Origin of the sequence: Reyranella sp. (genome assembly GCF_017305915.1) — a bacterium.
GTDB lineage: Bacteria > Pseudomonadota > Alphaproteobacteria > Reyranellales > Reyranellaceae > Reyranella.
The window spans coordinates 166,583-222,969 of the sequence record NZ_JAFKJN010000008.1 but is presented as its reverse complement, the minus strand read 5'-3'; the positions used below and the strand labels follow the sequence as shown (position 1 = coordinate 222,969).

At 67.4% G+C, this 56,387-nt stretch carries 53 protein-coding genes (1 of these 53 cut by a window edge); 24 read left to right on the top strand and 29 right to left on the bottom strand.

Annotated features, from left to right (window positions below; all coding sequences use genetic code 11):
• Window positions 1–41 precede the first annotated feature (41 nt).
• A complete protein-coding gene (gene purB, locus J0J01_RS06060; protein ID WP_296379337.1) occupies window positions 42–1,451 on the top strand; it encodes an adenylosuccinate lyase in 1,410 nt (469 codons plus the stop codon).
• Window positions 1,452–1,629: 178 nt separating this feature from the next.
• On the opposite strand, the gene J0J01_RS06055 is transcribed toward purB, so the two are convergent.
• Window positions 1,630–1,959, bottom strand: a complete 330-nt coding sequence (locus J0J01_RS06055) for a DUF1476 domain-containing protein (protein WP_296379336.1) — start codon at window positions 1,957–1,959, stop codon at window positions 1,630–1,632.
• A gap of 88 nt (window positions 1,960–2,047) precedes the next feature.
• Between J0J01_RS06055 and J0J01_RS06050 the strand changes: the two genes are divergently transcribed.
• The 6 genes from J0J01_RS06050 to J0J01_RS06025 are packed head-to-tail and all read left to right on the top strand — an operon-like array spanning window position 2,048 to window position 5,945.
• The gene (locus J0J01_RS06050) at window positions 2,048–2,896 is read left to right on the top strand and encodes a MaoC family dehydratase N-terminal domain-containing protein (protein WP_296379335.1); all 849 of its coding nucleotides are present in this window, start codon (window positions 2,048–2,050) and stop codon (window positions 2,894–2,896) included.
• Window positions 2,893–3,435 (top strand): carbonic anhydrase, encoded by a 543-nt coding sequence (locus tag J0J01_RS06045; protein WP_296379334.1) that lies wholly within the window; start codon window positions 2,893–2,895, stop codon window positions 3,433–3,435. The genes J0J01_RS06050 and J0J01_RS06045 overlap by 4 nt, the downstream gene beginning before the upstream one ends.
• A gap of 25 nt (window positions 3,436–3,460) precedes the next feature.
• Entirely contained in the window at window positions 3,461–4,495 is a 1,035-nt protein-coding gene (locus J0J01_RS06040) for a glycosyltransferase family 2 protein (protein ID WP_296379333.1), read from the top strand.
• Entirely contained in the window at window positions 4,495–5,196 is a 702-nt protein-coding gene (locus tag J0J01_RS06035; RefSeq protein ID WP_296379332.1) for a class I SAM-dependent methyltransferase, read from the top strand. The genes J0J01_RS06040 and J0J01_RS06035 overlap by 1 nt, the downstream gene beginning before the upstream one ends.
• A gap of 43 nt (window positions 5,197–5,239) precedes the next feature.
• Window positions 5,240–5,560, top strand: coding sequence for a type II toxin-antitoxin system HigB family toxin (locus J0J01_RS06030; RefSeq protein WP_296379331.1), 321 nt, complete (start codon window positions 5,240–5,242; stop codon window positions 5,558–5,560).
• Complete coding sequence (locus tag J0J01_RS06025) at window positions 5,553–5,945, top strand: helix-turn-helix domain-containing protein (RefSeq protein WP_296379330.1); 393 nt, start codon at window positions 5,553–5,555, stop codon at window positions 5,943–5,945. Before J0J01_RS06030 ends, J0J01_RS06025 begins: the two co-directional genes overlap by 8 nt.
• 380 nt (window positions 5,946–6,325) lie before the next feature.
• Here J0J01_RS06025 and J0J01_RS06020 read toward each other — a convergent pair whose 3' ends face one another.
• On the bottom strand, window positions 6,326–7,447 hold the full coding sequence (locus J0J01_RS06020) for a ferritin-like domain-containing protein (RefSeq protein ID WP_296379329.1): 1,122 nt from the start codon (window positions 7,445–7,447) through the stop codon (window positions 6,326–6,328).
• Between the two features lie 153 nt (window positions 7,448–7,600).
• Here J0J01_RS06020 and purC point away from each other — a divergent pair, with 153 nt between their 5' ends.
• From purC to grxD, 6 genes are read left to right on the top strand one after another with little or no spacing between them, the layout of a single operon-like run.
• Window positions 7,601–8,365, top strand: a complete 765-nt coding sequence (gene purC, locus J0J01_RS06015; RefSeq protein WP_296379328.1) for a phosphoribosylaminoimidazolesuccinocarboxamide synthase — start codon at window positions 7,601–7,603, stop codon at window positions 8,363–8,365.
• 21 nt (window positions 8,366–8,386) lie between these two features.
• Window positions 8,387–8,626 (top strand): phosphoribosylformylglycinamidine synthase subunit PurS, encoded by a 240-nt coding sequence (gene purS / locus J0J01_RS06010; RefSeq protein ID WP_296379327.1) that lies wholly within the window; start codon window positions 8,387–8,389, stop codon window positions 8,624–8,626.
• Complete coding sequence (gene purQ, locus J0J01_RS06005; RefSeq protein ID WP_296379326.1) at window positions 8,626–9,315, top strand: phosphoribosylformylglycinamidine synthase subunit PurQ; 690 nt, start codon at window positions 8,626–8,628, stop codon at window positions 9,313–9,315. The genes purS and purQ overlap by 1 nt, the downstream gene beginning before the upstream one ends.
• Window positions 9,312–11,582 (top strand): phosphoribosylformylglycinamidine synthase subunit PurL, encoded by a 2,271-nt coding sequence (gene purL, locus J0J01_RS06000; RefSeq protein ID WP_296379325.1) that lies wholly within the window; start codon window positions 9,312–9,314, stop codon window positions 11,580–11,582. The genes purQ and purL overlap by 4 nt, the downstream gene beginning before the upstream one ends.
• Window positions 11,583–11,595: 13 nt before the next feature.
• Complete coding sequence (locus J0J01_RS05995; protein WP_296379324.1) at window positions 11,596–11,832, top strand: BolA family transcriptional regulator; 237 nt, start codon at window positions 11,596–11,598, stop codon at window positions 11,830–11,832.
• Between the two features lie 38 nt (window positions 11,833–11,870).
• On the top strand, window positions 11,871–12,206 hold the full coding sequence (grxD, locus tag J0J01_RS05990; RefSeq protein ID WP_296379323.1) for a Grx4 family monothiol glutaredoxin: 336 nt from the start codon (window positions 11,871–11,873) through the stop codon (window positions 12,204–12,206).
• 149 nt (window positions 12,207–12,355) lie between these two features.
• Here grxD and J0J01_RS05985 read toward each other — a convergent pair whose 3' ends face one another.
• Window positions 12,356–13,120, bottom strand: coding sequence for a class III extradiol ring-cleavage dioxygenase (locus J0J01_RS05985; protein ID WP_296379322.1), 765 nt, complete (start codon window positions 13,118–13,120; stop codon window positions 12,356–12,358).
• Between the two features lie 119 nt (window positions 13,121–13,239).
• Here J0J01_RS05985 and J0J01_RS05980 point away from each other — a divergent pair, with 119 nt between their 5' ends.
• A complete protein-coding gene (locus J0J01_RS05980; RefSeq protein WP_296379321.1) occupies window positions 13,240–14,748 on the top strand; it encodes an ABC transporter substrate-binding protein in 1,509 nt (502 codons plus the stop codon).
• A 24-nt stretch (window positions 14,749–14,772) separates the two neighbouring features.
• Entirely contained in the window at window positions 14,773–16,356 is a 1,584-nt protein-coding gene (locus J0J01_RS05975; protein ID WP_296379320.1) for an ABC transporter substrate-binding protein, read from the top strand.
• Between the two features lie 105 nt (window positions 16,357–16,461).
• On the opposite strand, the gene J0J01_RS05970 is transcribed toward J0J01_RS05975, so the two are convergent.
• The gene (locus tag J0J01_RS05970) at window positions 16,462–17,046 is read right to left on the bottom strand and encodes a flavodoxin family protein (protein ID WP_296379319.1); all 585 of its coding nucleotides are present in this window, start codon (window positions 17,044–17,046) and stop codon (window positions 16,462–16,464) included.
• Between the two features lie 211 nt (window positions 17,047–17,257).
• Here J0J01_RS05970 and J0J01_RS05965 point away from each other — a divergent pair, with 211 nt between their 5' ends.
• Window positions 17,258–17,587 carry a helix-turn-helix domain-containing protein gene (locus tag J0J01_RS05965; protein WP_296379318.1) on the top strand — a complete coding sequence of 110 codons (330 nt, stop codon included), beginning with the start codon at window positions 17,258–17,260 and terminating at the stop codon, window positions 17,585–17,587.
• A 44-nt stretch (window positions 17,588–17,631) separates the two neighbouring features.
• Here the strand turns inward: J0J01_RS05965 and J0J01_RS05960 are convergent, their stop codons facing one another.
• The 19 genes from J0J01_RS05960 to cimA all read right to left on the bottom strand — a co-directional run bounded on the left by J0J01_RS05960 (window position 17,632) and on the right by cimA (window position 39,620).
• Window positions 17,632–18,537, bottom strand: a complete 906-nt coding sequence (locus J0J01_RS05960) for an adenylate/guanylate cyclase domain-containing protein (RefSeq protein WP_296379317.1) — start codon at window positions 18,535–18,537, stop codon at window positions 17,632–17,634.
• 165 nt (window positions 18,538–18,702) lie between these two features.
• Window positions 18,703–20,142, bottom strand: coding sequence for a serine/threonine protein kinase (locus J0J01_RS05955; protein WP_296379316.1), 1,440 nt, complete (start codon window positions 20,140–20,142; stop codon window positions 18,703–18,705).
• 25 nt (window positions 20,143–20,167) lie between these two features.
• Window positions 20,168–21,040: a DUF3365 domain-containing protein gene (locus J0J01_RS05950; protein WP_296379315.1), complete on the bottom strand. Its 873-nt coding sequence runs from the start codon at window positions 21,038–21,040 to the stop codon at window positions 20,168–20,170.
• A gap of 25 nt (window positions 21,041–21,065) precedes the next feature.
• Complete coding sequence (locus tag J0J01_RS05945) at window positions 21,066–22,094, bottom strand: peptidoglycan-binding protein (protein ID WP_296379314.1); 1,029 nt, start codon at window positions 22,092–22,094, stop codon at window positions 21,066–21,068.
• 135 nt (window positions 22,095–22,229) lie between these two features.
• On the bottom strand, window positions 22,230–23,255 hold the full coding sequence (locus J0J01_RS05940) for an ABC transporter substrate-binding protein (RefSeq protein ID WP_296379313.1): 1,026 nt from the start codon (window positions 23,253–23,255) through the stop codon (window positions 22,230–22,232).
• A gap of 69 nt (window positions 23,256–23,324) precedes the next feature.
• Window positions 23,325–24,893 carry an ABC transporter substrate-binding protein gene (locus tag J0J01_RS05935; RefSeq protein ID WP_296379311.1) on the bottom strand — a complete coding sequence of 523 codons (1,569 nt, stop codon included), beginning with the start codon at window positions 24,891–24,893 and terminating at the stop codon, window positions 23,325–23,327.
• Between the two features lie 11 nt (window positions 24,894–24,904).
• A complete protein-coding gene (locus J0J01_RS05930; RefSeq protein WP_296379310.1) occupies window positions 24,905–25,942 on the bottom strand; it encodes an amidohydrolase family protein in 1,038 nt (345 codons plus the stop codon).
• A 16-nt stretch (window positions 25,943–25,958) separates the two neighbouring features.
• Entirely contained in the window at window positions 25,959–26,363 is a 405-nt protein-coding gene (hpxZ, locus tag J0J01_RS05925; RefSeq protein WP_296379309.1) for an oxalurate catabolism protein HpxZ, read from the bottom strand.
• Window positions 26,360–26,911, bottom strand: coding sequence for a sugar O-acetyltransferase (locus J0J01_RS05920; protein WP_296379308.1), 552 nt, complete (start codon window positions 26,909–26,911; stop codon window positions 26,360–26,362). The genes hpxZ and J0J01_RS05920 overlap by 4 nt, the downstream gene beginning before the upstream one ends.
• Window positions 26,911–28,083: an amidase gene (locus J0J01_RS05915; protein WP_296379307.1), complete on the bottom strand. Its 1,173-nt coding sequence runs from the start codon at window positions 28,081–28,083 to the stop codon at window positions 26,911–26,913. The genes J0J01_RS05920 and J0J01_RS05915 overlap by 1 nt, the downstream gene beginning before the upstream one ends.
• A 4-nt stretch (window positions 28,084–28,087) precedes the next feature.
• Window positions 28,088–31,204 carry an efflux RND transporter permease subunit gene (locus J0J01_RS05910; RefSeq protein WP_296379305.1) on the bottom strand — a complete coding sequence of 1,039 codons (3,117 nt, stop codon included), beginning with the start codon at window positions 31,202–31,204 and terminating at the stop codon, window positions 28,088–28,090.
• Window positions 31,205–31,216: 12 nt separating this feature from the next.
• Window positions 31,217–32,446: an efflux RND transporter periplasmic adaptor subunit gene (locus tag J0J01_RS05905; protein WP_296379304.1), complete on the bottom strand. Its 1,230-nt coding sequence runs from the start codon at window positions 32,444–32,446 to the stop codon at window positions 31,217–31,219.
• Between the two features lie 154 nt (window positions 32,447–32,600).
• The gene (rpsD, locus tag J0J01_RS05900) at window positions 32,601–33,215 is read right to left on the bottom strand and encodes a 30S ribosomal protein S4 (RefSeq protein ID WP_296379303.1); all 615 of its coding nucleotides are present in this window, start codon (window positions 33,213–33,215) and stop codon (window positions 32,601–32,603) included.
• A 194-nt stretch (window positions 33,216–33,409) separates the two neighbouring features.
• Window positions 33,410–33,832: an OsmC family protein gene (locus J0J01_RS05895; protein WP_296379302.1), complete on the bottom strand. Its 423-nt coding sequence runs from the start codon at window positions 33,830–33,832 to the stop codon at window positions 33,410–33,412.
• Window positions 33,833–33,999: 167 nt separating this feature from the next.
• Complete coding sequence (locus tag J0J01_RS05890; protein WP_296379301.1) at window positions 34,000–34,764, bottom strand: RNA methyltransferase; 765 nt, start codon at window positions 34,762–34,764, stop codon at window positions 34,000–34,002.
• The gene (locus tag J0J01_RS05885) at window positions 34,757–35,077 is read right to left on the bottom strand and encodes a GIY-YIG nuclease family protein (RefSeq protein WP_296379300.1); all 321 of its coding nucleotides are present in this window, start codon (window positions 35,075–35,077) and stop codon (window positions 34,757–34,759) included. Before J0J01_RS05885 ends, J0J01_RS05890 begins: the two co-directional genes overlap by 8 nt.
• Window positions 35,078–35,123: 46 nt before the next feature.
• Complete coding sequence (locus J0J01_RS05880) at window positions 35,124–36,716, bottom strand: DHA2 family efflux MFS transporter permease subunit (RefSeq protein WP_296379299.1); 1,593 nt, start codon at window positions 36,714–36,716, stop codon at window positions 35,124–35,126.
• Between the two features lie 94 nt (window positions 36,717–36,810).
• Window positions 36,811–37,914, bottom strand: a complete 1,104-nt coding sequence (locus tag J0J01_RS05875) for an HlyD family secretion protein (RefSeq protein ID WP_296379298.1) — start codon at window positions 37,912–37,914, stop codon at window positions 36,811–36,813.
• A 59-nt stretch (window positions 37,915–37,973) separates the two neighbouring features.
• Complete coding sequence (gene cimA / locus J0J01_RS05870) at window positions 37,974–39,620, bottom strand: citramalate synthase (protein WP_296379297.1); 1,647 nt, start codon at window positions 39,618–39,620, stop codon at window positions 37,974–37,976.
• An 86-nt stretch (window positions 39,621–39,706) separates the two neighbouring features.
• Here cimA and J0J01_RS05865 point away from each other — a divergent pair, with 86 nt between their 5' ends.
• Window positions 39,707–40,825 (top strand): mandelate racemase/muconate lactonizing enzyme family protein, encoded by a 1,119-nt coding sequence (locus J0J01_RS05865; RefSeq protein ID WP_296379296.1) that lies wholly within the window; start codon window positions 39,707–39,709, stop codon window positions 40,823–40,825.
• Window positions 40,822–41,640: a cytochrome c gene (locus J0J01_RS05860; protein WP_296379295.1), complete on the top strand. Its 819-nt coding sequence runs from the start codon at window positions 40,822–40,824 to the stop codon at window positions 41,638–41,640. Before J0J01_RS05865 ends, J0J01_RS05860 begins: the two co-directional genes overlap by 4 nt.
• A 24-nt stretch (window positions 41,641–41,664) precedes the next feature.
• Here the strand turns inward: J0J01_RS05860 and J0J01_RS05855 are convergent, their stop codons facing one another.
• Window positions 41,665–42,747, bottom strand: coding sequence for a M48 family metallopeptidase (locus J0J01_RS05855; RefSeq protein ID WP_296379294.1), 1,083 nt, complete (start codon window positions 42,745–42,747; stop codon window positions 41,665–41,667).
• Between the two features lie 2 nt (window positions 42,748–42,749).
• Window positions 42,750–43,946 carry a DUF898 family protein gene (locus J0J01_RS05850; protein WP_296379293.1) on the bottom strand — a complete coding sequence of 399 codons (1,197 nt, stop codon included), beginning with the start codon at window positions 43,944–43,946 and terminating at the stop codon, window positions 42,750–42,752.
• 80 nt (window positions 43,947–44,026) lie between these two features.
• Here J0J01_RS05850 and J0J01_RS05845 point away from each other — a divergent pair, with 80 nt between their 5' ends.
• From J0J01_RS05845 to J0J01_RS05825, 5 genes are all read left to right on the top strand, one after another.
• Window positions 44,027–46,021 (top strand): protein meaA, encoded by a 1,995-nt coding sequence (locus J0J01_RS05845; RefSeq protein ID WP_296379292.1) that lies wholly within the window; start codon window positions 44,027–44,029, stop codon window positions 46,019–46,021.
• 77 nt (window positions 46,022–46,098) lie between these two features.
• Window positions 46,099–46,434: a hypothetical protein gene (locus tag J0J01_RS05840; protein ID WP_296379291.1), complete on the top strand. Its 336-nt coding sequence runs from the start codon at window positions 46,099–46,101 to the stop codon at window positions 46,432–46,434.
• 69 nt (window positions 46,435–46,503) lie between these two features.
• Window positions 46,504–47,772 carry a TolC family protein gene (locus J0J01_RS05835; RefSeq protein ID WP_296379290.1) on the top strand — a complete coding sequence of 423 codons (1,269 nt, stop codon included), beginning with the start codon at window positions 46,504–46,506 and terminating at the stop codon, window positions 47,770–47,772.
• Entirely contained in the window at window positions 47,769–48,737 is a 969-nt protein-coding gene (gene ihpB / locus J0J01_RS05830) for a divalent metal ion exporter adaptor subunit IhpB (RefSeq protein WP_296379288.1), read from the top strand. Before J0J01_RS05835 ends, ihpB begins: the two co-directional genes overlap by 4 nt.
• Window positions 48,738–48,744: 7 nt before the next feature.
• On the top strand, window positions 48,745–51,921 hold the full coding sequence (locus tag J0J01_RS05825) for a CusA/CzcA family heavy metal efflux RND transporter (protein ID WP_296379287.1): 3,177 nt from the start codon (window positions 48,745–48,747) through the stop codon (window positions 51,919–51,921).
• A gap of 243 nt (window positions 51,922–52,164) precedes the next feature.
• Here the strand turns inward: J0J01_RS05825 and J0J01_RS05820 are convergent, their stop codons facing one another.
• Genes J0J01_RS05820 through J0J01_RS05805 form a run of 4 tightly spaced genes read right to left on the bottom strand, consistent with a single transcriptional unit; the run spans window position 52,165 to window position 55,544 of the window.
• A complete protein-coding gene (locus J0J01_RS05820) occupies window positions 52,165–52,965 on the bottom strand; it encodes a copper resistance protein B (protein WP_296379286.1) in 801 nt (266 codons plus the stop codon).
• Window positions 52,962–54,686: a copper resistance system multicopper oxidase gene (locus J0J01_RS05815; protein ID WP_296379285.1), complete on the bottom strand. Its 1,725-nt coding sequence runs from the start codon at window positions 54,684–54,686 to the stop codon at window positions 52,962–52,964. Before J0J01_RS05815 ends, J0J01_RS05820 begins: the two co-directional genes overlap by 4 nt.
• The gene (locus J0J01_RS05810) at window positions 54,683–55,168 is read right to left on the bottom strand and encodes a cupredoxin domain-containing protein (RefSeq protein WP_296379284.1); all 486 of its coding nucleotides are present in this window, start codon (window positions 55,166–55,168) and stop codon (window positions 54,683–54,685) included. Before J0J01_RS05810 ends, J0J01_RS05815 begins: the two co-directional genes overlap by 4 nt.
• Before the next feature lie 43 nt (window positions 55,169–55,211).
• Window positions 55,212–55,544: a hypothetical protein gene (locus tag J0J01_RS05805; RefSeq protein WP_296379283.1), complete on the bottom strand. Its 333-nt coding sequence runs from the start codon at window positions 55,542–55,544 to the stop codon at window positions 55,212–55,214.
• 165 nt (window positions 55,545–55,709) lie between these two features.
• Here J0J01_RS05805 and J0J01_RS05800 point away from each other — a divergent pair, with 165 nt between their 5' ends.
• On the top strand, window positions 55,710–56,387 hold the 5' portion of the coding sequence (locus tag J0J01_RS05800) for a hypothetical protein (protein ID WP_296379282.1). Its footprint extends 387 nt past the window's final position; the window shows 678 of its 1,065 coding nt (coding positions 1–678); its start codon is at window positions 55,710–55,712; the stop codon falls past the right edge of the window.

Sequence of the window (56,387 nt, the reverse complement as noted above, 5' to 3'; positions counted from 1 at the left end):
TAACATGGCGCGGGCGGGAGATCGGAGCTAAAAGCCCCCCAATGCACCTCGAAGCCCTTACCGCTGTGAGTCCCGTCGACGGCCGATATCGCGCAACCGCCGAGGCGCTTGCTCCCTATTTCAGCGAATACGCGCTCATGAAAATGCGCGTGACCGTCGAGTGCGAGTATCTCACGGCACTCTCGGAGACCAAGGGCGTCGGGATACGTCCGCTTACGGCGGACGAAAAGAAGATGCTTCGCGCGCTGCCCGATATCTCGATCGAGGACGCACAGATCATCAAGAAGTTCGAGCACGAGGGCTATGGCGGTGTTCCCGCAACCAATCACGATGTGAAGGCGGTCGAGTACTTCATCAAGCTCAAGCTCAAGAACTCGAGCCTTGTCGACGTCCTCGAGTGGGTGCATTTCGCGCTCACCTCCGAGGACGTGAACAGCACCGCCCATGCACTCGCCCTTCGCGGAGCGCTCGAAGCGGTGATGCTGCCGGCACTCGAGAAGGTGGAGAGCGAGATTGTCGGTCTCGCCCGGGCACATGCCGATACGGCCATGCTCGCGCGCACCCATGGACAGAGCGCGACGCCGACGACCTTCGGCAAGGAGATGAACGTCTTCGCGCGGCGTCTCGCCAAGCAGGTCACGGCCCTCAAGAGCAGCTCCATCCTCGTGAAGTGGGGCGGACCTTCAGGCAACTACAACGCCCAGATGGTGGCTCTTCCGCAAATAGATTGGCTCGCCTTTGCGCATTCCTTTGCGGAGAGGTTGAACGCGGCAGGTGCGGACAAGACACGGTCCGTACGCCTCGCGCTCAACGAGGTGACGACCCAGATCGAGCCACACGACACTTATGCGGAGATGTTCGACAACTTCCGCCGCATCAACACGATCCTCATCGATCTGTCGCAGGACGTGTGGCGGTACATCTCGGACGGATGGGTGACGCAGAAGCCGAAAGAGGGCGAGGTCGGCTCGTCGGCCATGCCGCACAAGGTGAATCCGATCGATTTCGAGAATGCGGAAGGAAACTTCGGCGTTGCCAACGCGCTTTTCGAGCATCTCTCGAGAAAGCTGCCGATCTCACGCCTTCAGCGCGATCTCTCGGACTCCACCGTGGAGCGCACCTTCGGCACCGCCTTCGCGCATGCGCTCATCGGCTACCATTCGCTCGTGCGCGGCTTCGGCAAGATCAGCGTGAATGAAACCGCCCTTCGCGATGCCCTCACGACGCACCCGGAAGTCCTCGCCGAAGCGATCCAGACGGTCCTCCGCGTCGCCGATGTCGAGATGCCGTATGAGAAGCTGAAGGCACTCACGCGCGGCAAGCAGGTGACGATGGAGGATTTCGCCACCTTCATCGACGGCCTCGATATCGGCCCGGACATGAAGGCGCGGCTCAAGGCGCTTCGTCCCGAGAACTACACAGGCCTCGCTGGCGAGCTTGCCAGGAAGTGATTACACGACGTTGAAGGGAGCCGCGCAGCCCCTCCTCCCCATTCAAATGGGGAGGTGTCGGCGTCTTACGCCGACGGAGGGGTCATCGGCGACAACGCGGTCGTGGCCTCCGACCCCTTCGCCCCCGTAAGACGGGGGCACTTCCCCATATGAATGGGGAAGATTGCGTTGAAGCGCGCTACCTCTTCACCTCGCTCATCACCTGCTTGGTCGCCTCGACCAGGAAGCGCTCGCCCTGCCTGCGAATCGTATGCTCCTCGGTCGGCTTGCCGGCGGCGGCGAGGTCGCGCATCAGGGTGTGGATGACGTCGTGGTCGCCCGGCTTCTCGAAGTCGGCCAGCACGATCTCGTTGCCATAGGCCTCGGCATCGGCGCCGCTCCTGCCCATCAGGCCGGCGGCCCACAGGCCCAACATCTTGTTCTTGCGGGCGCGCGCCTTGAACTGCAGCTCCATGTCGTGGCTGAACTTGTTCTCGTGGGCTTTTTCGCGATCGTCGAACGTCGTCATCTCAGGCGCTCCGCAGGGGCTGTCGCGGCGGGTTATAGCAGCACGGCGCGGCCTTTCCACCCCATGCCGGGAGTGGCAGAATCAGGGCATGCCGCTTGATGACATGCGCTCCTGGATCGGCCGAACCCAGTCGGTGGAGGACTTCGTCGCCCCCTGGCCGGCCAAGGCGCTGATCGCCACCCTGGACGAGCGCGATCCCGAGCCGCGCATGGGCAATCCGCTGCCGCCGCTGTGGCACTGGCTCTATTTCCTCGAGGTCGCGCCGGCATCGAAGATCGGTCCGGACGGCCATGGCGAGCGCGGCGACTTCCTGCCGCCGATCGACCTGCCGCGCCGCATGTGGGCAGGCAGCCGCTTCCGTTTCGACGGCGAGCCGATCCGCATCGGCGAGACCGCCAGGCGCGTCTCGACGATCAAGTCGATCGAGCCCAAGTCCGGCGCCACGGGCGCGATGGTGTTCGTCACCGTGCAACATACGCTCTCCGGGCCCCGCGGCACGGCGCTGATCGAGGAGCACGACATCGTCTATCGCGAGGCCGCCAAGCCCGGCGAGGCCGTCCGCGACCCCAAGGCCGCGCCGACCGATTCCACGACCGCCAAGACGATCGTGCCCGATCCGGTGCTGCTGTTCCGCTTCTCGGCGCTGACCTTCAACGGCCATCGCATCCACTACGACCAGCCCTACGTGACCGGCGTCGAGGGCTATCCCGGCCTGATCGTGCACGGGCCGCTGATGGGCCTGCTGCAGATCGAGCTGGCGCGCCGCGCCACGCCCGCCAGGACACCCGCGACCTTCGAGTTCCGCGCGCTGTCACCGGTGTTCGCCGGGGCGCCGCTCACGGTCGCGGCGCGCCGCGAGCCCGACGGCTCGCTCACGACCTGGATTGCCAACGCCAAAGGGGGATTGGCACAACTGGGAAAGGCCACCTTCCGATGACCCACACGCTTCACCATGCCGGCTGCGGCTGTCTCGCAATGCTGTCGCGCCGGCGCGCGCTCGGCTTCGGCTTCGCGGCCGCGGCAACCGCCGCAACCCTGACCACGCCCGCCCTGGCGCTCGACACGGGCTACGAGGCAATGCTGGTGAAGTGCATCGACCCGCGCTTCACCACCAACACCTGGGCCTACATGTCGAGCCGCGGCTGGCAGAACCTGTACAGTCAGTTCAACATCGCGGGCGGCCCGATCGGCATCGTCGCCCCTGTCTTCGCCGATTGGCAGAAGACCTTCTGGGACAACCTGAAAATTTCCTACGGCCTGCACGAAATCAAGCGGGTGGTGGCGATCACCCACCGCGACTGCGGCGCGGCCGTGGTCGCCTACGGCGACCGGATCAAGACCGACACCGCCTTCGAGACCAAGACCCATGCCGGCGTGCTCAACCAGTTCCGGGACGAGGTCGCCAAGCGCTATCCCGACCTCAAGGTCGAGCTCGGCATCATGGACCTGAACGGCGCGGTCGAAGTCGTCGCCTGACGGCCGATGGTGTAGACTGGCGGTCGTGCCCGACTCGTCCCTGCCCCCCTTGCCGGCCAAGTCGTCGTCCGCCCTCGAGCGCCAGCTCGCCGTCCAGCGCGCCCGCCGGCCGGCCGATCCGCTGCTGTCGCTGGTCGTGCCGGTGTTCAACGAAGAGGAATCGATCGACATCTTCCTGACCACGGTCGAGCCGTTCCTCGACCGTGCCGGGCTGCGCTTCGAGATCGTGTTCGTGAACGACGGCTCGCGCGACGACACGCTGAGCCGGCTGCTCGACTGCGGCCGGCGCGATGCCCGCATCCGCATCGTCAACCTGTCGCGCAACTTCGGCAAGGAAGCGGCGCTGACCGCCGGCATCGACCATGCCCGGGGCGACATCCTGATCCCGATGGACATCGACCTGCAGGATCCGCCCGACCTGTTCATCCCGTTCATCGAGCGCTGGCGCGAGGGCTACGACATCGTCTACGGCGTGCGCCAGAAGCGGGCCTGGGACACCATGAGCAAGCGGCTGTCGGCCGGCTGGTTCTACTGGGCGTTCAACCGCATGTCGCCGGTGCGCATCCCACCCAACGTCGGCGACTTCCGCCTGGTCGACCGCCGCGCGGTCGAGGTGCTGCGCCAGTTGCCCGAGCGCAACCGCTTCATGAAGGGGCTGTTCGCCTGGGTCGGCTTCAACGCGGTCGGCGTGCCCTACGAGCGGCCGCAGCGCGCCGCGGGCTCGAGCAAGTTCAACCTGTGGCGGCTGTGGAACTTCGCGCTCGACGGCGTGGTCAGCTTCTCGACCGTGCCGCTCCGGGCCTCGTTCTACGGCGGGCTCGCGATCGCGGCGATCGCGGCGCTGTACGCCCTCTTCATCATCGGACGGGTGCTGATCTTCGGCATCGACACGCCCGGCTATGCCTCGCTGTTGATCGCCGTGCTGGGCATGGGCGCGATCCAGCTCCTGTCGATCGGCATCATCGGCGAGTATCTCGGCCGCCTGTTCCTCGAGGTGAAGGGCCGGCCGATCTACGTCGTCGAGGGCGTCTACGAAGACCCCCAACCGCCGCAGGCCTGATGGACCTCAAGGAAGAGGACATCCTGGGCGGCGACATCGGCCGGCACTGGTACTACCGCGCCAAGGCGGCGGCGCTGCGCCGGATGGTGGCCGCCCTGCGGCCGCAGCGCCTGCTCGATGTCGGCGCCGGCTCGGGCTTCTTCTCGCGGCATCTGCTGGCCAACGGCGCGCAATCGGCGCTCTGCGTCGACATCGGCTACGAGCACGACCGCGACGACAGCGAGGCCGGCAAGCCGGTGCTCTACCGGCGCGACTGCGACGCGACCGACTGCGACCTGGTGCTGATGATGGACGTGCTGGAGCACGTCGACGACGACGCCGGCCTGGTGCGCCATTACGCGGCCAGGGTGCCGTCGGGCGCGCATTTCCTGGTGACCGTGCCGGCGTTCCGCTTGCTGTGGAGCGGCCACGACGTCTTCCTCGAGCACAAGCGCCGCTACACTTTGGGCGAGATCGAGCAAGCGATGCGCACCGGCGGGTTGGAGATCGTGAAGGGCGCCTACTACTTCGGCCTGATCTTCCCGCTCGCCGCCGCCGTCCGCCTCGCCACCCGCGGCGACGGCACGCCGCGCAGCAGCCTCAAGAAGCATGGCGCGCTCAGCAACGGCTTGCTCGCGGCGGCGTGCGCCGCCGAGCTGCCGCTGTTCCCGATGAACCGCCTCGCCGGCCTGTCGGCCTTCGTCCTGGCGCGCAAGCCATAGGTATCCTTGCACCCAAAATGGGCGCATGATACAAAGAACGAACATGAGGATCATTGCCCGGCGAACCCTTCGACGATTTGTCGAAAGCCGCGCGGGACACAAGGATCGGCCGGCGTTGAAGGCAGCGTTAGATGCCTGGTTCACCGAGGTCCGTACGGCACAGTGGACAAGCACGGCCGATATCAAGCGACTGTATGCGTCGGCCAGCATCGTGTCGGCGGATCGCGTCGTGTTCAACGTCAAGGGCAACGACTATCGGCTTGTCGTGGCAGTCGACTTCGAAAAGGGCATCGTCTGGATCAAATGGATCGGCACCCACCGGGACTACGATCGCATCGATGTGAGGAGGATCAGATATGAGTGACGTGAAACCGATCCGCACCGAAGCCGACTACGAGGCCGCTCTGGCCGAGGTGGAGCGCCTGTGGGGCGCGAAGGCCGGTACGGCCAAGGGTGACCGGCTGGACGTGCTGGCGACCCTGATCGATGTCTATGAGAGCCAGCACTTTCCCATGGATCCGCCCGATCCTATCGAAGCGATCAAGTTCCGGATGGAGCAGCAGAATCTCAGCCGCAAGGACCTCGAGGGGATCGTCGGCAGCCGCACCCGCATTGCCGAAGTGCTGAATCGCCGCCGCGGCCTGTCGATCAACATGATCCGACGACTGCACGACAAGCTCGGCATCTCGACGGACATCCTGATCCGGCCGTCGCGGATCAAGCAAGCGCATCCGCGGCGAGCCGCTTAGACCACTTCGGATCACCTTCGCTTCGAGATGCCTATTCGGGTGTGGATAAGCCTGTATGAGCGAGCCTCATTATGGGCAATGGAACGGGAATCGGTCCCTGATTTCCTTGGCAAAAAATCGCAGCCATTGCCCAAAATAGGTGCTTGGGCGGGAGGCGCCTATCCTGCTTGCACCATCGAGACCGCAAGCAGAAGTCCAAGATGCCGCCCCTTCAACGTCCCTCAGCGATTCGGCCGTTGCCGACCGTTTTCGACCGTTCATCGCGGTTTTCCCTCGCCGGGCTGCGGCGAAGAATCCCGCCAACTCAAAGACTTGGCGTTCCGACCGTACTCGCCTTCGACAAAGACGGCGAAAACGGCCGAAAACGGCAGCAATCGGACTTAGGCCGCCGCCACGTCCTTGGCGCCGATGCGGCGGCGCTTGGCGTTGATCTCGCGCAGCACGACCAGCATCTCGTCGGCGACGACGTCGCCCGGGATGGCGTCGCCCTCGGCCTTGAGCTCCTCCATGTCGACCCACACCGCGTAGAGCGGCGCGGTGCGCGAGGTGATGATGCCGGCATGCAGCAGCGTCTTGATCAGGACGCGGAAGATGTTGGTGCTCTCCTTGAGCTGGGCGCGCCGCTCCTCGTCGCCGAAGGTGTCCTTCAGGGCGTCGCGCACCCATTCCCAGTGCAGGCCGTACTTGGCATAGATCACCTGCTTCTGCTCGCTGTTGATCAGGTTGAACAGCAGCATCTGGAAGAGCTGCGCCGACCAGTCCTCGACCTTCTTGTGCTCCTCGTCGCTGAGGTGCCGGATGGTCTTGGCCGCCCACAGCCGGCCGAAGCGGTGATGGAACGCCTCGTCGCTCATGACGAGCTGCACCAGCCGGCGCAGGACGGGATCGGCGGTCTTGGCGTTGAAGGTCGCGAAGGCACCCATGGCGATGCCCTCGATCAGCATCTGCATGCCGACGATCTTCTTGTAGACCTCCGGCGTGCTGACCAGATCCTTCAGCACCGTCTCGATCGTCTTGCCGACCGGCAGCGGCGCGCCCCAGCGGCTGGCGATGTAGCGGGTGAAGCCGGCAACGTGGCGGGCCTCTTCGCGCGCCTGGTTGGCGGCATATTCCTGCGCGCCCGGATCGACCAGCACGTGGCACAGGCTGGCCGACAGCGACAGCGCCCCCTGCTCGCCGTGCAGCAGGTTCGAGAGCGACCAGTGGGTGACGTCGTTGGCCAGCCGGACCCTCTGCCGCTCGTCCAGCCGGGCCGTCACCGCCTCGCAACGCAACTCGATGATGGTGTCCGACGGCATGATCTGCTGGCTCGCCAGGTCGAACGGCTGGTCGAAGTCGATGTAGCTCTTGTCGAACGGGTCCCAGAAATGGTCGTGGGTGGCCGAAATGATGCCGTCGAAGGCGTCGCTGCGGCGGCCGTAGCGCGGCACCTCGAGCATGGCCGGAAAATCTTCCGGCGCGACCGCGTCATAGGCCTTGTCGTACGTGATCTGCTGGGCCATGTGGGGCCTCCCGTTCCCATCCGATTTATGACGTCTGCGTCACCTTTTTCAATGGATTTTTCCCCAATCCCGTTCCATGGGGTTTCCGCCATATTCCGGCCCGATACCCTGCAAGGGGGCGGACGGTGCCGGCCGTCCGCACAGGAGTAGCAAATGTCCCGCCGCCGCCGCATCTACGAGGGCAAGGCCAAGACCTTGTTCGAGGGGCCAGAGCCCGGGACCATCGTCCAGTACTTCAAGGACGACGCGACCGCGTTCAACAACCAAAAAAAAGGCACGATCACCGGCAAGGGGGTGATCAACAACCGGATCTCCGAGTTCCTGATGACCAAGCTCGGCGAGATCGGCGTGCCGACCCATTTCATCCGCCGCCTGAACATGCGCGAGCAGCTCATCCGACAGGTCGAGATCATCCCGCTCGAGGTGGTGGTGCGCAATGTCGCAGCCGGCTCCTTCGCCAAGCGTTTCGGGGTCGAGGAAGGCACCCAGCTGCCGCGCTCGATCATGGAGTTCTTCTACAAGAACGACCAGCTCGGCGACCCGATGGTCACCGAGGAGCACATCACCGCCTTCGGCTGGGCGACGCCGCAGGATCTCGACGACATCGTCGCACTGACCCTGCGCGTGAACGACTTCCTGTTCGGCCTGTTCCTCGGCTGCGGCATCAAGCTGGTCGACTTCAAGATCGAGTTCGGCCGCCTATATGAGGAGGACATGGTCCGCATCGTGCTTGCCGACGAGATCAGCCCGGATTCCTGCCGGCTGTGGGACCTGCGCACCAACGAGAAGATGGACAAGGACCGCTTCCGCCGCGACCTCGGCAAGGTCGAGGAGGCGTATCAAGAGGTGGCCCGCCGGCTGGGCATTTTGATCGACCAGGGCCCCGGCGACGTGCGCGGCCCGACGACGCTCCAATAAGAGGTGAGATGAAAGCCCCCCATGAAAGCTAGAGTTCACGTGACCCTGAAGAACGGCGTGCTCGACCCCCAGGGCAAGGCCATCGGACATTCCCTCAATCGCCTCGGCTTCCCCGAAGTGGGCGACGTCCGCCAGGGCAAGGTCATCGAGCTGGAGATCGCCGAGACCGACAAGGCGAAGGCCAAGGCCCGGGTCGAGGACATGTGCAAGAAGCTCCTCGCCAACACGGTGATCGAGAACTACTCGATCGAGATGATCTGATGAAAGCGGCGGTCCTCGTCTTCCCCGGCTCGAACCGCGAGGGCGATGTCGCGCAGGCGATCGAGCTGGTCACCGGCCGCAAGCCCCAGATGGTCTGGCACGGCGACGGCGACTTCGAGAAGACCGACCTGATCGTGCTGCCGGGCGGCTTCTCCTACGGCGACTATCTGCGCTGCGGCGCCATGGCGGCGCAGTCGCCGGTGATGGCCGAGGTGAAGAAGCGCGCGGCGCAGGGCGTGCCGGTGCTGGCCATCTGCAACGGCTTCCAGATCGCCGCCGAAGCGGGCCTGGTGCCCGGCGTGCTGATGCGCAACGAGAAGCTCAAGTTCGTCTGCGGCGACGTGCATCTCAAGGTCGAGACCAGCCAGAGCCTGTTCACCAACCGCTACCAAGCCGGCCAGGTGATCAAGGTCCCGGTCGCTCATGCCGAGGGCAACTACTTCGCCGACGCCGACACCCTGAAGCGGCTCGAGGATCGCGGCCAGATCGCCTTCCGCTACTGTGCGCCCGACGGCACGGTCGACGGCAGCGGCAACCCGAACGGCTCGATCCGCAACATCGCCGGCGTGTTCAACGAGAGCAAGACGGTGATGGGCCTGATGCCGCACCCGGAGAACGCCGTGGAGCCGCTGTTCGGCGGCTGCGACGGCAAGGCGTTGTTCGAGGGACTGGTCGAGGCGCTGTCGTGACGATTGCTGTCGAGAAGAACCCGCCGGTCAAGCTTCCCAACGAACCGAAGATCACGCCGCAGATCGTCGCCGAGCATGGCCTCGCGCCCGACGAGTACGAGCGGCTGCTCAAGATCATGGGCCGCGAGCCGACCATGGTGGAGCTCGGCATCTTCTCGGCGATGTGGAGCGAGCATTGCTCCTACAAGTCGTCGAAGGTGTGGCTGAAGAAGCTGCCGACCAAGGCGCCCTGGGTGATCCAGGGTCCGGGCGAGAATGCCGGCGTCATCGACATCGGCGACGGCCAGGCCGCCATCTTCAAGATGGAGAGCCACAACCACCCCTCCTACATCGAGCCCTACCAGGGCGCGGCGACGGGCGTGGGCGGCATCATGCGCGACGTCTTCACCATGGGCGCCCGGCCGGTGGCGAACCTCAATGCGCTGCGCTTCGGCGATCCGTCGCACCCCAAGACCCGGCACCTGGTGTCGGGCGTGGTCGCAGGCATCGGCGGCTACGGCAACTGCATGGGCATCCCGACCGTCGGCGGCGAGACCAACTTCCATGCCGCCTACAACGGCAACATCCTCGTGAATGCCATGACCGTGGGCATCGCGCCGTCCGACCGCATCTTCTACGCGGCCGCCGCGGGCGTCGGAAATCCGCTGGTCTATGTCGGCTCGAAGACCGGCCGCGACGGCATCCATGGCGCGACCATGGCCTCGACCGAGTTCAACGAGGACAGCGAGGAGAAGCGGCCGACCGTGCAGGTCGGCGACCCGTTCGTCGAGAAGCTGCTGCTCGAGGCCTGCCTCGAATTGATGGCGACCGATGCGATCGTCGCCATCCAGGACATGGGCGCGGCCGGCCTCACCTCCTCCTCGTTCGAGATGGCGGCCAAGGGCGGCCTCGGCGTCGTGGTCGAGCTCGACAAGGTGCCGATGCGCGAGGCGGGCATGAACCCGTACGAGCTGATGCTCTCCGAGAGCCAAGAGCGCATGCTGATCGTGCTCAAGCCCGGCCGCGAGGATCTCGCCCGCCGGATCTTCGAGAAGTGGGAGCTCGACTTCGCGGTGATCGGCCATCTCACCGACAGCGAGCGCATGGTGCTGACCTGGCACGGCGATGTCGTCGGCAACATCCCGATCCCGCCGCTGGTCACCGAGGCGCCGATGTACGAGCGGCCGTGGACCCTGACCGAGCTGCCGGCTGCGGTCGACGCCTCGAAGGTGCCGGCGCCCGGCAACTCCATTGGCGACTGGAACGCCGCGCTGCTCAAGCTGATGGGCTGCCCCGACCTCGCGAGCAAGGCGTGGATCTGGCACCAGTACGATCACCTGATCATGGGCAACACCGCGATCCGGCCGCAGGACGGCGACGCGGCGCTGGTGCGCGTGCCCAAGGGAGCTACAGGCGCCGGCCACAAAGGTCTCGCCATGACGTCGGACTGCACGCCGCGCTACGTGCAGGCCCATCCCGAGACCGGCGGCCGCCAGGCCGTCGCCGAGGCGTGGCGCAACATCACCGCGACCGGTGCGACGCCGCTCGCCGTCACCGACAACATGAATTTCGGCAACCCGCAGAAGCCCGAGATCATGGGGCAATTTGCCGGCGCCATTCTAGGAATGGCGGAGGCGTGTCGCGTCCTCGACTTCCCGGTCGTGAGCGGCAACGTCTCGCTCTACAACGAGACCGAGGGCCGGCCGATCCTGCCGACGCCCACGATCGGCGCGGTCGGCGTGATCGAGGACATCGGCCATGCCGTCGGCTCGCGGCTGACCCAGGCGGGCCTGGCGATCATCCTGGTCGGCGAGACCCGGGGCTGGCTCGGCCAGTCGCTGTACCTGCGCGAGCTGCACGGCCGCGAGGATGGCGCACCGCCGCCGGTCGATCTGGCGGTCGAGCGGCGCAACGGCGACTTCGTGCGCGGCCAGATCCTGGCGGACCGGGCGCAGGCGTGCCACGATCTGTCGGACGGCGGCCTGCTGGTCGGCCTGGCCGAGATGTGCATTGCCGGCGGCACCGGCGTCACCATGAAGCAGCCGGCCGGAACGGGCGTTCCCTCACACGCGTTTTTCTATGGCGAGGATCAAGCCCGCTACCTGGTCGCTTCGGGCTCGGGCCACGACATCCTCGAGGCCGCCAGGGCGGCCGGCGTGCCGGCGGTCCTGCTCGGCTACTCGGGCGGGGCATCGCTGGTGGTCGAGGGGCTGGTCTCGCTGCCTCTGGCCGACATCAAGAAAGCCCACGAGGACTGGCTGCCGGCCTATATGAGTGCCGTTGAATAAGGGGTTTTGAGCCATGCCGATGGCCGCCGAAGACATCGTCGCCCTGATCAAGCAGGGCATTCCCGACGCCGAGGTCGAGATGCAGGACCTTGCGGGCGACGGCGACCATTGGGCGGCGACCGTCGTTTCGCCGGCTTTTGTCGGCAAGAGCAAGATCCAGCAGCACCAGATGGTCTATCGGGCGCTGGGCGAGCGCATGGGCGGCGTTCTGCATGCCCTGAAACTGACCACCATGGCGCCGAGGGGCTGAGCGCCCTATATTCTAGGCAAATCCCTGGGAGTTCTCAGATGAGTGACGTGTTCGATCGCATCCGCGACGAGATTGGCAAGAACGACGTGCTGCTGTTCATGAAGGGCACGCCGGTGTTCCCCCAGTGCGGTTTCTCGGCCGCGGTGGTGGACGTGCTGAGCCAGCTCGGCGTGAAGTTCCACGGCATCAACATCCTGGTCGATCCCGAGCTGCGGCAGGGCGTCAAGGAGTTCAGCCAGTGGCCGACCATCCCCCAGCTCTACGTGAAGGGTGAGTTCGTCGGCGGCTGCGACATCGTCCGCGAGATGTTCGAGACCGGCGAGCTCGAGCAGCTGATGAAGGAAAAAGGCGTCACGCTGGCGACCGCCGCCTAAGCGCGTTCTGACGCGCTGGCGGGCGGCAGCGCCTTCTGAGGCGCGAGAGCCCGCTCGCTTCAGAAAAGACAAGAACTACATCGCCTGTAAGGCTCCACACAGCGGGCTTTCGGCGTTGATTACAACGCCTGCCGCCCGCCGCGCGTTCGCTACGCAAACGCGTAAGCCGCCATCGACAGGTTGCCTGACGTGAAGCTGCGGTGTAGCGGCTTCCCCTTGGCGCCCTTGCCGGCCGCGCCGAAGGCGACATGCAGGGGCAGGAAATGCTCGTCGGTCGGATGGGCATCGCGAGCATGCGGCGCCTCGGTGCGATAGTTCGCCAAAGCCGCCTCGTCGCCCTTCTCCAAGGTCCCCGCCAGCCAGTCGTCGAACGCCTTGGCCCATGGCTCGGGCGCGAGGCCTTGCTGACCGCGCATCAGGCGGCGCAGGTTGTGGGTGGCGCTGCCGCTGCCCATCACCAGGATGCCCTCGTCGCGTAGCGCGCTGAGCTTGCGGCCGAGCGCCAGATGGTGCGCCGGCGTCATATAGGGCTGTACCGACAGCTGGAAGATCGGGATGTCCGCCTCGGGCCAGCCCAGCATCGCCGGCACCCAGGCGCCGTGGTCGAGACCGTAGGTCGGATCGCACACCGCGCCCGTCAGCTTCGCCACCCGCTCGGCCAGGTCGGGTGCGCCCGGCGCATCGTAATGCAGCCGGTAAAGATCGTCCGGGAAGCCGTAGAAATCATGGATGGTCTCCGGCCGCTCGGCGGTCGAAACCGCGGGCCGCTCGGTGTTCCAGTGTGCGGACACCGCAACGATCGCCTTGGGCCGCGGCAGCAGGCTGCCCAGCGAAGCGAGGAAATCCCGCGCTGGCAGGTTTTCCAGGATCAGGGTCGGCGACCCGTGCGATACGAAGACGGTCGGCATCGACATTGCTTCAATCCTCACACAACATCTGCAATTGGCAAACAACGGAGTGGTTCATGCGTGGTGTGCGTAAACGGGTGGCGCTTGCCGCCCTGGCAATATGGGCATCGTTGGGCGCCCCGGCGATGGCGCAAACGACATTGCGCATGGTGAGCCACGCCGACATCAAGATCCTCGACCCGATCTGGACCACCGCGCTCATCACCCGCAACTTCGGCTACATGGTCTTCGACGTCCTGTTCGCCAAGGACGCCGACCTCAGGATCCAGCCGCAGATGGCGGAGGGCTACACTCTCTCCGACGACAAGCTGACCTACACGATCAAGCTGCGCGACGGCCTGGTGTGGAGCGACGGCCAGCCGGTCACCGCCGAGGACTGCATCGCTTCGCTGAAGCGCTGGGGCGCACGCGACGCCTCCGGCCAGCTGCTGATGAAGGCGACCCAGGAGCTGAAGGCGATCGACGACAGGAGCTTCCAGATCGTGCTCAAGCAGCCGTTCGGCCTGGTGCTCGACGCGCTGTCGAAGGTCTCGTCCAACGTGCCGTTCATGATGCCCAAGCGCATCGCCGAGACCGATCCCAACAAGCAGATCACCGAGTTCGTCGGCTCCGGCCCCTTCATCTTCAAGCAGGACGAATGGAAGCCCGGCGAGAAGACGGTGTTCGTCAAGAACCCCAAATACAAGCCGCGCAACGAGCCGCCCTCGATGCTGGCCGGCGGCAAGGTCGCCAAGGTCGATCGCGTCGAATGGCTCGCCATCCCCGACGCCAACACCGCCGCAAACGCGCTGCTGACCGGCGAGATCGACCTGATCGAATCGCCGCCGCCGGATCTGTTCCCGCTGCTCAAGGCCGAGAAGGCCATCGCGCTGTTCGGCTGGAACGCAACCGGCAGCCAGATCGTGATGCGCTTCAACCACATCCAGCCGCCGTTCAACAACGCCAAGATTCGCCAGGCCGCGATGTATGCCCTGGCGCAGGAGCCGATGCTGCAGGCCCAGGTCGGCGATCCCGAGATCTACAAGGTGTGCAACGCGCCGTTCGTCTGCGGCACGACCTACGGCAAGGAATACGGCGACCTTCTGATCAAGCCCGACATCGCCAGGGCCCGCGCGCTGCTCAAGGACGGCGGCTACGACGGCACGCCGGTCGTGATGCTGCACCAGACCGACCTGCAGTCCTCCAACAACGTGCAGCCGGTCGCCAAGCAGCAGCTCGAGGCGGCGGGCTTCAAGGTCAACATGATCGATTCGGACTGGCAGACCGTGGTGTCGCGGCGCGCCCGCAAGGAGCCCGCCGACAAGGGCGGCTGGAACATCTTCTTCACCACCAACATCACGCTCGACAGCGACAATCCAGGCACCAACTCCTACGCCGCCGGCTCGTGCGACAAGGCCTGGTTCGGCTGGCCGTGCGATCCCGACATGGAGAAGCTGCGCGACGCCTTCATCCACAGCGCCGATCCGGCCAAGCAGAAGGAATTGGGATTGGCGATCTCGGATCGCGTGATGGAGCAGGCCTTCTACGCCCCGGTCGGCCAGTACAAGGCGTTCGGCGCCTACCGCAAGGACAGGCTCGAAGGCTGGCTGGCGGGCCCGGTGCCGGTGGTCTGGAACATCAGCAAGAAGAACTGACGACAACGAACGACAGGTGAGGAAATGCGAACTCTGGCCCAAACCCTGGGACGACTGATAGCGGCCGCCGCCGGCCTTGCGATGCTGGCGGCGCCGGCGGCGATGGCACAGACCACCTTGCGGTTGGTCGCCCATTCCGACCTCAAGGTGCTGGACCCGATCTGGACGACAGCCTTCATCACCCGCAACCACGGCTACATGATCTACGACGTGCTGTTCGCCAAGGACGCGACGGGCGATGTCAAACCGCAGATGGTCGACAAGTACGAGGTCTCGCCCGACAAGCTGACCTGGACCTTCACGCTCCGGCCCGGCCTCGAATGGAGCGACGGCAAGCCGGTCACCGCCGAGGACTGCATCGCCTCGATCAAGCGCTGGGCCGCGCGCGACGCGCTCGGCCAGCAGCTCCTGGGCGCGACCGGCGAGCTCAAGGCGCTCGACGACAACAGCTTCCGGCTCAGCCTGAAGGAGCCGTTCGGCCTGGTGCTCGAGGCGCTCGGCAAGCCCAGCTCGAACGTGCCGTTCATGATGCCCAGGCGCGTCGCCGAGACCGATCCCAACAAGCAGATCGACGACTACACCGGCTCGGGGCCGTTCATCTTCAAGAAGGATGAATGGAAGCCGGGCGAGAAGATCGTCTACGCCAAGAATCCCAAGTACAAGCCGCGCAACGAGCCGCCCTCGATGCTGGCCGGCGGCAAGGTCGCCAAGGTCGACCGTGTCGAATGGCTGGCGATCTCCGATCCCGCGACCGCGGCTAACGCGCTGCTGACCGGCGAGATCGACATCATCGAGGTGCCGCCGCCCGACCTCTTCCCGATGCTGAAGGCGGACAAGAACATCCAGCTCTACGGCTGGAACCAGGCCGGCGCGCAGATCATCATGCGCATGAACCACCTGCATCCGCCGTTCGACAACCTGAAGGCACGGCAGGCGCTGATGTACTCGATCGCGCAGGAGGATTTCCTGCGCGCCCAGGTCGGCGATCCCGAGATCTACAGGGTGTGCAACGCCCCGCTGGTCTGCGGCTCGAAGTACGAGAAGCACTACGGCGACCTGCTGGTGAAGCCGAACTTCGAGAAGTCCAAGGCGCTCCTGAAAGAGGCCGGCTACGACGGCAAGCCGGTCGTGATGATGCATCAGACCGACCTGCAGTCGTCGAACCAGCTCCCCGCCGTCGGCAAGTCGCTGCTCGAGAAGGGCGGCTTCAAGGTCGACGTGCAGTCGACCGACTGGCAGACCGTGGTGTCGCGGCGCGCCCGCAAGGAGGCGCCGGACAAGGGTGGCTGGAACATCTTCTACACCACGACCACCACGGTCGACGCCGACAACCCGGCCGCCAACTCGTTCTCGAGCGGCGGCTGCGACAAGGCGTGGTTCGGCTGGCCGTGCGATCCGGAGATGGAGAAGCTGCGCTCCTCCTTTGCCCGCGAGACCGATCCCGAGAAGCAGAAGGCGATCGCGCTCGCGGTCTCCGACCGCATCATGGACCAGGCGCAGTACGTGGTGCTCGGCCAGTACAAGGCGTTCGGCGCCTACCGCAAGGACCGCGTCGACGGCTGGCTGCAGGCCCCGGTCGCGGTGTGGTGGAACGTTAGTAAGAAATGATGATCTGTCGTCCTGAGCGAAGCGAAGGACCTCATGGCATTTGCCAGCGGTGCGCTCGTTGAAGCGCAATGAGGTCCTTCGCTTACGCTCAGGACGACAAGAACCTTACGCCGCCTGCGCGAGCGGCGCCGCCTTCCAGCGCCGGGCCGCCTCGGCGACTCGCTTGCCGAGCGCCTGGGCGGTGGCGAGCTCGCTCGCACCGATGCCCTCATTGCCCTGGTCGGCATGGGCCTGGGCCATCAGCCCGAGCGAGGCGCCGGTGCGGTTGAGGTCGTCCGGCGTGCCCTTGGAGTGGTTGTAGCCGGGCGCCAGGCCGAGCCCGACCCACACCATGCCCTGCTGCTGGGCGAGCGTGATCAGCTGATAGAGCGTGTTCTGCTTGTCGCCGCCCCACGACGCGGAGACCGTGAAGCCGGCGGCCAGCTTGTCCTGCCAGGCCCGCGCCATCCACTTCTTGGAGGTCCAGTCCTTGAACTTGGCGAAGTCGGCCGACACGCCGCCCATGTAGGTCGGGCTGCCGAAGACGATGGCGTCGGCGGCATCGAGCTCGGCCTCGCGGGCCTCGGCCTCGGCAACCGGGATCAGATTCACCTTGGCACCCCCGACGGCCCGGGCCCCCGCCGCCACCGCCTCGGCGACGGCCTGGGTATGGCCGTAGCCGGAGTGATAGACGATTGCGATATTTGTCATAATTAGTCTCCAATCCTGAGCAGATTACTCAAAGTGACTGGAAACATCTGGGAGGCCCACTATATAACTTCCAGTAGGTACCAAATCGTAACCACCGGGATTTTTCCCCATGACCTCCAACACCACCCAGCCCACCCCCAACGCAGCTCCCGCTCCCGCTCCCGCTCCCGCTCCCGCCCCCGTCCATCACGAAGGCGGCGCCGCCTGCCCCATGGACTACATCCTGCGCATGCTGATGGGTCCGTGGACCACGTACATCGTCTACAACCTGCGCGCCTACGGGCCGCAGCGTTTCGGCGAGCTGAAGCGCCGGGTCGCCGGCATCTCGGCCAAGATGCTGACCGAGCGGCTGCGTACCCTGGAAGGCGCCGGCCTGATCAAGCGCGACTACGAGGCGACCATCCCGCCCAAGGTCACCTATTCCCTCACCCCGCGCGGCCATGAGCTCGACGAGGTCCTGGAGAAGCTGGGCGAGGTTGCCGTCCGCTGGCAGACCGAGGACCGCGCCGGCAACAAGAAGAGCGAGCTGAAGGCCGCCTAGACCAGCGCCGGGACCACGAGGCCGATCACGGGCGCGAAGAGGACTTAGTCGTATCGAACGACGAGTTCGATATCTCCCAATCTCAACGTGGATCCTGGAGCCAGAGGCTCCGGCAGGCCGCCGGCAGCGATCGGCCTGCCATCGATAGCGGTACCGTTGGTCGATCCCATGTCCTCGACCCGCAGATTGTTGTCGCTGCCCACGCTCAATCGCGCGTGACGTCTGGAAACCGACGCATGCAGCAGGACGACATCGCATTGAGCAGAATCCCTCCCGATCAGGACGGTTTGATTCCCCTTCACGAGCGCATCGAAATCGACATCGAAGCCGAATTTGTGGCCCCTGGGATCGGCACCGCGAAAGCGGATTGTTCCGCGCAGGGGCAACGACGTTCTGGGCAGGGTGGTGGCGCTTTCATGGGCTCGAACCCTGTAGATGTGGAGGGGGCGGCTGACGTGCTTGGCCTGGTGCTCGCCGCCATCGACGTAGGCATAGTCGTCCTGCAACTGCAACTCCGTCACGTCGCGCACCGCGCGAGAGACGGCGATCCCGCCCGGTTCAGCCAGCACCTGAATCCGTTCGGCCAAGTTTACACCGTCGCCGAAGATATCGTGACCGGCTTCGTCGATGATGATTTCGCCGACATGGACTCCGATGCGGAACAGCAGCCGCTGCTCCTCGGCGAGGCCTTCGTTGAAGCGTGCCATGCGCTCCTGGATATCGATGGCTGCCTGGACCGCGGCGATCGCCGACTCGAACTGGGCGAGGATGGCATCGCCCGCACTGTTGACCAGCACGCCGCCGGCGCTTTCGATGGTAGGCTGCCAGATTCGCGCGCGGGCCGCCCGAAGGTGCCCGAACGTAAGGTCCTCCTCCCGCTCGACGAGTCGGACGAAACCCGCAACGTCAGCGTGCAGGATCGCAGACAGCCGCCGTTCGGATCGCGTCATGGTGACCCAACTAAGGAAAGAGATGCCGGTTTGTTGCGCCTCGATGGTCGAGGAGGCCGAGACTTCGCCGGGCGGGACGCGGGTTCGTATTCATTGCACATGAGGGCTTGGCTCGCCAGACGTCGAATGCGCAACGCGCGGTGCTTTGTCCGTATCCCGGGGGCACTATTCGTGGCGCTGCCGCAGGAAGGCGGCGCGTTCCGCTGGCAGTTCTATGTGCATCGACAGCGCCTGCCACATCCCGTCGATGGACGAGGCGTCACGGGCGGCCCGCCGCACCAGCACACGGGCGATCGGTCCGACATACTGCGTCAGCGCGCGCTGTGCCCGTTCAAGTTCGGGCTCGTGGAAGGAACCGATGCTGCCGTGCGACGGCTCATCGTCGATCACCGGAGGGCGCGTCCGCAGGAGCGGTGCGACTTCGCGGCGAAAGCTCTCGCGCTCGGTACCCTCAGGCACGGCCGCGGCAAGCTCCGCGCACAATGCGTCCAGTCCCGAGGCGCGATCGGCGGCGGAGCGCACCATCACTCGCGCGATCGGCCCAAGGTAGGGGATAAGCTTCTGTTCCAGCATCTGCCGTGTACTGGCATCGATGGGTGAGCGACCTTGCACTCGCCCGGGCGTTGGCAACGAGGGTGGCGGGCCGGCCGATGGCGCGGCGGACGGCGGCGCACCACGGGGTGGCGGGCCGGACCGTCCGGCGGGCGCCGCCGGCGGCATGACAAAGGTCGCGGTCATCCCGGCAGATGGACGGCGCATCCTGTCCTGCACGTCGGCCGCTACGGTGCCCAGAATCTGCCGCAGAGCCTCGGCCATCTCGTGACCCGAGGAGAAGCGGTCCTCCGGATGCTTGCCCATGGCGCGCTCGAGCACGAGCTGCAGCCGCGGCGCCGCGCTCCGCGCGGCGGCGGGCAGCAGCGGCAGCCTGTCGTACATGATGTGATGCGTGACCTCGACCGAGTTGTGTCCGCCGAAGGCCCGCTCGCCGGCCACCATCTCGAACAGCGTGGCTCCGGCGGCGAACAGATCGGCGCGATGGTCCACCGGGCCGCCGCGGCACTGCTCCGGCGCCATGTAGCTGGGCGTGCCCATCGAGGAGGAGATGCTGGTGGTGTCGGCGTTGGCGAATCGCGAGATGCCGAAGTCGGTGACCTTGGCGCGCATCTGCGGCGTAAGCAGGATGTTGGCCGGCTTGATGTCCTGGTGGATGACGCCCTGCTCATGTGCGCTCGCCAGCGCGTCCAGCACCTGCAGCATGACGTGGATGGCGTCGGGCACCGCCATCGGGCTCTCTTCGATCATCTGGCGCACGCTCCTGCCGTGGACGAACTCCATGGCCAGGAACGGCTGTCCTTCGTGCATGGCATAGTCGTAGATCGAGACGATGTTCGGATGGGCGCAGCGCGCGGCGGCCTCGGCCTCGCGGCGGAAGCGCCGTATGTATTCGCCGCGGTCGGCGCTGCTCATCAGCCGCGTCGAGATCAGCTTGATGGCGACCGTGCGGCGGATGTCGGGGTCGTGGGCCTTGTAGATCTGGCCCATGCCGCCCGCGCCGACCAGGCTTTCGACGACGTATCGGCCGATTTGGACAGGGATCGGTTCCATGATCGGGACCCGGTGTAGACCGTCATCAATTCTCGAGCATGCGCATGGCGTTCTGAAGGCTGCGATGCATCAGATTGAACGATCGCCCGAGCGAGGCGATCTCGTCCTTGCCCCTGACCGCATACTCCGGCACGTCGGGCTTGCCGGCGCTAACGTCGCGGGCGAGCGTCGTGATCCGCTGCATCGGCTTCAGGATGAAGAAGTGCATCAGCACGTTCAGCGCTATCAGCATGACCAGGAACACCGCGCTCAGCGCAGCGACGAAGGCCAGTAGCGAGTGGTTGGCGCGCGTGAGCGCGAGCGTCATCGGCACCGAGACGATCTGCGCGCCGATCACGTCGCCTTGTGTCCAGCCGAAGCCGTTGCCGTTGCCGTAGAGGTCGACCATCGTCGGCGGCGCGGCGGCGGGCGTCGAATGGCAGCCGAGGCACCCCCGGTCGGTCAGCCGGAAAGGCCGAGCGAAGGCCAGGAACTGCCCGTTGGGCGTGTCTCGTGTGGTAACGAACTCCTTGAGCCCGCCGTCGCGCTTGAAGGCGGCGATGATGTCGGCCTCCCAGTTGGTGGCGCGGTCGGCGGGATTGGTCGGGTTGAGTGCCGCCTCCTTGTAGGAATAGTCGGGATAGTCCTTCTGCACCGCGCGCAGCACCGTATGCGCCGACCATGACGGTACCGAGTGGGGAAGGAAGCGCACCGACATCTGTTCACTCAGGAGGGGGCCGATCTCCTTCTGGGTGTAGCTTCGGATCGCCGTGCCGGCGCGCATGATCAGCGTCGCCTCGTTCAGCACCTGGCGCTTGGCTTCGTCGGTTGTTATCTCGCGCGCCAGGAACGTCGCCACGCCGAGCCCGATCGCGAAGGCGGCGATCATCACCAGATTGAATTTGGCCCGCAGTCCCATCGCTGCCCCCTGTGCTCTTTGGGCATCACCGCATGCTGTTGACGAGCCTGGTCGCCTGCTCCGCCGTCAGGCGACCCGTGAGCTCGGCCTTGATCTCGAACTGATAGCGGCGGATGGCGGCCCGCGTTTCGAGGCCGAAAGCGCCGTCGATTCGGCCGGAGTAGTAGCCCATGGTGGCGAGCACGGTCTGGACCTGGCGCCGGTCGCTGTCGGACATCTGATCCTCGTCGACCATGACGTGCCGTTGCGGCGCCGCCTTGAAGGAGGGCGGGGGCGGCGGCACGGGCGGGGGCGGCGCGATCGACGCGGCCGACGGCGGCGCCGGCCGTTTCTCGGCCGCGAGCGCTGCATCCCCGGTGGCGGCGATGACCTGCGCTGTCACCGGTTCCTTGGCGAGCCGGCGGCGCAGGCCATTGGTTACGCTGTCGACCCCCGCGTCGGCGGCGGAGAGCTCGTCGCGCAGCCCGAGAGCGAGCGCCGTCGCGCCCTCGCCGTTGGGTTCGTTGCCGGCGGCGATCACCGCGAAGCTCGATGCCGGCAGATGCTCGGCGAGCTGACCCATGCGGCGGCTGGGCGCGTTGGACGGCTGGAAGACGTCGAGCAGCACCAGGCCCACACTGTCCGGCGTGTGCCGCAGGCTCTCGATTACGCTCTTGACGAGGATGCCCTGGCTGAGGAGGTCGTTGTCGCGGGTCAGCACGGCGGAGACCGGCAGCAAGAAGGAGCGATTGTTGAATTCGGCCGCGTAGCCGCAATAGTACACGGCCGCTACCGCCGGCGGCGCTGCCGCGATGCGGCGCGCCAGCATGCCGATCGCCGTGTCGAACTCGCCGCGCCCCAGGTTATTGCGCTCGATGACCTCGAAGCCCTTGGCGCGCAGGCTGTCGCGCGCCGTCGCAGCGGCGGGCGTGCAGCGCGACACAGCGGGAAAGTTTGCGTACTCGCTGTTGGCGATGACGAGGGCGATGCGCGACGACTCGGAGCGGGCTGCATCCACGACGCAACAGGTGAAGCCGAGGCCCAGGAGAATGATCGTCAGGCGAGCGCGCCTCATACAGTAACCTGCCGATGGCCGTCACTGACCGAAGATTGCGGAAGAACCGGATGGTAGGGGTCGAGTTCCAGCAGAGCTGTGTCATTGCTGTGTCATGTCTCCTCGCGATTCGACGGGCCGGAGAGGCGCTCGAGCTCAGCCCGGCACGTTGAAGTGGCCGTTCACGAAGGTGAGGTCGACGAAGGTCTTGGGATCGGCGTCGCGCGCCACCTGGCCCTGCGCCTGCCAGAGCTTGACCTGGTTATGGATGTCGCCGACGTCGAGGCGGCCCTGCGGATCGATGTAGGGCAGCCCTGCAGCGACAAGCTGCGGTGACTGCTTCACCGCCGTCGCGAGCAGCGCCAGCAGATCGTCATAGCCCGGCCCGGGCACGATCTTGCCGTTCTCGCGCTTGCCGAAGGCGTCGTTGTAGGCCGCGGCGCCGCGCTGGTAGCCGGCGATGAACTTCGCCACCAAGGGCCGCCGCTCGGCGATCGTCCTGGGCGCGGTGAAGACGCCGCCCAACTGCCACGGCGCCTCGTCGCCGACCCAGGAGATGAGATGGCCGCCGCCGTCCGCCTCGACCTGCCGCCAGGTCGTCACCGGGAAGAGCGCGCCGTCGACCGTGCCGCCCTTGAAGGCCGCCGCCATGTTCGGCAGCGTGTTCAGCGGCACCATGGTGACGGTCTTGGGGTCGACGCCGTGCTTGCGCGCCACGATCTCGATAGAATAGTGCATCGAGGAGCCGGCCGTGGTCATGGCGATGCGCTTGCCGGCGAGGTCCTTGATGGTGCGCACGCCCGCATCCCACGCCGCGTTGGTGACGGCGATCGCGACCAGCGGATAGCCCGGCTTCTCCGCGCTCTGCGCCGCGATCACCTTGACGCCGCCCTTGGCCGCGAGGTTGAAGAAGCCCGCGGTGAAGGCGGTGGTGCCGAAGTCGGCATCCCCGGAGACCACGGCGAGCGGCGGCTGCGACGCGGCGGTGAAGTCCTTGATCGCGAGATCGAGGCCCGCCTCCTTGAACCAGCCTTTCTCGAGCGCGATGAACACCGGCCCCGACGAGGTGAGCCGCAGCAGCGCGATCGACGCCTTGGCCAGATCCTGCGCGCGCGCGCCCTGCACGAACGGCGCGGCCGCGAGACCCGCCAGCGCCATCCGGCGCGTCAAACCCTTGAACACTCACGCCTCCCTTTTCAGGGGCGCGAGTCTACTGTCATCCCGAGGCGAAGCCGAGGGATCTTTCCTGTGTCACTTCTTGCTGATGCCCCAGAACGCCGTGACCGGCGCGGTCACGGCCGGCGTCTCGATGTTGCTTCGCACCGCCCAGACGCCGACCCATTCACCGAGCGGGATGTGGGTCACCACCTCCATAGCGCGCTTCTGGACCGTCTCTGCCGCGGCCTTCTTCTCGGCCGGCGTGCCGGCGGCGATGAAGGCGTCGCGCAGCTTCTCGATTCCCTCGTCGCAGGGCCAGCCGGCGCGCGCCTTCTCGCAGGTCGCGGCGAGATTCGGCGTCATCAGCGGATCGAGGATGTCGACCTGCACCCAGCTGGTGCCGAAGGCGCTCCAGCCGCCGTCGGTCACCGGCCCCTTCTTGGTGGTGAGGCGGGTCACCATGCTCTGCCAGTCCATCGGCTGGACCTCGACCTTGAAGCCCGCCTTCTCGAGCTGCGCCTTGGCAACCGGCGCAAGCTGCTTGATGACGCCGAGATCCGACGGCTGCGGGATCACCACCAGCGCGCCGTCATACTTGGCCTCGGCCAGCAGCTCCTTGGCCTTGGCGATGTTTCCTTCGATCAGCCCGTCCATGCCGACCGTCGATTCCAGCGCCGTGCCGCAGGTGAACATCGCCTTGCACACTTTGTAGAATCGCTTGTCGCCAATGTTGGCCTCGAGGAACTCGGGCTGGCTCAGCGCATAGGCGGCGGCGCGGCGGACCTTCACGTCGTTGAACGGCGGCTGCAGCCAGTTCATGCGGAAGACGTACTGGTTGGAGGTCCGGCTGGTCAGGACTTTGACGCCCTTGGCCTTCTCCAGGATCGGCAGGTGGTCGTAGTTGACGCTCTCGATCATGTCGATCTCGCCATTCACGAGAGCGTTCATCTGGGTGTCGGCATCGGGGATCCAGACCCATTCGACGCGGTCGAGGTTCACCACCTTGCCGCCGGCCAGGCCCGACATCGGCTCGGGCCGCGGCTTGTACTTGGGGTTCTTGACGTAGACCAGCTTCTCGCCGGGCTTCCATTCGTCTTTCTTGAAGATGAACGGTCCCGAGCCGATCACGTTGTCGCTCTGGGTGAAGGCGTCCTGCGCCTCCGCCGCCTTCTTGGGGAAGATGAAGGGCACGACCACCGACGGCTTGCCGAGCGCCTCGAGCAGCGGCCCGAACTTCTGCTTGAGCAGGATCTGGAAGGTCCTGGCGTCGACCGCCTTGTACTCGGCCACCGAGGCGGCGAGCTTCTGGCCCATCGAATCGCGCGACGCCCAGCGCTTCAGCGAGGCGATGACGTCCTCCGACGTCACCGGCGCGCCGTCGTGGAACTCGAGGCCGTCGCGCAGGGTGAAGGTCCAGGTGAGGCCGTCCGGGCTGGTCTCCCACTTGTCGACCATCTGCGGCTTGACCTGCAGGTTCTCGTCGAGCGCGAACAGCGTGTCGTACAGCATGTAGCCGTGGTTGCGCGTGATGTAAGCGCCGCTCCACACCGGATCGAGCGCTTTCACGTCGGAATGCATGACGACCTTGAAGGTCTGCGCCGAGGCGAACGGCGCCGCGGCGAGGGTGGCCAACGCAACGGACGCAAGCAGGAGACGACGCATCTGAACCTCCTCTAGAGCTGGTAGACGCGGGATGCCGTGCCGGAGAACAGGGCCTTCTTCTCGTCGACCGAGGCCTTGGCGGTGATCCGCTTGAAGGCATTCCACAGCACGCCGTAGCCGCTGGTGATCTTGTCGACGGGGAAGTTGCTCTCGTACATGCAGCGGTGCGCTCCGAACAGCTCTATGCACGTTTCGACCCAAGGCCGGAACGCCTCGGCCAGCTCCTGCGAGCTTGGCGGCTTGGGCCGCTGGTAGAAGTCGAACCAGCCCATCGCCATGCCAAGCCCGCCGACCTTGACGGTGATGTTCTGGCGCTTGGCGAGCTCGGCCATGGTCTTCTTCCAGACGCCGCGCACCTCGTCATGGCGGTTGGCGTAGCCGGCATAGCCCAGCGGTCCGCCGATATGGTCGAGAATGATCGGGGTGTCGGGGTAGGCGTCGGCCAGCTCGGCGATCTCGGCGATCTGCGGATGGTAGAGCCAGGCGTCGAAGGTCAGGTTGCGCCTGGCCAGCGCCTTGAAGCCCTCGCGCCAGGTCTTGTCGCGGGTCAGCTCGGCCGTCGGATCGGTGCGCGAGTTGCGGATGCCGGGATCGGCGTCCCAGCCAGTCTGGTAGCGGATGCCCTTGAAGCGGCCGTTGCCGGCGGCGATCTGGGCATCGAACACCGCGCCCGCCTTCGCGCCCAGGCGCAGATCGACATGGCTGACGATGCCGGCGCAGGCGCGCAGGTTGCCGTAGATGCCGGAGGCGCTCATGGCGGCCACGCCATTGGCGAACTCGGTCTCGCCGAGGCAGCGCATCTCGGCCGGCCCTTCCTTGCGGTACATCGAATGGCAATCGACGAAGACGGTGCCGACGATGTTGTGGCCGGTTTGGGTGTCGGCCAGCAGGTCGTGGAACATGTAGTCGTTGCCCGCGCGCTGCCACAGATGGTGGTGCGGATCGACGATCGGCAGGTCGGGTTCCAGCGCAGGCTCGGCGGTCTTGGCGACCCATTCGAGATTGGGCGCGATCACATTGCCGAGCGTGGGCGTCGTTTCTGCCGCCATGGTTTCCTCCTACTCCTTACAAAACCGGCTGCTCCGCGATCATCGAGACGTGGGCGTGGATCACCTTCCAGCCGACATCGGGGAAGCGCACCCAGGTCTGGGTCTGCCGCCCGGTCTTGTCCTGCCCGCGGACCTTGTAGACCAGCGAGACCGTCGCAAGGTCGCGGCCCAGCGTGACGATGTCGAGGCGCAGCCGCTTCTCCTTGGTGCCGGGTCCGGGCGGCCGCGCGACGCGGAAGGCATGGATGCGATCGAAGCCGTAGCCGTGCTCGGCATTGGCGAGGCGGATGGTGTGCGGGCTCCGCCAGAAGGTCGAATCGAGCACCTCGACATCCTTGTCGATCAGCGCCTGCTCGTAGCGCTCGAAGAGAGCCGATACCTCGGCGACGACTTCGGGGATGTTCGGGGTGAGATCGGTCACGCGGCACGCTCTTTCGCAGGATTGCCCACCACCGTAGCACCGCTGCGCACGTCGCGCGTCACCACGGCGCCGGCGCCGACGATCGCATCGTCGCCGACGGTGACGCCTGGCAGGATGATCGCCGCGGCGCCGATCCACACGTTCCGGCCGATGGTGACGGGCGGGCCGAGCTCCAGGCCGGCGCGCCGTCGCGCCGGATCGCGCGGATGGTCGGCGGTGAGGATCTGCACGCCGGGGCCGATCTGCGTGCCGTCGCCGATCGCCACCTTCACGACGTCGAGGATCACGCAGTTGAAGTTGAGGAAGACGCCGCGGCCCAGGCTGATGTTGTAGCCGTAGTCGCAATGGAAGGGCAGCCGGATGTAGGCCCCCTCGCCGACCTCGCCGAGCAGCTCGCGCAGCATCGCGGGATAGTCGCGCTGGGTGCGGGCGATCGAGGCGTTGTAGCGGTCCATCCACTCCGCGACGCGCCGGCCGTCAGCCGCCAGTTCCTCGCCGGTCGCCACATAGAGCTCGCCCGCAAGCATCTTCTGCTTCTCGGTCGGCACTAACCCTCCGCCAGCGCGCGCGCCACGGCCACCAGGCTGGCGTCGCTGCCGCGCGGACCGATGATGGACAGACCGACCGGCAATCCGTCAACCGTTGCGCCGGGCAGACTGACCTGCGGATGGCCGGCAAGTCCGCCCTGCGCACAAAGACAGGTGATGCGGTCGCGCAGCGGATCGAGCACGGACAGCTTCTGTCCCACCGGCGGCGCCGGGAACGGCGTGGTCGGCAGGCACAGGATGGTGCCCTCGGGCAGCAGATGCGCCATCCGCCCGCGCGCCTCCTGGCGCATCAGGCTGGCCCAGCGCTGATCGGCGGCGGACACCATCGAGCCCTGCACCAGGGCGCGGGCGACCGAGAAGGCGAAGCGCGGATTGCGCTCGTCGAGCCACGTCTTGAAGGTGTTCCAGGCCTCGACCGGCTGCAGGCTGCGCTGCGCCATCGCCCAGGTCGAGAGGCCCTGCGGCGCCATGATGTCCTCGCGGCTGTGGCCGACCAGCTCGGCCAGCCGGGTCACCGTCGGACGTAGCGCCTGTGCGACGCCGGCATCGGCGAAGCCGAAGGTGTCGACCGCGATCACCAGCCTGGTCGGCAGCGCCCGCGGGATCGGCTCGCCCAGCATCGCCGCCGAGACCTTTGCGAAGGTCGCGGCATCGCGCGCGAACCAGCCGGTGGTGTCGGAGGTCGGCGCCTGGGGCATCATGCCGGTCGTGTCGATCCGGCCGTGCGTCGGCCGGATGCCGTAGAGGCCGCAGAAGCTCGACGGCACGCGCACCGAGCCGCCGGTGTCGGTGCCCAGCGCGGTGTCGCAGAGGCCCGCGGCCACGGCGGCCGCCGAGCCGGAGGACGAGCCGCCGGGCACGCGGCCCGGCGCGCGGACGTTCTTCGGCGTGCCGTCGAAGGCGTTCTCGCCCAGGATGCCGAGCGAGACCTCGTCGGTGACGGTCTTGCCGATCAGGGCGGCGCCGGCATCGAGCAGCGTCTGCACCGCCCAGGAATGCCGCGTCGGGATCGGCCGGCCGGTCGGCCAGTCGTGATTGCCGCCGCCGGTCGGCACGCCGGCGACGTCGAACAGGTCCTTGGCGGCGAAGGTCAGGTCCGACAGCGGCCCGCCCGCGCGGCCCTCGATCCGTACCCGCGGGCCGGGCACGAAGGCGCCGATGTCGTCGCTCATGGCGCTACTCCGCTGGCTGGGTGGTGCCCTGCTTGCGCTTGCCGCCGAAGATCCGCAGCTCGCCGAACTTCACGCCGAGCAGCCGGTCGAACCAGATGTAGACGACGGGCGTGATGAACAGCGTCAGGCACTGCGACACCAGGAGGCCGCCGACCACGGTGACGCCCAGCGGCTGGCGCAGCTCGGCGCCGGCGCCGGCGCCGATGGCGATCGGCAGCGAGCCGAGCAGCGCGCAGGTCGTGGTCATCATGATCGGCCGGAAGCGCAGCTCCGCGGCCTCGACGATCGCGTCCTGGGCCGAGGCGCCCTGGGCGCGCCGCACCAGCGCGAAATCGACCATCATGATGGCGTTCTTCTTCACGATGCCGATCAGCATGACGATGCCGATCATGGCGATGACCGAGAGATCCATGCCGAACAGCTCGAGCGTCAGCAGCGCGCCGATGCCGGCCGACGGCAGGCCCGACAGGATGGTCAGCGGATGGATGAAGTTCTCGTACAGGATGCCGAGGATGATGTAGATCACCAGCACCGCCGCGAACAGCAGCATGCCCTGGTTGGCGACCGCCTGCTGGAAGACCTGGGCGCTGCCCTCGAAGCTGGTGGCGATCTGCGCCGGCAGGCCGACCTCGGCCGCCACCTCCTGGATCGCCTTGACCGCCTCGCCGAGCGCAATGCCCTGCCCGAGGTTGAACGAGATCATGACCGCCGGCAGCTGTGCGATGTGGTTGACCGTGAGCGAGGTCGGCTTGTCGGTCTTCTTCGCCACCGTGTCGAGCGGCACCATCGCGCCGGTCGGCGTGCGGATCATGATCTTGCGCAGCACCTCGTTGACGTCGGCGTACCTGGGATCGGCCTCGAGGATGACCTGGTAGGTGTCGTCGGGCGCGTAGATGGTCGAGATCTGGCGCGTGCCGAAGGCCGAGTAGAGCAGCAGGCGGATCTGGTCGACCGACAGGCCGAGGCGCGAGGCGACGTCGCGGTCGACCTCGATCGAGGTCTGCCGGGCGCGCACCTGCAGGTCGGAGTTGACGTCGAGGATGATGGGGATGCGCTTCATGCGCTCCTCCATCAGCGGCGCGAACTGGCGCAGCGCCGCGAGGTCGCTGGAGCGCATGCCGAACTGGTACTGTGCGCGCGTCTGGGTGGTCGCGATGTTGATCGACTGGACCGACTGGAAATAGATGTTGATGCCCGGCACCGCGGCGGTCGCGCGGCGCAGTCGCGCGACCACCTGCTGCGAGGTGTCCTTGCGCTCCGGCTTGTTGCGCAGGGTGACGAAGATACGGCCCGAGTTCACCGTGTTGGCGGCATTGCCGCCGCCGACCGTCGACATCACCGACACCACGTCGGGATCGCGCCTGATGACCTCGGCGAGCACGCTTTGGCGCGCCACCATGGCGTCGAACGAGGCATCGTCGGGCCCGACCGTCGAGGCGCTGAGCTGGCCGATATCCTCGGTCGGGAAGAAGCCCTTGGGGATGTTCTGGAACAGGATCGCGGTGATCACGAAGGTGCTGAGCGTCACCGCCAGCACCAGGCGCGGCATCCGGACGGTGCGCCGGAGCGCCCAGCTGTAGCCTTCGGTGACCCTGTTGAAGCTCCATTCGAAGGAGCGCAGCAGGAAATTGTGCTTCTCGTGATGGTCGATCGGCTTGAGGAGCCGCGAGCACAGCATCGGCGTCAGGGTCAGCGACACGATGCCCGAGATCAGGATGGCCATCGAGATGACCATGCCGAACTCGTTGAACATGCGGCCGACCACGCCGCCCATGAACAGCACCGGGATGAACACCGCGACCAGCGACAGCGTCATCGACACGATGGTGAAGCCGACTTCCTTGGAGCCCTTGAACGCGGCGTCCATCGGCTTCTCGCCCGCCTCGATGTGGCGGACGATGTTCTCCAGCATGACGATCGCGTCGTCGACCACGAAGCCGACCGCGAGCGTCAGCGCCAGCAGCGAGATGTTGTCGATCGAGTGCCCGAGCACGAACATGCCGGCGAAGGTGCCGATCACCGAGATCGGCAGCGCGATCGCCGGGATCAGCGTGGCGCGGAAGCTGCGCAGGAAGAAGTAGATCGCGGTGATGACCAGGATGCCGGCGAGGCAGAGCGTGAACTCGACGTCCTCGATGGCGTCGCGGATCGACACCGAGCGGTCGTTCAGGATCTCGATGGTGACGCCGCTCGGCAGCTCGGCCTCGATCGCCGGCAGCATCGCCTTGACGCGGTCGATCACCTGCACGGTGTTGGCGTCGGGCTGGCGGTAGAGCGCCAGCAGGATGGCGCGCGTACCGTTCAGCCAGCTCGCCACCTTGTCGTTCTCGACGCTGTCGATCGCGGTGGCGACGTCGGAGATGCGCACCGGCGCGCCGTTCTGGAACGACACGATGACCGGATTGTAGTCGGCCGCCTTGTTGATCGGGCCGGTGGCGTCGAGGATGGCGTTCTGGCGCTGGTCGGCGATCGCGCCGAGCGGCTTGGTCGAGTTGGCCGCGACGATGGCGCTCTGCAGCTCGTTCAGCGTCAGCCCGCGCACCGCGAGCTGGTCGAGGTCGGCGCGCACCCGCACGGCGTACTTCTGGCTGCCGAAGATCAGCACCTGCGCCATGCCCGGCAGGGTCGAGATGCGCGGCAGGATCGAGCGGTTGGCGAAGGCGTCGATGTCGCTCAGCCGCACCTGCGAGGAGCTGAGCGACAGGAACATGATCGCGTAGTCCGCCGGGTTGACCTTACGGAAGCTGGGCGGCGTCGGCAGCTCGGGCGGCAGGCGGCGCAGCGACGAGGAGATCGCCGACTGGACGTCGAGGGCGGCACCGTCGATGTTCCGGTTGAGGTCGAACTGCAGGACGATCGAGGTGTTCCCCAGCGACGACGTCGAGGTCATCGTCGTGACGCCGGCGATGGTCGAGAACTGGCGCTCGAGGATGGTGGCGACCGAGGCCGCCATCGTCTCCGGCGAGGCGCCCGGAAGCTGGGCGGTGACCTGGATGGTCGGGAAGTCGACGCGCGGCACGGCGGCGACGGGAAGCTGCTTGTAGCCGAAGATGCCGGCAATGATGAACGACGCCATCACCAGGATGGTCATCACCGGGCGGCGGATGCAGATCGCGGACATCGAGGGCGCTCCCTAGCCGCGCGGCGCGGGGGCCTTGGGGGCCTCGTTGGTTGCCGGCTTGGGCGCGACCGCAGCGCCGTTGACCAGGCGGAGCTGGCCGTCGACGACGACCTGCTCGCCGGCGCTGAGGCCGGTGCCGACCACCGTCTCCCCCGCCTGGGTGCGCTTGACGCTGACCTGCCGGACCTCGGCGACGTTGCCCTTCACCACGAAGACGTACGGCCCCTGCGGGCCCAGCATCACGGCCGGCGCCGGCACCGGCAGCGCGCTGCTCTCGACGCCCAGCACGATCTCGGCCTTGATGAACTGGCCGGGCCACAGGCCCTCGTTGGCGTTGGCGATCTTGGCCTTGGCCATCACCGTGCCGGTCATCGGATCGACCGTGTTCTCGATGAAGGCGACCGCGCCCGACTGCTTGTGGCGCTCGTCGACGATGGCATTCACGACCACCGGCGCCTTGGCCATCGCCGCCCGCAGCTCGGGCAGGTAGACCTGCGGGATCGCGAACTGCACGTAGATCGGATCGACCTGGTTGATGGTCGCCAGCACCGCCGTCGCGGTGTTGTCGGCGACGCGCACCGTCGTGCCCACCTTGTTGGGGATCGAGCCGATGCGGCCCGACACCGGCGCGCGGATCTCGGTGTACGAAAGCTGGGCGAGGATGTTCTGGCGCATCGCCTCGTCGGATTCGAGCTGCGCCTCGGCCGCCTTCAGCGCCGTCATGTTGGTGTCGCGCGCGACCACCGTCGCCGCGCCCTTGGACACCAGGTCCTCGGAGCGCACCGTGTCGCGCTTGGCCTGGGCGACCTGCGCCTGGTCCTTGCGGATCTGCGCCTCGATCTGGGCGAGCTGGGCCTTGAGTGTGCGCTGGTCGAGCTCGAACAGCAGGTCGCCTTCCTTGACGAGGGCGCCCTCCTCGACCAGCAGCTTCATGATCTGGCTGTCGAGGCGCGGCTTGATCTGGACGGAGGCGATCGCCTGCACCGTGCCGACGGCCTCGACGACGATCGGCATCGACTTGGGCACGACCGCCGTCGTGACGACGGGAATCGGGCCGCCGAGATTGGCCCGCCCGCGCCGGCCCTGCGGTTGCGCTGAGGCTGCAGGGCTCGAGCCGCTCTCGGCAGCGCTGGCCGGCGTGCCGAGGCCGAGCCTCTGCGCCACCTCCGAGCGGTACTGCCAAGCCGCGCCACAGAGCACGACCGCCACCACAGCGAGGACCGCCCAACGGACCAAACGCATCGAGAACTCCCGAAAGCCCCAAACCCCCGAGCGGAATTATAGACGGCCCGCCCGGCCAGCACAGTAACAACCCGCTGTGTCTGCGGGATTGTGATGCAAAAAACCCGCCACAGAGGGGCGGGTTTTTCGTTGGAATCTCGGGAAAAGCGTCCGATCAGCGGCTGTAGTACTCGACGACCAGGGACGGCTCCATCTGCACCGGGTACGGCACGTCGGCCAGCTTGGGACCGCGGACGAAGGTGCCCTTCATGTCCTTGTGGTCCGCCGTGACATATTCCGGCACGTCGCGCTCGGCCGACTGGGTCGCTTCGAGGACCCGGACCATCTCCTTGGCCTTGCTCGTCAGCTCGATCACGTCGTTGTCCTTCACGAGGTACGACGCGATGTTCACCCGGCGGCCGTTGACCTTCACGTGGCCGTGGCTGACCAGCTGGCGGCTGGCGAACACGGTGATGGCGAACTTCATGCGGTAGATCACGGCGTCCAGGCGGCGCTCGAGGATCTCGACGAGGTTTTCGCCCGTGTCGCCGCGGCGGCGGACCGCCTCGAGGTAGTAGCGGCGGAGCTGCCGTTCGGACACCGAACCATAGTAGCCCTTGAGCCGCTGTTTCGCCATCAACTGCAGGCGATAGTCGGTCGGCTTCTGGCGGCCCTGGCCGTGCTGGCCGGGGCCGTATTCGCGCTTGTTGATCGGGGACTTCGGACGGCCCCACAGGTTGACCCTGAGGCGGCGGTCGATCTTGTACTTCGAATTCTCGCGCTTGCTCACGCGATGCTCCTTCGCTGTTGTGTCCGGATAGGCCTGATCCGCCCAGCGCCTGTTTACAGGCGCCTTGGCGAGGCGGGATGGGGGTCCGCCAAATGGACATTGGCGACCCACAACCACGTTCTCCGGAAGAAGCGCGGAACATACTGGCGAAACCGCGCCAGTCAAGCGGCGGTTATTGCTGCCGGATCAAGGGCTTAGATCTCGACCAGCACGACCTCATGGGTGACTTTGGCGGTCTTTTTGAACATCGCCGTCGCCGAGCAGTATTTTTCGTCCGACAGGCCGACCGCCCGCTCGATCAGCGGCCGGCTCAGTTTCCGGCCGCGCACGGTGTAGACCAGCTTCACCTCGGTGAAGACCTTGGGATGGTCGTCGGCCCGCTCGGCGACCAGCGAGACCTCGACGCCCTCGATGTCCTGGCGCTGCTTCCGGAGCATCGACACGACGTCGATCGCCGTGCAGCCCCCCATGCCCATCAGCATCACCTCCATCGGCCGAGAGGCCAAATTGCGGCCGCCGACATCGGGGGCGCCGCCCATGGTGATGGTGTGGCCGCTGCCGCCTTCGGCGACGAACAGGGCGCCGTCGACCCAGGAGATCTTGGCGGTGGTGGACATGCGGGCTCCGTGAACAAGGGCAGTATCGTGTCGCGGCGGACACTACCCTCTTCACCGGGCGGCGTGCACCCTCGGGAGAGCCCCGGCACGATCTCCAGCGCTGGGCCTGATGCACTGCGCGGCCGCGAGCGCTCCGGGGAGACGCCGTCGCAGAGGCTGCGGCGACGTCAATCCTCGTGCTCGCCCTTGCTCAGGAACTTGATGACGCCGTGGAAGGTGCGCACTTCCTGCTCGGTCATGGTGGCGCGCTGCAGCAACGCCCTGAGGTTGTTCACCATCGCCGGGCGCATCGCCTTGTGGCGCAGGAAGCCCGACTGGTCGAGCGCGCGCTCGAGATGGTCGAACAGGTTCTGCAGCTCGTCCTTGGTCGCGGGCCGCGTTGCATGGTCGGACATCCGCTCCTCGGGCGAGGCATCGCCCGAGGTCATCCATTCGTAGGAGACCAGCAGCACGGCCTGCGCCACGTTGAGCGACGAGAACTGCGGATTGAGCGGGATGGTGAGCGCGGTGTCGGCCAGTACCGCGTCGTCGTTCTCCAGCCCCGTGCGCTCGGGCCCGAACAGGATGCCGACCCGCTCGCCTGAGGCGATCCAGTCGCGCATATCGGCCGCCGCACGGCGCGCCGTCACGATGCGCTGCACCAGCTCGCGGGTGCGCGCCGTCGTGGCGACCACGCGCTGCAGGCCGTTCACCGCCTCGGCCACGCTGTCGAACACCTTGGCCTGGTCGAGGACCACGTCGGCGCCCGACGCGGCGCGCTGCGCCTTGTCATTGGGCCAGCCGTCGCGCGGCGCCACCAGACGCAGCTCCGAAAGACCGCAATTCAGCATGGCGCGCGCCGCCATCCCGATGTTCTCGCCGAGCTGCGGCCGCACCAGGATGATCACCGGCGCGGCGCCCGCAGTGGCCCGCCCTTTCGCTGCCTTAGCCATCTGTCATCCCGAGCGCCGCGAGGGATCTTTCAAGCCGCCAAACGCAGGAAGATCCGCCCAAGCCGGAGTCATCCACCAGCGCGTCCTTCTTTGAGCGCCGCCAATCTTTCATCTCCTTCTCGCGCGCAATCGCGTCGCCGATCTGTTCGTGCTCTTCGGCATAGACGAGAGTGTGCACGTTGTAACGCCGGGTGAAGAGGCCGCCCCTTCCATCCCGATGCTCTGCAACGCGCTTTTCAAGATCGTTCGTCACGCCGACATAGATAACGTTTCGGGCGGCGTTCGTCAGGATGCAGGTCCAGTACGTCGGCATGTATGGGGTTAAGGATCCCTCGCTACGCTCGGGATGACAGCCGAAGCTAGCGTCGGCTCGGGCGGGCCAGCATGGCCTGGCGGCGCATGAAGAACAGCAGCGGGATGAACAGGATGGCCGAGACCGCCAGCACCCGGAAATCGTTGAGGTAGGCGATGGTCGCGGCCTGGCGGTTCAGCTCCTCGGCCCACATGCCGATCAGCTTGTTGGGATCGTCGGTCGGCACCGAGCCGAACGGGAAGCCGCCCGTCATCGGCGTCCAGTAGTCGATCAGCCGCTCGCGGCTGATCGGCACGCCGTTCTGCATCGGGACGTAGCCGAACCGCCAGAACGGGTTGAACGGCGTCAGGTGCTCGGCGATCTCCGAGCGGTTGATCTGGACGTTGCGGTCGAGCAGCGCGACCAGCGCGGCGACGCCGATCGAGGCACCGAGATTGCGCATCAGCGCGTTCAGCGCCGCGCCCTCGGTGCGCACGCGCAGCGGCACCGTGGCGAAGGCGAGCGTGGTCAGCGGCGGGAACACCAGCCCCAGCCCGACACCCTGCAGGAAGCCGTTCCAGATGATGCGCCATTCGTCGACATCGAGCGTGAACAGCGTCATGTCGTAGAGCGACACGCCGCAGAGCATCAGGCCGATCGCGATCAGCCAGCGCGCATCGACCCGGCCGATCATGCGCGACACCGCGAACATGGAGATCATGGTGCCGATGCCGCGCGGCGCCATGACGATGCCGGTGGTGAACACCGGATAGCCCTTGAGCTGCTGCAGGAAGGGCGGCAGCAGCGTCGCCGTGACGATCATCAGCAGGCCGGTGACGGCGGTGAAGATGATGCCCAACATCAGGTTGCGGTCGCGGAACAGGTCGCGCGGCAGGAACGGATGGTCGTCGGTCAGCATGTGCAGCACGAACATCGCGGCCGCCACGCCAGCCACCACCGCCTCGACGATGATCTCCTTCGAGCCGAACCAGTCGACCGTCTCGCCGCGGTCGAGCATCAGCTGGAAGGTGCCGATGGCGATCGCCAGCAGGGTGAAGCCGAGCAGGTCGAATGGCCGCGGATTGTCGCTCGCCTTGTTCTTGACCAGGATCATCAGGCCGATCGCGCACAGGATGCCGACCGGCAGGTTGATGTAGAACACCCAGCGCCAGGAATACTCGTCGGTCAGCCAGCCGCCGAGCGTCGGGCCGCTGATCGGGCCCAGCATGGTGCCGACGCCCCACATCGCCATCGCCTTGCCCTGCTCCTCGCGGCTGTAGGCATCCATCATCAGCGCCTGGCTGAGCGGCACCAGGGCAGCGCCGCAGATGCCCTGCAGGGTGCGGAACGCCACGAGCTGCGGCAGCGTCTGGGCGGCGCCGCACAGCATCGACGCGATCGTGAAGCCGATCACCGAAGAGACCAGGATGCGCCGCACGCCGAAGCGCACGGCGCAGAAGCCGGCGAGCGGCGTCGCGATCGCCGCCGACACGATATACGAGGTGATCACCCAGGCGACCTGCTCCTGGGTCGCCGACAGCGAGCCCTGCATGTTGGGCAGCGCCACGTTGGCGATGGTGCCGTCGAGCGCCTGCATGATCGTGGCCATCATGACCACGACGGTCAGCCAGCGGCGGCGGCGAAGCTGGTCGGCGTCCATCAGGGCTGGGAGCGCGCCACTCCAGTGGCGCTCATTTTCGTCGATCGCGAGAGCATATGAGCGCGACTGGAGTCGCGCGCTCCCAGCGAAGACATCACAAACCGATGCTCTTGAGCAGGTCGGCGAAGCTGCGGCGGTGGCCGGTGTCGATCTCGATGGTCGTGCTCATGCCGACGCGCAGCGGCGGCGCGCCCTCGGAGCACTGCACCGAGGTGCGGAGCGGGATGCGCTGCACCACCTTGACCCAGTTGCCGGTCGCGTTCTGCGGCGGCAGCACGGCGAACTCGGCGCCGGTCGACGAGGCGAGCGAGGTCACCTTGCCGGTGCACCTCACGTCGGGATAGGTGTCGATCAGGATGGTGACCGGCTGGCCGACCCGCACGCGGGTGAGCTCGGTCTCCTTGAAGTTGGCCTCGATCCACAGGTCCGAATCGGCCACCACGGCGACCGACGGCACGCCCATCACTGCGAAGCTGCCCGGCACCAGTACCTTGGACACGATGCCGTCGATCGGCGCCTCGATGGTGGTGCGGCGCAGGTTCAGCAGCGCCTCCTGGCGCGCCGCCAGCATCTGCTTGACCCTGGGATGGTCGTCGACGCGGATCTTGGGATCGCCGGCGAGCTGCGCCTCGATGCGCTGCAGGTCCTCCTCGAGCGAGGAGATGCGCTGGCGCGCCACCTCGGCGCCCATGCGGGATTCGTCGAGCTTGGCGACCGGCGCGAACTTGCGATCGGCGAGGTCCTTCTGACGCTCGAAGTCGGCCTGGGCGTAGGTCTGCTGGCTCTGCGCCGCCTTGATGTCCTCGCGCTTGGTGCGCCACTGGGCGCGCAAGGATCGGATCTCGGCGCGCTGGATGTCGATGTCGGACTCGATCTTGGCGAGCGCCAGCCGGTAGGGCGTGTCGTCGAGCCGGTAGATCAGCTGGCCGCGCGAGACGTGCTGGTTCTCGCGCACCGCCACCTCGACGATCGGGCCGCTGAGCTCGGTGGCCATATAGACCCGGTCGCCCTTGACGTAGGCGTTGTCGGTCTCGACATAACGGCCGGCGCCCAGCCAGAAGAACAGCGCGATGGCGGCGGCCAGGAACGGCAGCGACCACATGAAGACCCGCGCCAGCACGCGCCCGCCCACGCGCGGGCGGCGCGCGACAGTCACCGCGATCGGCGGGGCCTGCGGCTGAAGCTGCTCTCCGTCCATTCTCTATATATGGTCTGCCGACGTAACCCGACCGTCAACTGACGGCGCAACATGGCTGGCTACGTCGGGGTAGCAGTACTGCCGACCGTACCGTTTCCTTGGCCGCCACCGGTTGCCGGCGCCGCGCCGTCCTTGAACAGCTTGTAGGTGATCGCGTCGTAGAGCGCGTTGTAGGAAGCGTCGACGATGTTGGGCGACACGCCGATGGTCGACCAGCGGCCCTTGCCGTCGGCGCTTTCGATCATGACTCGGGTGGTCGCTGCGGTGCCGCCGGCGGAGTCGAGGATGCGCACCTTGAAGTCAACCAGCCGCATGTCGGCCAAGCCCGGATAGACCGGGATCAAAGCCTTTCGCAGCGCAGCATCCAAGGCATTCACAGGGCCGTTGCCCTCGCCCACCTCCATGGCACGGCGGCCGGCGATGTCGAGCTTCACCGTCGCCTCCGAGAGCGCGATCAACTGGCCGCGGGCATTGACCCGCCGCTCGGCCAAAACGCGGAAGCTCTGCAGCGCGAAGTAGTCGGGCACGGTATGCAGCTCGTGCCGCGCCAGCAGCTCGAACGAGGCATCGGCGCCGTCATAGGCATAGCCCTCGGCCTCGCGCTCCTTGACGATCTCGAGGAGCCGAGCGACGCCCGGATTCTTCGCATCGACCTCGAGCCCGATCTGGCGGAAGCGCGCCATGATGTTGGAGCGGCCGGCCTGATCGCTGACCACGATGATGCGCTGGTTGCCGACCGTCTCGGGATCGACGTGCTCGTAGGTCCTGGGGTCCTTCTCGACGGCCGAGACATGCAGGCCGCCTTTGTGCGCGAAGGCGCGCGTGCCGACATAGGCGGCGCTGCGGTTGGTGCCGACGTTGAGGCGATCGTCGAGCAGTCGCGACAGATGCGTCAGCCGCTGCAGCGCGCCCTCCTTCAGCCCGGTCTCGAAGCCCATCTTGAGCACGAGGTTGGGGATCAGCGAGATCATGTTGGCATTGCCGCAGCGCTCGCCCAGCCCGTTGATCGTGCCCTGCACCTGGCGAACTCCAGCACGCACGGCGGCCAAGGTGTTGGCGACGGCGTTCTCGGTGTCGTTGTGGGTGTGGATGCCGAGGCGGTCGCCGGGAATGGTCTTCACCACGTCGCCGACGATGCGCTCGATCTCGTGCGGCAGGGTGCCGCCGTTGGTGTCGCACAGCACCAGCCAGCGCGCGCCGTTGGCCTCGGCCGCCTTCAGGCAAGCCATCGCGTAGTCGGGGTTGGCCTTGTAGCCGTCGAAGAAATGCTCGGCGTCGAACATCACCTCGTCCATGCGGCTCTTCGCGTGGGCGATCGAATCGCCGATCATGTCGACGTATTCATTGCGATCGAGCTCGAGCGCCACGTCGACGTGGAAGTCCCAGGTCTTGCCGACCATGCAGACGGTGCGCGCTCTGGTCTGCAGGATGGCGTTGAGACCGGGATCGTTGGCGGCGCTGCGGCCGGCGCGCCGCGTCATGCCGAAGGCCACGAACTTCGCGTTCTGGAATTCGGGCGGATCGGCGAAGAAGCGGTCGTCGGTCGGGTTGGCGCCCGGCCAGCCGCCCTCGATGTAGTCGATGCCGAGCCGGTCGAGCTCGCGCGCGATCGCCGCCTTGTCGGCGACGGTGAAGTCGACGCCCTGGGTCTGGGCGCCGTCGCGCAAGGTGGTGTCGAACAGGTAGACGCGGTTGGACGAGGTCATGACGCCGGCATCATAATGTCCACGGGGCGGAAAGACAGATGGCGTTGCAGCCTGGCCCTCGACAAGAATCCGGGAAAGAAACCGACATGACCACGCCTACGACCATCACCCATCTGCGCTCGACCCTGCTGCGCGTTCCGTGGCGCGGCGCGCCGCCGGCGGCGGGCGTCGTGCCGCCCGGGCCGCGCGAAATCTACGTGCTCGAGATCGAGACCCAGGGCGGCCTCACCGGCATGAGCTACCTGCATCCGCTGCGCGGCGGTCTGCAGACCATCGACGCCTGCATGAAGGAGCTGGTCGCGCCGCACGTGCTGGGCCGCGACGCCACCGAGATCGAGGGCATCTGGCAGACGCTCTACAAGAACAACTTCTGGCTCGGCCGCATGGGCGTCACGGTGTTCGCCCAGAGCGCCGTCGACATGGCGCTGTGGGACATCGTCGGCAAGCGCGCCGGCCTGCCGCTGTTCCGGCTGTGGGGGGCCGCTCGCGCCAAGGTGCCGGCCTACGGCTCGGGCTGCTTCCGCGGCCTCGGCCGCGACGGCATGATCGCCCGCGCCAAGGAGTTCACGGCGATGGGCCTGACGGCGATCAAGATGCAGGTCGCCCACATCCGGCCGTGGCGCGAGGACGTCCTGAACGTCAAGGCGATGCGCGAGGCGATGGGCGGCGGCATCGAGATCATGATCGACGTCAACATGGGCTGGGACGCCGACACCGCGATCCAGGCCGGCCATCGCATCGACGAGTACGACCCCTACTGGCTGGAGGAGCCGGTGGTGGCCGAGGACTTCGCCGGCTACCGCCGGATCGCGGCGGCGCTGCGCACCCGCGTGGTCGGCGGCGAGAGCCATTTCACGCGCAACGACCTCAGGCCCTTCCTCGAGCATCCCGGCGTGCCGATCCTGCAGCCCGACCCGATGCGCGGCGGCTACAGCGAGCTGCGCAAGATCGCCGCCGCGGCCGAGCCGTGGGGCATCACCGTCGCGCCGCATCTGTTCCACGAGCAGATGGTCCACCTGCTCGCGTCGATCCCCAACGCGAGCTATCTCGAGTACATGGACTGGAACGACGATCTGTGGATCGCGCCGATCCTGCCGGATACGAATGGTACAATGACGCCGCCCGAACGGCCGGGCCACGGGCTCGCCTTCCGTCCGGAAGTCTTGAAGGATCATCGCATCGGCGGGCAAAGTATGACCGCATGATCGGTCACGGCCTCGTCGCCCTCTTCCTCAGCCTGCTGTTCGCCGCGGTCGCCGAGGCGCAGTCGCTCAAGATCGCCGACCGCAAGGGCAGCAAGACCTTCAGCGCCGCCGACCTGCTGGCGAGCCCGCTGGCCCGCGACATCACGATCGCCCGCGATTCGGTCTACGGCCGGACGATGAGCTACCGGGCGATCCCGGTGCCGGAGCTGCTGAAGGGCCTCGAGCTCGACCCGAAGGACTATGTCGATTTCGTCGCGACCGACAAATTCTCGATCGGCATCCCGCTGCGGCTGCTGCTCAGGCCCGGCAGCGCCAGCCCGCACGCGTATCTGGCGGTCGAGGACCCGGCGCGGCCGTGGCCGGCGATGCCCGAGAAGGGCAAGGAGACGGCGGCCCCCTTCTTCATCGTCTGGCAGGACGCGAAGCCCGGCGAGATCAGCCCGGAATACTGGGTCTACAAGCTCGCCGCGATCGAGGTCGCCGACAGCCCCTACCTGCGCTGGCCGTCGCTCGAGGTCGCCGAAAGCCTGCCGGCGACCCATCCGGCGCGGCGCGGGCTCGACCGCTACGTGGCGCTGTGCATCTCCTGCCATCGCTTCAAGGGCGCGGGCCAGGGCGAGCAGGGTCCCGACCTCGGCCAGCCGATGAACCCGGTCGACTATTTCCAGCCGCTGGCGTTCCGCAAGTTCCTGCGCAGCTCCAAGCAGGTGCGCGACTGGCCCGACCGCAAGATGCCGAGCTTCAACGAGGAAGTGCTGAGCGACGAGGACATGGAGGCCGTCATCGCCTGGCTGACCTACAAGGCGCGTAACTAGCCGGTGCGCTGGCGTGCATCGCGGCTATCGACGTTGCGGTGAATTCGTTCCACCGCAAATTGCGCGAAGAGACCGCCATTCGGCATCGCTGAAGGCCGGCTTGCCGGTGGCAGGCTGGCGGGTGGCGGCGATGCGCTCGGCAGTCGGCGGATGGCTCGACCAGATGCCGACCGTCGCCGCCGCATCGTGCGGCTGGTCCTTCAGCATCTGCTCGAAGAAGCCGGCGATGCCGTCGGCGCGCAGGCCGAGCTTCTGCAGCAGCTCGACCCCGGTGGCGTCGGCATCGCGCTCGAAGGAGCGGCCGTTGCGCAGCGCCAGCAGCAGGCTGCCGCCCTGCCCGATCGTGCCGAGGTCGGAGAAGCCGCCGGTCATCGCCTTCAGCAACTGCTCCATACCGTACTGCCGCGCCAGCCCCTTGATCGCGTGGTAGTGCACGACATGGCCCATCTCGTGCGCCAGCACGCCGGCCACCTCGTTGCCGCTGTGCGCCTTGTCGATCAGGTCGGAATAGAAAACCAGGATGCCGCCCGGCAGGGTGAAGGCGTTGACCGGCCCGCCCTCCACCACATGCACCTCGACCGGATGTGGATAGTCGGCGGCCTCGGCAAGGCGGTTGGCGAGGCGGTTGATCACGGCGAGCCCGGCGCCGTAGCACTGCTTCTGCTCGCCGATCAGGTCGTCGGCGACGCTCGCGCCCAGCCGGTGCTGCAACTCGTACGGCACGTAGGGCGCGAGGGTGCTGCTGCCGACATCGATCGCCAGCCAGAACAGGCCGATCGCCGCCGCCAGCGTGGCACCGAACAGGGCAATGCGCGGCACCGCCCTGGCGCGCGGCCGGCCGAGCGGCGCCAGCGCCGGGATCAACTGGGCGAGCTGGCGGCGCAGCTCGGCGTCCTCGATCACCAGCCGCGCCTCCTCGCCGCGGCGGATCACCGGCGGCGCCTTCTCGTGCTCGGTGTCGCCCAGCACCTCGAGCTCGGCGGCGGGCCAGCGCGCGACCACGGCGGTGCCGTCGGCATCGGTGACGATCAGCTCGTGGCTGCCGGCGCGCACGCCGACCTCGCGGGCGATCGCCAGCTTGCCGTCGTAGTAGCGGGCGGAGGCCATGCTCAGAAGCCCGTGACGTCGAACATGTCGAGCAGGCCCTCGCCGAAGCGCGGGCCGCGGTCGGACGGCTGGCCGACCGCGGCCCCGTCGGGCGCGCCGTAGATCCAGAGCTGGCGCGAGATCAGCCGCAGCGTGCGGTGCATCACCCACGGCCAGCCGAGCCCCAGCGTCATCACGACGATCAGGTAGTTCAGCACCAGGAAGCCCCATATCTGCCGCGTGCTGACCGCCGTGGCGAACAGCACGTTGCCGGCGCGGGTGCGCGCCACCAGGTAGCGCAGCAGGTAGGCCTGCCACCAGCAGCGCAGCGGCAGGATCATCAGCCCGAACAGCGTGTAGAGGACGAAGAAGCCGATCACGAGGATCAGCACGGTGCGCAGGCTGAACGAGGTGAAGAGCTCGGCGAACGCCTCGCCCGTCAGGCCGAGACGCTCGCCGCCCAGGGTCACCGCCGTGATGCCGACGACGATCACCAGCCCCCACGCGGCGATGTTGAGGAAGTAATAGCCGATGTAGCGGCCGTAGATGTCGCCGGCACGGCCCGCGAAGTCGAGACGCAGGGTGCCGAGGAAGGCGTTGGCCAGCCGCGGCTTCGCCAGGGTGACCGACACCAGCGGCGTCAGCAGCTGGCCGGTCATGGCATTGGCCATGTTCATCACCGTGGCGAGCCCGCCATAGCTCCAGGCCGAGCCCGCCATGCCGCAGCGGACGCCGCGCCAGCGCGTGCGCGTGAGCCGGTAGCGCAGGCCGGCATACTGGCCGACGAAGGCGAGCGGGATGCCGATGAAGGCGATCGACAGATAGAAGAGATTGAGGAAGCCCAGGCCGGGCAGCGTCACCTCGTGGAAGACGAACTCCCAGACCAGCCACATCAGGCCGCCCCACAGGCCGAGGATCACCAGCACGAACACGAAGCCCAGGAACAGCTCGATGCCGCGGCCGCGATACTCGAAGCGGTCGCCCAGGATCGAGACATGGTTCCAGAGATAGCGCCGCAGCCGGGTGCGGCCCCAGAAGCGCGACCAGCCGAGCGTCAGCACCATCAGGGTGAGATGGCGCAGATAGATGCCGTAGAGCTCGCTCAACTGGCCGTCGTAGACGGGGCGGCTCGGGGTCAGGTCCGGCTGGGCCGCAACCGCGGTCGGTTGAGCCACCGGCTGTCCCTCGGGCTGACCCCAGGGGGCTGAAATGTCGGTCACGAAAGGATCCCCGTCCCTCAAGCTGCAACGCGAAACTTTATGCTGCGCCGCAGCATTGTTCGGTGTACGCAGTTTACACCATGACCAAGCCGACCCGCGACCAACCTCCCAAAGACCGGCCCTGGTTGATCCGGACCTATGCCGGCCATTCCACGGCCGCCAAGTCCAACGAGCTCTACCGCAAGAACCTGGCGCGCGGTCAGACCGGCCTGTCGGTCGCCTTCGACCTGCCGACCCAGACCGGCTACGACAGCGACCATCCGCTGGCCAAGGGCGAGGTCGGCAAGGTCGGCGTGCCGATCAGCCATCTCGGCGACATGCGCACGCTGTTCGACGGCATCCCGCTCGACCGCATGAACACGTCGATGACCATCAACGCGCCGGCGGCGTGGCTGCTCTCTCTTTATATCGCCGCCGCCGAGGCTGAGGGCGTCGAGCGCGCCAGGCTGCAGGGCACGACTCAGAACGACATCATCAAGGAGTACTTGAGCCGCGGGACCTACATCTTCCCGCCCGAGCCGTCGCTCAGGCTGACCGCCGACACGATCGGCTTCACCTATCGCGAGGTTCCCAAGTGGAACCCGATGAACGTCTGCAGCTATCACCTGCAGGAAGCCGGCGCGACGCCGATGCAGGAGCTGGCCTTCGCGCTCGCCAACGCGATCGCCGTGCTCGACGCGGTGCGCAGCCGCGGCCAGGTGCCGGAGTCCGAGTTCCCGCAGGTGGTGGGCCGCATCTCGTTCTTCGTGAACGCCGGCATCCGCTTCGTCACCGAGATCTGCAAGATGCGCGCCTTCGCCGAGTTGTGGGACGACATCACCCACACCCGCTACGGCGTCGTCGACGCCAAGCAGCGGCTGTTCCGCTACGGCGTGCAGGTGAACTCGCTCGGCCTGACCGAGCAGCAGCCGGAGAACAACGTCTACCGCATCCTGCTCGAGATGCTGGCCGTGGTGATGAGCAAGAACGCCCGCGCCCGCTCGGTGCAGCTTCCCGCCTGGAACGAGGCGCTCGGCCTGCCGCGGCCGTGGGACCAGCAATGGTCGCTGCGCCTGCAGCAGATCGTGGCCTTCGAGACCGACCTCCTGGAATACGCCGACATCTTCGACGGCAGCCTGGAGATCGCCAAGAAGGTCGAGCAGCTCAAGGCCGAGGCGCTGGCCGAGATGCAGCGCATCGCCGACATGGGCGGCGCGGTCGCGGCAGTCGACTCCGCCTACATGAAGCAGCGGCTGGTCGAGTCGAACCTGAAGCGCCTCGCCGCCATCGAATCGGGCGAGCAGACGGTGGTCGGCGTCAACGCCTACACCGAGGGCGAGCCCTCGCCGCTCAGCGGCGGCGACGGCGCGATCCTCACCGTCGACGCCTCGGTCGAGCGCGAGCAGGTCGAGCGCCTGAACGCCTGGCGCGCCGAGCGCGACGGCGCCGCGGTGAAAGCCGCCCTCGCCGACCTGACCGCAGCGGCGAAGGAAGACCGCAACGTCATGCCGGCCTCGATCGCCTGCGCCCAGGCGGGCGTCACCACCGGCGAATGGACCGAGACCCTGCGCACGGTGTTCGGCGAGTACCGCGCGCCGACCGGCGTCGCGCGCGCGATCGGCGTCACCGACGGCCGCCTCGAGGCGGCGCGGCGCGAGGTCGAGACGGTGTCGCGGCGGCTCGGCCGGCGCATCAAGATCCTGGTCGGCAAGCCCGGCCTCGACGGCCATTCCAACGGCGCCGAGCAGATCGCCGTGCGCGCCCGCGACTGCGGCATGGAGGTCGTCTACGAGGGCATCCGGCTGACGCCCGAGCGCATCGTCAATGCCGCGCTCGAGGAGAGCGTGCATGTGGTCGGCCTGTCGATCCTGTCGGGCGGCCATGTCTCGCTGGTGCAGGACGTGCTGGCGGGCCTCGCCAAGGCCGGCATCGCCGACGTGCCGGTGGTGGTCGGCGGCATCATCCCGCCGGCCGACGCCGAGCTGCTGACCAGGGCCGGCGTCGCGCGCGTCTACACGCCCAAGGACTTCGACCTGACGCAGATCATGCGCGACATCGTCCAGGTGGTGGACAGCGCCTGGAAGGAAGCGGCTTAGAAGTCCCATGCGCGCGGCCCGGGATTCGGGCACCAACGTGATTGTGTAACGGACGGGACCAACTCTAAGAGTCGCGCGTGCGGAACAGCCGTCTCTCGCTTGTCGATCGGGCCCTGCGCCTGATCTGCGCCTTCGCCGTGGCGTTGGTGACGACGTTCCATGTCTGCGACGCCACAAGCGCCAATGTCGTCGAGCTGGTATCCTTGTCGATGAAGACGGACGACGACGCGGGCAAGTCGCCATCGAGCGGCCTCGCCGCTGTCGAAAAGTGTCACACCTGCGCCGTGGCCTCGCTTGCCGTCTCCGTGCCGGCCGAACCGGGTGTCGCGGTCGTGCGGGACGTTCCCGCGGGCACGATCCTGCACGTCTCGACGTTCCAACAACCGACCGTCGGTCCGCCTCCCCGAGCCTGATTCCGATCGCCTGACTGCGCGCCCGCCGTCGCGGGGGCGCGTGCGGATTTATCGGTTTGCAGGTTCATCATGTTTCTTCGTGCCGTCTGGACGCTTTGCGCGACTGCTGTCGTCTGCGCGTCTCCTGTTGCCGCCCAGACTCAACGGGCGTCCACCCTCACCCTGCCGCAGACCCTGCAGCGGGTCGTGGCGGTCAATCCGCGGCTCGCCGCGGCCGACCGCACCATCGCCATGAGCCACGGGCGGCGCCAGCAGGCCGGGGCGCTGCCCAATCCGTCGGTCGGCTTCGACGTCGACAACTTCGCACCGAGCGGCTCGGTCCCGGGGCAGGCGGTGGAGACCACGCTGCTGCTCAGCCAGCTCGTCGAGCTCGGCAGCAAGCGCGATGCGCGGGTCGCCGCCGCGCTGGGCGACTACGATGCCGCGCGCTACGAGCGCGAAGCCACGCGCCTGGAGCTGCTGTCGGAAGCCACCGTCGCCTTCATCGGCGCGCTGGCCGCGCAACGCCGCATCGCCCTGCTCGATCGCCATGTCGCGGCGCTGGAGCGGCTGGTGCCGCTGATGCAGCGGCGCCTCGAGGCCGGAGCTTCCTCGCCGGCCGAGGTAACCAAGATCCAGGGCGCGATCGGCTTCACCCGGCTCGAACGCGAGCGCTCACGGGTCGCGCAGAGCCTGGCGCAGCGCGAGCTTGGCGTCCTGATGGGCCTCGACACGCCCGACTTCACCGCCGTCTCGGGCAACCTCGGCGGGATGCCGCGGCTCGCGCCGTTCGACGCCATCGTCAAGGCCATCGCCGACAACCCGCAGCTCATGCGCTGGACCGCCGTCCGCGCGCGGCGCGACGCCGACCTGCTGTCGGCGCGGCTCAAGGCGGTGCCGGACGTCACGGCATCGGTCGGCTGGCGACGCTACGGCGACACGCCGGAGAATGCCCTGCGTCTCGGCATCTCGATGCCGATCCCCGTGCTCGACCAGAACCGCGGCGGCATTCGCGAGGCGCAGGAACTGGCGCAGCGCACGGAAGCCGAGCGCGAGATCAACCGGCTCACGCTGATCGTGACGGTCGGCAAGGCTTACGACACCGCCGCCAGCGCGCTGCAGCAGATCGACCTGCTGCGGCGCACCGTGCTGCCGGCGACGCGCAGCACGCTATCGACCATCGAAACGGGCTACGAGCAGGGCCGCTTCACCGTGCTGGAGATCCTCGATGCCTATCAGCGCGTCGCCGATGCCGAGCTGATGGAGCACGACGCGCTCAACATGCTCCATACCTCCCTCGCCACGATCGAGGGCTTGACCGGCAGTGCCGCCGTCCCGGCGCAGATGAGGACCAGATGATGCGCTTTCTCGGATGGGCCGTGGCGGGGCTGGTGTGTCTCGCGATCCTCGGCTTCTCGGGCAGGTATCTGCAGGGCGCCATCAACGCCTCGAAACCCGTCGCGTCCAAGGCCGACCATGACCCCAGCGAAGGCGAGGCGCACGGTCACGAGGACGCGGCCAAGCTGACCGACAAGCAGGTTGCCGAAGCCGGTATCGAGCTGCTCCAGGCAGGGCCGCAGGAGCTGCACGAGCGGCTGCGGCTGGCTGGCCTGGTCCAGCCCAACCAGGAAGCGCTGGTGAAGGTGACGTCGCGGTTCCCCGGCGTCATCCGCAGCATGCGCAAGCGCCTGGGGGATCGGGTCGCCAAGGACGAGATCCTCGCCACGGTGGAGAGCAACCAGAGCCTGACGGTATTCGAGCTGAAGGCGCCGATCGACGGCACGGTGATCGACCGCGACGGCACCCTGGGCGAGTTCGCGTCCGAGCAGAAGCCGCTCTTCACCGTCGCCGACCTGTCGACCATGTGGGTCGATTTCTCGGTCCATCGCCGCGACAGCGCACGCGTGCGGGCAGGCGACGCGGTGTCGATCGAGGTCGACGATGGCGGCCCCGCGATCGAGGCGAAGATCGGCTACATCTCGCCGCTGGGCGCGGCCGACACGCAGAGCTTCACCGCCCGGGCGGTCGTCCCGAACGGCGGCCGGCTGCGGCCCGGTCTGTTCATGGTCGGGCGGGTCCTGATGGCGGCGCAGCGGGTCGAGGTCGCCGTTCACGCCAGCGCGATCCAGACCGTCGAAGGCCAGACCGTCGTCTTCGTGCGCAACGGCGAGGTCTTCGAGGCGCGCAAGGTGCAGCTCGGCGACCGCGATCCCGACTGGATCGAGATCAAGGCCGGGCTGAAGGCCGGCGAGACCTACGCGGCGCGCAACAGCTTCGTCGTCAAGGCGGAACTGGGCAAGGCCGACGCCGGGCACGAGCACTGAGGCCGCCATGCTCGACCGTATGATCGCCTTCTCGATCCACAATCGCTGGCTCGTCGTCTTCGTGGCGCTCGCCGTCGGCGCGCTCGGCGCCTGGAACTTCACCCGCCTGCCGATCGATGCCGTGCCCGACATCACCAACGTGCAGGTCCAGGTCAACGCCGAGGCGCCCGGCTATTCGCCGCTCGAGGTCGAGCAGCGCATCACCTTCCCGCTGGAGACCGCGATGGCCGGGCTGCCGAAGCTCGACTACTCGCGCTCGCTGTCGCGCTACGGGCTCAGCCAGATCACCGTGGTGTTCAAGGACGGCACCGACATCTACTTCGCCCGCCAGCTCGTGAGCGAGCGCCTGCAGCAGGCCAGGGACAAGCTGCCCGCCGGCATCGAGCTTTCATTGGGACCGGTGTCCACCGGCCTCGGCGAGATCTTCATGTACGTCGTCGAGGCCCGGCCCGACGCGCGCAAGCCTGGCGGCGAGGCCTATACCGCGATGGACCTGCGGACGATCCAGGACTGGATCATCAAGCCGCAGCTTCGCACCGTCCCCGGCATCGTCGAGGTCAATGCCATCGGCGGCTACGAGCGGCAGTTCCACGTCCTGCCCGATCCGGCGCGGCTGGTCGCCTACAGGCTCGCCTTCCACGACATCACCGCGGCGCTGACGCTACACAACGCCAATGTCGGCGCCGGCTATATCGAGCGCAACGGCGAGCAGTATCTGGTGCGCACGCCCGGCCAGGTCGCGAGCGCCGCCGAGATCGGCGACATCGTCGTCGCGACGCGCGCCGGCAACCCGATCCGCATCGCCGACGTCGCCGAGGTGCGGGAAGGCACCGACCTTCGCACCGGCGCAGCGAGCCTGAACGGCACCGAGACCGTGATCGGCACCGCGATGCTGCTGATCGGCGAGAACAGCCGCGCGGCCGCGCAGAAGGTGGCGACCAAGCTGAACGAGATCGCCGGCTCGCTGCCCGACGGCATCGTGGCGCGGCCGATCTACGACCGCACCAGGCTGGTCGACGCGACCATCGACACGGTGGTGAAGAACCTGCTCGAAGGCGCGCTGCTGGTCATCGCGGTGCTGTTCCTGATCCTCGGCAACTTCCGCGCCGCGCTGGTGACGGCCGCCGTCATCCCGCTGTCCATGCTGGTCACCATCACCGGCATGGTCGAGAATCGCATCAGCGCCAACCTGATGAGCCTCGGCGCGATCGACTTCGGCATCATCGTCGACGGCGCGGTGATCGTGGTCGAGAACTGCCTGCGCCTGCTCGCCGAGGAGCAGCACCGCCGCGGCCGCATCCTGTCGCGCGCCGAGCGGTTCGAGACGATCCTCGCGGGTGCGCGCGAGGTCGTCCGCCCGAGCCTGTTCGGCACGGTGATCATCGGCGTCGTGTACCTGCCGATCCTCACGCTCACCGGAGTCGAGGGCAAGATGTTCACGCCGATGGCGTTGACCGTGCTGCTGGCGCTGGGGGCGGCCGCGATCCTGTCGGTCACGCTGGTGCCCGCCGCGGTGGCGCTCCTGATGACCGGTCGAGTCGCCGAACGGGAGAACCTCTTCATGCGCGCCGCGTCGCGGCTCTACAGGCAGGTGCTGGAGATGGCGATCCGGCTGCGCATCGTCGTGATCTCGCTGGCGCTGCTGCTGGTGGTCGCGGCCGGCGTGGCGGCGTCGCGCATGGGCGGCGAGTTCATCCCGTCGCTCGACGAGGGCGACATCGCCATGCATGCGCTGCGCATCCCGGGCACCAGCCTGACCCAGTCGGTCCAGATGCAGAACGCGCTCGAGAAGGCGCTGCTGGAATTTCCCGAGGTCAAGGAGGTCGCCGCCAAGATCGGCACGGCCGAGATCGCCACCGATCCGATGCCGCCCAACGTCGCGGACAACTTCATCCTGCTGAAGCCGCGCGCGCAGTGGCCCGATCCGGCGCGGCCGAAGGCCGACCTGGTGGAGGCGATGGCCAGGCGCGTCGCCGAGATCCCGGGCAACAACTATGAGTTCACCCAGCCGATCCAGATGCGCTTCAACGAGCTGATCTCCGGCGTGCGCAGCGACCTCGGCATCAAGATCTTCGGCGACGACCTCGACACGCTCCTCGGGCTTGCCGCGAAGGTGCAAGCGGTCCTGAAGGCGGTGCCGGGCGCGGCCGACGTCCGCACCGAGCAGGTCACGGGCCTGCCCATGCTCACCATCAAGCCCAACCGCGCGGCGCTGGCGCGCTACGGCATCACCCTGGCCGAGCTGCAGGAGGTGGTGGAGATCGCGGTCGGCGGCAAGCAGGCCGGCCTGATGTTCGAGGGCGACCGGCGCTTCGACATCGTGGTTCGCCTGCCCGAGCGGCTGCGCCTCGACCTCGATGCGCTGGCGTCGCTGCCGGTGCCGCTGCCGCAGCAGGCGACGGGCGGCTCCGACTTCAGTCGCAAGCCGATCGCGCAGGCCGTCGCGGGAACCGTCTTCCCCTATGTTCCCCTGTCGGCGGTGGCCGAGCTCGACATCGCGCCGGGCCCCAACCAGATCAGCCGCGAGAACGGCAAGCGCCGCGTCGTGGTGACCGCGAATATGCGCGACCGCGACCTCGGCTCGTTCGTCGCCGAGGTCCAGCGCGAGGTGGCGCAGAAGGTGAAGCTGCCGGCCGGCTACTGGATCGGCTGGGGCGGCCAGTTCGAGCAGCTCGTCGCGGCGTCGGAGCGGCTGGCGGTTGTGGTGCCGGCGGCGCTGCTGCTGATCTTCATGCTGCTCGCGACCAGCCTTCGCTCGGTCGCCGATGCGCTGCTGGTCTTCTCCGGCGTGCCGCTGGCGCTCACCGGCGGCGTCGCCGCGCTGGCGCTGCGGGACATTCCCCTGTCAATCAGCGCCGGCGTGGGCTTCATCGCGTTGAGCGGCGTCGCCGTGCTGAACGGGCTGGTGATCATCTCCTTCATCCAGGGCCGTCGGGCGGCCGGCCTGCCGGTCGCGGAGGCGGTGCGCGACGGTGCGCTCAAGCGGCTGCGACCCGTGCTGATGACGGCACTGGTCGCATCGCTTGGTTTCGTGCCGATGGCGATCGCCACGGGCGCCGGTGCCGAGGTCCAGCGCCCGCTGGCGACGGTCGTCATCGGCGGCATCGTCTCATCGACGATCCTGACGTTGCTCGTCCTGCCGGCGCTCTACTCGCTCATTCATCGCGACCCGGGCCGAGGCTAGAGCGGCCTTGTCTGTTGCAGCAGGCACAGAGCGAGACGAGTTGAAGCGACTCGGAATTCCTCCCCATTCACATGGGGAGGTGGCGGCGTCCGAGCGATTTTCGAGCTTCGCTCGAAAACGCGTGGCCGACGGAGGGGGCATGAGCCACGCCACGGCTGCGGCACATGACCCCTCCGCCCCCGAGGGGGCACCTCCCCTTGGCGGAATCCGCCAAGGGGAGGAACTCGAAGAGCCATTCCCGTTCTAGAACCACGTCCGCAAGCCGATCGCGAAGCGCACCTCGTCCGTCGCATGGCCGGCGGCGCGGGCGAAGTCGGCGGTACCGCCGAACTTGCCGGTGTAGGTCACGCCGACATAGGGCGCGACCTTGCGCGTGATCTCGTAGCGCAGGCGCAGGCCGGCATCGATCTCGGCGAGGCCGCTGCCGAGATCCCGCTCGGCATCGGCCTTGCTGTAGAAGTTCATCTCGACCTGCGGCTGCAGGACGAGCTTCTGCGTCAGCAGCAGGTCGTAGCTGCCCTCCAGCTTGGCGGCGAGCCGGCCGTCGCCGCCGACGTAGCCGGTGGCGGCGACGCGGAAGAACAGCGGCGCCAGTCCCTCGATGCCGATCGCGCCCCAGCCGCGGCCGGGCGCCGAATCGAGGTCGTAGCGACCGCCGATCATGGCGTTGAAGTAGGTGCTGATCGGCCGCGCATAGAGCAGCTCCTGCTGGCCGTCGTCGACCTTGCCGTCGGCCAGCTTGCCCTCGCTGCGCAGCCACAGCCGGTGCTGGTCGGTGCCGAGCCAGCCTTCGCCGCTCCAGCGGAAGCTGTTGGTGGCGCCGAACCGGCCTTCGAGCTGGTTCAGCATGAGGTGATAGAAGACGTGCTGGTCCATCACCGGCGAGCCGAACGGCGCGGGGTCGCCGGGATCGCCGGTCGCCGGTGCAGATGCAGGCGGCGCGCCGTGCCCGGCATGATCGTGGGTCATCTGCGCGGCGGCGCCATGGGGCAGGCCGAGCAGCAGCAGGCAGGCCAGTGCCCGCGCGAGGACGGGCGCGCTCACGATACGAGCACCGTGCGGAACATGCCCATCTCCATGTGGTAGAGCAGATGGCAGTGGAACGCCCAATGGCCGGGCGCGTCCGCGGTGAAGACGAAGCTCATGCGCTCGCCCGGCTTGACGTTGACGGTGTGCTTGAGCGGCAACCGGTCGCCCTGCCCGTTCTCGACCTCGAACAGGTAGCCGTGCAGATGGATCGGGTGCTCCATCATGGTGTCGTTGATCATCACGAAGCGCACGCGCTCGCCGAGCCGCACGCGCACCGCCCTGGCCTCGGAGAATTTCTTGCCGTTGAAGCCCCACATCCAGCGCTCCATGTTGCCGGTGATGTGGAACTCGATGGCGCGCTCGGGCGGCACGAACCGGCGCGGCGCGAGCGCCCGCAGGTCGCGGTAGGTCAGGACTCGGCGGCCGTTGCCGTCGAGGCCGGTGCCGGCCTCGCCCAGCCGATCCTTCGGCGCCATCGCGACGTTGTCGACGCTGGGCTTGCCGGCGAGCTGCCTCGGATCGACGCCGTCGGCGTTGGTCACCGGGATCTCGCGCGCCGGCATGGACCGCCCCATGGCGGCGTGGTCCATCGTGGAGTGGTCCATCGCGGAGTGGTCCATCTTGGACTGGTCCATGCCACCATGCCCCATCGCCTCATGCGACATCCCCTCATGCGACATGCCCATGTCGGCCATGGTGCGCAGCGGCGGCGGATCGAGCGGCGGCACGGCGGCTTCCATCCCCGAGCGGAAGGCCAGCGTGCCGCGGGCATAGCCGCTGCGGTCCTGGGCCTGGGCGAAGATCGTGTAGGCCTGCGGGCGCGGCCGCACGATCACGTCGTAGGTCTCGGCGACGCCGATGCGGAACTCCTCGACCGTCACCGGCTCGACGTCCGAGCCGTCGGCCTGCACCACCCGCAGGTCGAGGCCGGGGATGCGCACGTCGAAGGTCGTCATCGACGAGCCGTTGATGAAGCGCAGCCGCACGTTCTCGCCGGGTGTGAACAGCGCCGTCCAGTTCGCCGCCGGCGGCTGGCCGTTCATCAGGAAGGTGTAGGTCGCGCCCGTGACATCGGCGATGTCGGTCGGGCTCATGCGCATCTTGCCCCACATCAGCCGGTCATCGGCGGCAGCGCCGAGGCCGTCGCGCCGGGTGTCCTCGATGAAGGTGCCGAGCGTGCGGCGGTTGCGGTTGTAGTAGTCGCCCTGCTGCTTGAGGTTGGAGACGATGGTCATCGGCTCCTCGTCGCTCCAGTCCGTCAGCAGCACGACGTGGTCGCGCTGGTAGGTGTACGGCTCGCGGCCGCGCGGCTCGAGGATCAGCGCGCCGTACAGGCCGGCCTGTTCCTGGGTGCCGCTGTGGCTGTGATACCAGTAGGTCCCCGCCTGCCGGATCGGGAAGCGGTAGGTGAAGGTCTCGCCCGGCGCGATGCCGGGAAAGGAGAGGCCCGGTACGCCATCCATGGCGCTCGGCAGATAGAGCCCGTGCCAGTGGATCGAGGTGCTTTCGCGCAGCGTGTTGCGCACGTCGATCGTGACGGCATCGCCCTCGCGGAAGCGCAGGATCGGTCCCGGCAAGGAGCCGTTCACCACCGTGGCGGTGCGCGGCCGGCCGGTGATGTTGGCCGGCAGGGTGCCAACCGTGAGGTCGACGCGGGTGTCCGCCGACGCGCGCGCCGGCGCGAGGGCGGCGAGGCCGGTGGCGGCCAGGCCTTCGACGAAGCGGCGGCGGTTCATCGTCCACCCCCGAAGCTCACCGGCCCGTGCATCCCGTCCTCGTAGTGGCCGGGGATGTCGCAGGCGAATTGCAGGTTGGCGGTGCTGGCGAAGGTCCAGACGAAGGTCACGGTCTCGCCGGGAGCCACCATGACACCGCTGTCGTGGTTCATTGCCGGCGCGGCTCGCCCGCCCTTCTTCTGCTGCTCGATCATCGCCTTCATCATCCTGAGATGTTCGGCGTGCTCGGCCGCGGTGCCGATCAGGAACTCGTGCGACTCGAAGCCGTCGTTGCGGATGACGAAGCGGACGGTCTCGCCGTCCCGCACCTGCAGGGACTTCAAGGAGAAGGCATTGTCGGTCGCAACGATCTCGATCGTGCGGCTGGCCTTGGCGGCATTGCCCGGCTTGCCTCCGCTCATGGGATGGCCGGGGCCGTGAGCGGACGCCGGCAGGGCCGCAGCCAGTGCCAGAGCGCCGACGGCCAATGGTCGGAACAACATGAAAATCTCCGTGTCTGAAAGGGGGAACGCGCAGGAAGCGGGTTCAGACGCGGGGAGGCGGCGGATCCTTGTGCGGTGAAAGGCCGGTCAGGTGCGGCGCAACCAGTGTAAGGAGCGCCACGTGCGGGCTGCGCGGGCCGGCGGCCGCGACCGGCGGCAGCAGCGCCAGGGTCCCCGACATGAGGGGGCAGCACAGGCCGGCGGCGTGCTTGGCGGTGTCCTTCTCCGGGCACGGCGGCGGCGGCATCTCGCGGCCGCAGTCGCTCATCATCGGATCGCTCATCCGATGAGCGGCGACGGCCGGGCCGACAAAGGACGGCAACAGGAATGCCGCCAAGGCGACCAGCCAGAGCAGGCTGCGCAGACGCATGCGCATGACATACTCCGTCAGGCGTTGCGGGGATAGAGGCCGAGCCCACAATAAAAGCCCGCCGAATGCGCTGCGCCAGGGAGGCAGTCGCGGCGGCGCCGGTGCACGCGGCTGGCGCGCGGATCGGCCGCTATTGACGCGACGGCAGCCGATCACAATGTTCCGGGGTCGATGTCAGAGTCCCGGTCCACTCCTTATGTCAGTTTCGTCACCTGGGGACGAAACGACGGCTACACCGACGACTACCTCGTGCGCACCTCGAAGGCGATCGCCTGCCTGGTGCGCCAGCTCGAGGCGGCAGCGCTCGACTCCGAGATCGTCGTATCGGAATGGAACCCGCCACCGGAGCGGCCCCTGCTCGTCGACTCGCTCGACCTGCCGTGCACGTCGTCCCATGTTGCCGTCAGGGGCATCGTCAGCGATCCCGTCCATCACCTGCGCTTCAAGGGGGCCGACGAGCACGGCATGCACAGCGGCGAGGCGTGGAACGTCGGCATCCGCCGCGCCCGCGGCCGCTTCATCCTGCCCAAGGCGAGCGACACCTTCCTGTCGGCCGAGACGATCGCGCGCATCGCGCGGCGCGATCTCGATCCGGACACGCTGTACCGAGTCGACCGCTACGACGTGGTGGTGCCCAAGACGCTGTGGTCGCTCGACGGCACACGGTTGCTGGCCGCGCTGGAAAAGCTGCCCGCCGAACGCAACGCATACATCGAGCAATCACCGCACTGGCGGCTGCGCGACCTGCACACCAACGCGAGCGGCGACTTCCTGCTGATGGCCGCGGCGTGGTGGCACCGCCTGCGCGGCCATCCCGCGGACGACACCACGCTCACCCTCGACGGCGAT

Excerpts from the sequence above, each read along its gene's own strand:
- purB (WP_296379337.1), top strand. The coding sequence starts at position 42 with ATGCACCTCGAAGCCCTTACCGCTGTGAGTCCCGTCGACGGCCGATAT.
- J0J01_RS06055 (WP_296379336.1), bottom strand. The coding sequence starts at position 1,959 with ATGACGACGTTCGACGATCGCGAAAAAGCCCACGAGAACAAGTTCAGC.
- J0J01_RS06050 (WP_296379335.1), top strand. The coding sequence starts at position 2,048 with ATGCCGCTTGATGACATGCGCTCCTGGATCGGCCGAACCCAGTCGGTG.
- J0J01_RS06045 (WP_296379334.1), top strand. The coding sequence starts at position 2,893 with ATGACCCACACGCTTCACCATGCCGGCTGCGGCTGTCTCGCAATGCTG.
- J0J01_RS06035 (WP_296379332.1), top strand. The coding sequence starts at position 4,495 with ATGGACCTCAAGGAAGAGGACATCCTGGGCGGCGACATCGGCCGGCAC.
- J0J01_RS06030 (WP_296379331.1), top strand. The coding sequence starts at position 5,240 with ATGAGGATCATTGCCCGGCGAACCCTTCGACGATTTGTCGAAAGCCGC.
- J0J01_RS06025 (WP_296379330.1), top strand. The coding sequence starts at position 5,553 with ATGAGTGACGTGAAACCGATCCGCACCGAAGCCGACTACGAGGCCGCT.
- J0J01_RS06020 (WP_296379329.1), bottom strand. The coding sequence starts at position 7,447 with ATGGCCCAGCAGATCACGTACGACAAGGCCTATGACGCGGTCGCGCCG.
- purC (WP_296379328.1), top strand. The coding sequence starts at position 7,601 with ATGTCCCGCCGCCGCCGCATCTACGAGGGCAAGGCCAAGACCTTGTTC.
- purS (WP_296379327.1), top strand. The coding sequence starts at position 8,387 with ATGAAAGCTAGAGTTCACGTGACCCTGAAGAACGGCGTGCTCGACCCC.
- purQ (WP_296379326.1), top strand. The coding sequence starts at position 8,626 with ATGAAAGCGGCGGTCCTCGTCTTCCCCGGCTCGAACCGCGAGGGCGAT.
- J0J01_RS05995 (WP_296379324.1), top strand. The coding sequence starts at position 11,596 with ATGCCGATGGCCGCCGAAGACATCGTCGCCCTGATCAAGCAGGGCATT.
- grxD (WP_296379323.1), top strand. The coding sequence starts at position 11,871 with ATGAGTGACGTGTTCGATCGCATCCGCGACGAGATTGGCAAGAACGAC.
- J0J01_RS05985 (WP_296379322.1), bottom strand. The coding sequence starts at position 13,120 with ATGTCGATGCCGACCGTCTTCGTATCGCACGGGTCGCCGACCCTGATC.
- J0J01_RS05980 (WP_296379321.1), top strand. The coding sequence starts at position 13,240 with ATGGCGCAAACGACATTGCGCATGGTGAGCCACGCCGACATCAAGATC.
- J0J01_RS05975 (WP_296379320.1), top strand. The coding sequence starts at position 14,773 with ATGCGAACTCTGGCCCAAACCCTGGGACGACTGATAGCGGCCGCCGCC.
- J0J01_RS05970 (WP_296379319.1), bottom strand. The coding sequence starts at position 17,046 with ATGACAAATATCGCAATCGTCTATCACTCCGGCTACGGCCATACCCAG.
- J0J01_RS05965 (WP_296379318.1), top strand. The coding sequence starts at position 17,258 with ATGGACTACATCCTGCGCATGCTGATGGGTCCGTGGACCACGTACATC.
- J0J01_RS05960 (WP_296379317.1), bottom strand. The coding sequence starts at position 18,537 with ATGACGCGATCCGAACGGCGGCTGTCTGCGATCCTGCACGCTGACGTT.
- J0J01_RS05955 (WP_296379316.1), bottom strand. The coding sequence starts at position 20,142 with ATGGAACCGATCCCTGTCCAAATCGGCCGATACGTCGTCGAAAGCCTG.
- J0J01_RS05950 (WP_296379315.1), bottom strand. The coding sequence starts at position 21,040 with ATGGGACTGCGGGCCAAATTCAATCTGGTGATGATCGCCGCCTTCGCG.
- J0J01_RS05945 (WP_296379314.1), bottom strand. The coding sequence starts at position 22,094 with ATGAGGCGCGCTCGCCTGACGATCATTCTCCTGGGCCTCGGCTTCACC.
- J0J01_RS05935 (WP_296379311.1), bottom strand. The coding sequence starts at position 24,893 with ATGCGTCGTCTCCTGCTTGCGTCCGTTGCGTTGGCCACCCTCGCCGCG.
- J0J01_RS05930 (WP_296379310.1), bottom strand. The coding sequence starts at position 25,942 with ATGGCGGCAGAAACGACGCCCACGCTCGGCAATGTGATCGCGCCCAAT.
- J0J01_RS05915 (WP_296379307.1), bottom strand. The coding sequence starts at position 28,083 with ATGAGCGACGACATCGGCGCCTTCGTGCCCGGCCCGCGGGTACGGATC.
- J0J01_RS05910 (WP_296379305.1), bottom strand. The coding sequence starts at position 31,204 with ATGTCCGCGATCTGCATCCGCCGCCCGGTGATGACCATCCTGGTGATG.
- J0J01_RS05905 (WP_296379304.1), bottom strand. The coding sequence starts at position 32,446 with ATGCGTTTGGTCCGTTGGGCGGTCCTCGCTGTGGTGGCGGTCGTGCTC.
- J0J01_RS05895 (WP_296379302.1), bottom strand. The coding sequence starts at position 33,832 with ATGTCCACCACCGCCAAGATCTCCTGGGTCGACGGCGCCCTGTTCGTC.
- J0J01_RS05890 (WP_296379301.1), bottom strand. The coding sequence starts at position 34,764 with ATGGCTAAGGCAGCGAAAGGGCGGGCCACTGCGGGCGCCGCGCCGGTG.
- J0J01_RS05885 (WP_296379300.1), bottom strand. The coding sequence starts at position 35,077 with ATGCCGACGTACTGGACCTGCATCCTGACGAACGCCGCCCGAAACGTT.
- J0J01_RS05880 (WP_296379299.1), bottom strand. The coding sequence starts at position 36,716 with ATGGACGCCGACCAGCTTCGCCGCCGCCGCTGGCTGACCGTCGTGGTC.
- J0J01_RS05875 (WP_296379298.1), bottom strand. The coding sequence starts at position 37,914 with ATGGACGGAGAGCAGCTTCAGCCGCAGGCCCCGCCGATCGCGGTGACT.
- cimA (WP_296379297.1), bottom strand. The coding sequence starts at position 39,620 with ATGACCTCGTCCAACCGCGTCTACCTGTTCGACACCACCTTGCGCGAC.
- J0J01_RS05865 (WP_296379296.1), top strand. The coding sequence starts at position 39,707 with ATGACCACGCCTACGACCATCACCCATCTGCGCTCGACCCTGCTGCGC.
- J0J01_RS05860 (WP_296379295.1), top strand. The coding sequence starts at position 40,822 with ATGATCGGTCACGGCCTCGTCGCCCTCTTCCTCAGCCTGCTGTTCGCC.
- J0J01_RS05855 (WP_296379294.1), bottom strand. The coding sequence starts at position 42,747 with ATGGCCTCCGCCCGCTACTACGACGGCAAGCTGGCGATCGCCCGCGAG.
- J0J01_RS05845 (WP_296379292.1), top strand. The coding sequence starts at position 44,027 with ATGACCAAGCCGACCCGCGACCAACCTCCCAAAGACCGGCCCTGGTTG.
- J0J01_RS05835 (WP_296379290.1), top strand. The coding sequence starts at position 46,504 with ATGTTTCTTCGTGCCGTCTGGACGCTTTGCGCGACTGCTGTCGTCTGC.
- ihpB (WP_296379288.1), top strand. The coding sequence starts at position 47,769 with ATGATGCGCTTTCTCGGATGGGCCGTGGCGGGGCTGGTGTGTCTCGCG.
- J0J01_RS05825 (WP_296379287.1), top strand. The coding sequence starts at position 48,745 with ATGCTCGACCGTATGATCGCCTTCTCGATCCACAATCGCTGGCTCGTC.
- J0J01_RS05815 (WP_296379285.1), bottom strand. The coding sequence starts at position 54,686 with ATGAACCGCCGCCGCTTCGTCGAAGGCCTGGCCGCCACCGGCCTCGCC.
- J0J01_RS05810 (WP_296379284.1), bottom strand. The coding sequence starts at position 55,168 with ATGTTGTTCCGACCATTGGCCGTCGGCGCTCTGGCACTGGCTGCGGCC.
- J0J01_RS05805 (WP_296379283.1), bottom strand. The coding sequence starts at position 55,544 with ATGCGCATGCGTCTGCGCAGCCTGCTCTGGCTGGTCGCCTTGGCGGCA.